This is a genomic window from Rhodococcus sp. USK13, from assembly GCF_018343855.1.
Taxonomy (GTDB): domain Bacteria; phylum Actinomycetota; class Actinomycetes; order Mycobacteriales; family Mycobacteriaceae; genus Rhodococcus_F; species Rhodococcus_F oxybenzonivorans.
Window position 1 is genome coordinate 57,311 of record NZ_CP069243.1, and the last position, 56,594, is coordinate 113,904.

Below are 56,594 nucleotides of genomic sequence, written 5' to 3' on the forward strand. Positions count from 1 at the left end.
CGCCGTCTCCCAGGACATCGTCGATCCGCAGGCAGTCCACATAGCCGTAGTTCGTCCAGGGCTCGACATGGTTGTCCCAGTCAGCGGTATCAGCAAACGGTCCACCAAGTCTTAGCTTCCCGCTTCGGTGAATCATCACGTACCGGGGCACTACCTGCATTGCCTCAGTAGCTCTGGCCAGGCGCTCCGCCGGATCAGCGGCCGAATCCATACTGTCGAAGCGGCGATCGAAGGAGGATGTCTTGACCGTCGCGATCTGAACCAAAGCTCGCACATACAGCCATCGCACACGTTCTATCGATTCTGCCCACGCTGAATCCTCATCGGCGCATGAGAACACGTTCTTGAGTGCGGGCGCCAACAATGTCGTCCCCACCCGCTCGTGGTCTGCGACCAACTCACCATCGACAACGAACTGGTCGCCATGAGGTCTGATCGTCGTGATGGTCGCGACTGCACGGACCACATCACCGGGACCGGCGACGAACAACTCTCGTTCAGGGTGGGTGCCGACGTCGCCCGGAAATGGGCCACGACCTCGGGACAGATACTCCTGCTGGGTCAGATCAGGCCGGAAGCCGATTTCGGCAACGCCCAATGGATGATCGAGCACATCTCGCGGTTCACCAAGCCGCAATCGCAACGTCACAGACAATCCCCGATTCTTCTCCGACGCAATGCCGAAGAACGCTCGAATCATAGCTTTTGACCTGCGATGACGCCGATTCGGTCTAGGTGTACCAAGAGTGCGGGAACGCGACGAACACGGACTGTAGCGTGCCTCGAATTCCGCTGAAAACCGCTTCCCGCAGTAGGGTCACAGGCACCTGTATGAACGACCGAGGGGGGCCGGTGGCTAGTTCTGCATCTGAGGAGGGCATCTCTCCTGGAGCACGCGACTTCTGGGACCGTAGCTTCATCGGCCGCCTCGCACTGTTCGAGAGGCTACGGCAGCAACCGGCAATCGAATTCCACACCGAAAGAGCCGGTCCCGGGTTCTGGTCGGTAGTCGGATACGACGATGTCGTGGCGGTCAGCCGGAATCCGGATGTCTTCTCCTCGGCCGAAGGCTTCACGATCGATGATGTGCCGCCCGAGATCCGCGAGTTCGCCATGTCAATGATCGCGATGGACGATCCCAGGCACCACCACCTGCGAGGAATCGTGCAATCCGCGTTTACCGCTGCCTCAGTGCGCGGCATCACCGATCGATTGCGCGCCTACGCAATTCAACTCGCAGCCGATCTCCCCCGCGACCAGGTCTTCGACTTCGTTCCGGACGTCGCAACCCGACTACCAGTACAGGTCATCTGCGAGCTGATCGGAATCCCAGACAACGACCGGCCGATGATCGTGCAATCAGCGGCCGACGTCGTGTCAGGGGGGAGCGAACAGGAATTTGCGACCGCCCCGGGCGGCGCCGCCGGCCTTCTCCAGATCTACGGTTACGCACTCGAGCTGGGGGAGAAGCGCAAGACAAACCCAGGCGATGACTTGACCTCGCGCCTGATGACCACCACTGTCGACGGGCAGCACCTCACCCCTGCGGAATTCGGCTCCTTCGTCATTCTGCTGATCACCGCCGGTTTCGACACGACGCGTCAAGCTCTGGCCTGGGCCCTGCATCTTCTCAGCGAACACCCCGATCAGAAAGAACTGCTGCTCGCCGACTTCGCCGGCCGCATCGACAACACGATCGATGAGGTCATTCGCCTGTCCTCCCCGGTGCCCTACATGCGCCGGACCGCGACCGTCGATACCGAACTCGGAGGAGCCGAGATCGCGGCGGGAGACAAAGTCGTGATGTGGTACCTATCCGCGAACCACGACGAACGTGTTTTCGAGGCCCCTGGCCGGTTCAACATCTTGCGAGACAACGCTGGCAAACACCTCGGCTTCGGTGCGAAAGATATCCATCACTGCTTGGGCATGAACCTCGCACGGATGGAATTGCGTGTGATGCTGGAAGAGCTGTTCACCGCCCATCCCAGAATTCGGGCGACCGGCAAGCCCGAATTGATGCTGTCGGCCTTCGTCAGTGGGATTAGATCGCTGCCCACAATCGCATAGCCCAGGGGACGTGCCATCTGTGCAGGTCGGCGACCTGTAAGGGCGCTCTGCGCCATCGCCGTCTGGAGTCGGAGTGGAGCGGCCGCGGTGACATCCGGTGCTGCCCGAAACGCGTCGGTGCAGTGAACTACGGGAGTATGGGAACATATGTTCTAATACGTCGTGTGTGGGAGGTGCCATGGGGGCCGGACCAACGGTCGACCCGAGGGCCGACCGTATCGAGCAATTGCGTCGACGCATGGATGCGATCCCGGCGCGCTCGGCCGGCCCACCGCGGCTCACTCCTGTCGAGCCGGCCGCACCGGACCCCGCCCGGACCCCGCCCTCGTCGCTGCGGACCCTTCCCGTCCCTGCCCCGCTCGCGCAGCTGCTGCCGCACGGCGGCCTCGTGCGGGGCTCGGTCGTTCAGATCGCCGGCGCAGCGTCCCTCAAGGCCGGCCTGATCGCATCGGTGACCGGTGCTGGTGGTTGGGCGGCGGTCGTGGGATGCCCGGATCTCGGACTGCTCGCCGCAGCCGAGATGGGTGCCGATCTGAGCCGCTGCGCCGTCATTCCGAACCCAGGGGAGGATCCGGTGGCCGTTGCGGCGGTCCTCGTCGACGGCCTCGATCTCGTCGTCTTGTCCCTTGGAGATCTCAACGCCCCACCCAGTCGCGTCCGCGCGGTCACTGCCCGAGCTCGCCGCAACGGCACTGTGCTCGTGGTCGACGGGCAATGGCCGAACGTCGACCTTCGTCTGGGCGCGAAGGTCTCCCGCTACAAAGGACTCGGGCGGGCCCACGGCCGCGTAACCGGCATCGACCTCGACGTCGAAGCGACACCCCGCGGACAGCTGCCGCACCGAGCCCAGGTAACCATCTCGGGTAGTCGTGGTGTAGCCGCATGGACGACCGCAGAGGCTGAGGTCCCTGCATCACACCGCGAGTCGACACTGAGGATCGCCCAATGAGCAGGCGAAGCGGCCTCGAAGACTGGGCCGAGCCGTTCCCCGGCGCGCCCATCCTTCGCCGACTCGACACCCCCACTGAGGTCGTCGTCGACATCGCCCACACCCTTCCTGGTCCCGCAGGCTTCACCCGCGCCGACACGCTTCCGCTCCGGGTCCGCGCGGGCGGAATCCTCCTTGAATCCACGATGCCCGGAACCCTGCATGCCTGGCTCCGAATTGCGGACGGGCGGTGGCTCGCCCAAGTCTGTGTGCCTGCCAGCTCAGCGAATGGCTGCAGTCAGCTGGACCTGTGGTTGTGGGTCGAATCCGCCAACCTCACCCGCCGGTAGGTCGGTAATAAACTTCTGACCGGGCTAAATGGCATGTCCCCTTATTGGTCGTAGGGTGGGCCTTCGACCGACATCAACGCCGAAGCGTGGTCTCGCGGGCGGGATACGGCCGACTAGTGCGCGGTTCACGCTATTCAGTGCCGCAGCGGTTGTAGTGGACTGGAGCGCTGGGAATTACAGCGTGGACCGGCAGCGTATCAATGCAACGCTACGATGTAAGGTAATGTGTCAGGCAAACAACCAGGAGTAGCGAAATGCTTCCGAACGATTGCAACGCCCCAGATCCCGCGGACCTCTGCTCCCGCTTCCCGAGAACGCATTCCGCCGAGGAGCTGCTTCCGCTGCCCGTCAAGACGCCTATTCATGTGAGCGACACCGCTCGACGGTTGGCTATCGCGCCCCAGATCGGGGACGTTCTCGCTGGCCGCCGAACGGTCCTGCTTGATCCTGCTGCCGACACACCTGCTGCGGTACCGATGCAGCGGGATGCGACGGACGCTGATCGATGAAGCGCGCTGCCTACTGGGGCTGGGCCGCGGCCAGCACCGTCCCGGAGGCCTTGCAGAAAGCTTTGGACGTCGCGACGTCGACGATGTACCAAGACCTCGGCGCCGAAGCGCAACCAGTAAATACGTCCCACACCACAACGATTCTCACCGACGAAGTTCGTGAAGACCCCGGCCTCCTCAAGTCACTGCTCGGAGGCTCGCCGGCAACGGTGAGTCGTGAAGATCAAGCGTTGGTCACTGTCGTACTCATCGGGGAAGTCTGGTAGTCAGTCGCACTCTCATCTCGGTCCGCACGGCGCAGGACCGCGCCGAATCCGGTACGTGCGTGGATGGCCCCTCCCTGCTTCCGCAGGAAGAGATGCTGGCGTGATCCTCCTGGCCTGACTCCACGCGAATGACCGGCGAGCGCGGGGCTCTGCCTCTGGAGACGGGGTTATTCAGGTGCTCGGCAGCACACTGCATGCAAGAGATTCGGCTGATATTGTGATCGCGCGCTCCCACCCGGGAGTTTCCTGAGGCTTGTTCAGTTCGGCTTCAGATGTGGCAACGAACGTGTGGCGGAGCTGTATCCGATGCCGCACCCGTCACCCCGGGTGAATCAAATTGTCGAGTAGATCCCGATCCGATGCTCAGTGGTCAGCCGCTGCCCGTGATGCGTGCGCAGTCCCGCTCCCATCCTGGCTAAACGCCCTGGCACCGACACCGGATCTGCGCAGCGGCGGCAAAGGACCCGCCGGAAATCTGGACGGAGATCGATGAGTCACGAGCCATCGAGAAGCCAGGACACTTACGGAGGATCAATGCAGGAAAAGCGAGTTACTCAGGACGATCGGCAGCGAAGCCGCGACTTCAAGGTCGCGCTATTCGGGTCGAGGACCCGTCTACCTGATGCGGCACATGAGGACTCCGCTGCGAACCACGGCTCACCCTCGGACCGCCGAGGTTGATTGTCCCCTCTGACGGCGAAGGCCCCGTTACTCATTGTGTGGGTGCGGGCGGTTGCCGCGGCTGAGCCGCGTGTGTGTACGCGTTCGCGCCCCAGTGCCCCCGGTGCTGGGGCGGATTGCGTTCCATCGACCAGCCATTCTTCCGGCGCTGGGTCTTCCCCTTCCGAACCAGTTCCGGACAAACCATCCTCACGGAGAATGACAGCGATGACCGAGACCACCAGCATGGGCCGCGTCCCTGTCGGCGATCCGATCCCGCTCCGCTTCGATCCGCAGGTCAAGCAGCGACTCGACGAGGTGGCCGCCGGGATCGGGCCGCGTCGCTTCGGCGCTCTGGTGCGGGTGGCCGCCCACCGCCTCCTCGCCGACCCGGACCGCGTACCTACTGCACTCGATGAGTACCGTCGCGTCTCCGCCGCCGCCCGGAGCCTGCCACGGGTGGAAATAGTCTTCGATCTGGATCCGGTAACCGACCGGCGCCTCGAGGAGCTGGCCCGGGCCCATCACACCAAACGCAGCGCGATCCTCCGCGTCGCCGCACACCGCTTTCTCGCCGCGGCGGGCCGATTCCGTCCCTACGTGCTTCGGGAGGACGCTCGCGGCGATCTCACCTGCCGAACCCGCCTGCACGTCAACCGCTCCACGCTCGACCGGCTGGACCGGCTGACCGGCCGCAACGGGGACGTCTGCACCTCCGCCGCGCTGCGGGTCGCACTGCGCCGGCTCCTCGACGACCCCGGCGACCTCACTACCGACCTGGCCGCGATCGGGGCGGTCCGGGACCTGGCACCGGAGGTCTTCGGCCCGCGCACGAATGTGCACTTCGATGAGGAACTGCGCGATCAGCTCGACGCCCTCGCCCGCCAACTGGGGTCCGATCGCGGCGAACTGATGCGCCTGGCCGCCCACCGGCTCCTGGCCCATCCGCGGGACCTCGAGCAGGCGGTGACCGAGGAGATCTACCGGGGGGAGTCGAACCGCGGTCAGCTCCTAGCCCGCAACGAACGCCGCAAAACCACCGCGGCCGGCGCTGTGCCCGCCGGAGCGGTGAAGGCGCCGTCCCCGGCGGGGCGCCCGTTCGGGAAGCCGCACTCGTTCCTGGTGGATGAGGACACCAAACGCCGACTGCACGAGCTCGCCGACGAGTACGGGCCCCGCCGGGTCTCGGCGCTGGTGCGCGTGGGGATCCGCCGACTCCTCGACAACCCAGGCAACCTGGCGGCCGACCTCACCACCGTTGCCCCCGTGCACGATCTGCGGCCCGAGCCGCCCAAGGCCAGGATCGCTGTCGCTCTCGATGACGAACTCCTGGTGCACCTCGACGCCCTCGCCGGCCGGCTCGGCTCGACCCGGCAGGAACTGGTGTATCTGGCCGCCACACGCATCCTGCGCCAGCACACCGGCATCGAAACCTGCATGCTCGACGAGATGTACCGAGCTCCGGGCAACCGGCAGAAACTGATCACCAGACATGCCCGCCGCGAGCGAAGACGCCGGACTGGCCACGGCGATGCCGACTGACCTGCGCGAATTGTGTGCGGGTCGGGCCCGCACCACCGGAGGATCCCCTGTCTCGGTTTCTGCGCCCGGCCCTCATCGCGACCACCGCGGCCGCCCTGTCCCTGACCGCGCCACGCACGCGCAGCACCACCACCCGACGCACCCGGGTGCACAGTGCACAGGTTCGTCCTCGGCGGCATGTCGACGTGTGCCCCGGGTTCGGCGAATACCCATCAGGTGGAGATGGTGTGCCGGATCTTCGGATTTCCCGCCAACCTGTACTACGCGTGGGGACCGGAGGTGCCCACGTTCCTGCCCTCCCTCGCCCTGTGCCCACCGCTGAGCTACGGGTTCACAGCGACCGTCCACACCCGATAGCCATGCTCTGACCTGCGGAATGACACGTCCCAGGACCTGATCCCCCAGTGAAGGCGCGACCGCCAGTAGGGGCATCGATCTGCAGCGTTTCCCCGAGCTTGTCCAGGGAGTTTCCGATCGTGTTCCTCGTGCGAGTCCTCCGCGCGGAAGAAGCTCCGCGATCGGAGAGGGCACGGGATCGCAGCGTGGTCTGAGCGGTGGCCACAATCGGTGTCGGCTCGTCGACGGACCGCAGCATCACCGCAGGCATAGCCGGTTCCGTACCGTCGGATCGGGCGGGAATCGCCGCCATATTCCGACGCAGCTGTTCGAGCTTTTGCGCCTTACTGAGCGCGTCCGAGGCGGGCGCGGTGCGGTATTCGTTGTCTATCTTCACGACCTCCCTGTCGTGTCCGGCCGGTTGGCGTTGAGTCGTCCCGCCTCTGATCCCTCATTCCGCGAGATGCGTCGGAGCGTCCAGGCGCCGACCGCGAGCAGGCCCGTCATGGTGGCGACGAGGAGGACCTTGAGGATGGTCGAGACGTCCGAGGTGATCGCGGCGTAGATCAGGATGGGGCAGGCGACGATGACGAGGGCGAGAGCCCATTCGCGTATCCGCCAGGGGTTGCTGGATCGTTGAGCGACGGGTCCGCCGAGCAGACCTCCGGCGAGCAAGACTCCAAGCCCCACCGTAAATGCGGTGTTCATACTCCCCCTCTGTGTCTGTCACGCCCGGTTTGATCGGGATGTTGCGCGATGGCCTCACTCTGAGGTGCTAGCAGGCCTGCTTCACACTGAGGTCGCGTTCTTGGGCGGAAGGTCGATGTGGGTCCCCTCGGTCAGCGTGAGTCCAGCGCCGAGGACTGGGCTGTTAATGACGTTCGCGCGTACGAACTCGATCTGGGCGGTCAGGTTCGCTCGCAGCGCGGTGAGTTCGTCGGCCATCCTTTGAGTTTCGGCCGTGGCGAGCTCGTTGCGAGTGATCTGCGTGTACGCCTGGTGAAGGCTCGCCTGCTGCTCTTCGAGCTGGTCGAGGGTCGTCATCTGCTTGATCAGTCGATCCAGCGGTGCGAGTTCGTCGCGGTACGCCAGCAGGGCGGCAACTCGGTTCACGAGGCTGGCCCGCATCTCGTCGATCAGTCCGGTGCTGCGTTCGACTGCCCGGCGGAGGCGCTCGACGTCCGGGCCTTCATCCTCAAGAACCTCCGGGTCGATGGCGGCCGAGAGCTGTTGCTTGTCCAAGAGTGCCGCGCTGCTCGCGATCTCGAACCGTTCCCGCCCGAGGTCCAGCCGGATTCGGTGTTCGTCGAGCAGTGGCGACTTCCACGCTGCGCTTTTGCGGATGTCGGTGATGATTCGGTCTGCGACGTAGGCGATTCTTTTCTGCGTCGCGGGGTTGTTTCCGCGCTTCTGCCGGGAAACCCGTGCCCTTGTAGGCCTCCTCGATCGCTATGCGTTCGTCCGTGGTCAGGTGCAAGGGATGATGGGCGGCGCGTCGACCGCGAGCGGCGGCCGCGATGCCCAGACCCGTGGGAAGAAGGAACGGAATGGTCGTCGTCAGCGGACTCGGTTCCCCTTGCGCCGCGACGATCGCGATGGCGCACAGCAGGGACACGAGAGACAGAACGGCCAGGGCCGCGGTCGTTCCCCACCCGGACTTCGGCGCCCACGCCCAGTGATCGTTGACGCCAGCCTTTTTGCGTTCGTCGAGTTTGCGGGTCAGTTCCGGTGTGAGCGAACTCCGGTCGAGCCGCTTCAGGTCGCTGAGCTTGTAGCTGGTCGCATAGTCATATTCGGAGATACCGGGAATGAGCTTCTCGACTTCCGTCGATGACACCACTGAAGCCGGCCGACCGCGCTCGAGACCGCTGCCGGTCACCGGTGCCGACTCATCGCCGTTCTCCTTGCCGTTGCCGTCCATCGTCTCCCCCTCGTGTGTTGTCGGTGCACTTGTTCAGGCTGTCGGGCTTTCCCAGCTGCGCAAGATTTCGGCGTGGTCCTCTGACAGTCGCAGCAGGTCAGCAACTTTGCGCTCTTCGGTTTCCCGCTCGGCGGCGATCACCGGTGCATACTTCCGCTGCGCTGCCTGCTTCGTGATCCCGCCCAGCGCCTCGCCGATCTCAGCCCAGCTGATCCCCCGCCGTCGGGCGAGGGCCACGATCTGCCCCAGTGTCCACTTGGCGAGATTCGTGGCCTCGTACTGGGTTCGGAGCGCTTCGACGACCTGTTCGTTCGTCGCGGATCCGCTGAAGCGCGTGACGTCGCCGGTATCGCTACGCTTTTCCATCCCACTCATGCGTCATCATTTTGCTGACCAGAGAGAGGTTTGTCAACATTATGATGACAAACGTGGGTGTTCGCTCGGTGTGGACTGAGTTTCAGCGGCTACGGGCGGTGAGCTCGACCCGTTGGCGGAGCGAGCCATCTGCGTGCGGAACCCATGCCCCCACAGGGGCCCACCGCCGCTTCCTGAGCGCTGTTCGAGCGGCGGTGCGGGCAACTGTCGGCAGATCACCGGATACGGCATCCAGTGTCCAGGTATCGAGCAGAGCGCCGTCACTGGTACGGATTTCGACCACTTGCGACTCTGATCGGCTCTGGAGGATCGCGACCGGGCGTTTGAGGCGATCGTGCTGGGCGATTGTGTGGAGCTCGCACACGTACACGATGGTGGGCAGTCCAGGGATGGTGGCTAGCAGTGAGGACAACAGCAGCAGCAGATCCGACCCGGTGGTCGAGACGAGAAGCTGGGCGGCGACGTAGAGGGCAGACACCGCCGCCATTCCCACCACGCCGAGCGCCCATGCGGCAGAGCGCGGAAGCCGGTGACCGCTGCGGTGGTCGGCGAGCATCACCGTGGACGCGACAACCGACACGCTCAACGCTGCCACTACCGCGGTTGCACCAGTATCTTCGTCGACCGCGAGTGCCACGCTGGCCATTCCGGCAACGAGCGCACCCATCACCACCGCCATCTCAGCAGCACCTACGACGACACCCACCACTTCCTCCCGCGTCCATGCCCCCCGGAAGACTGACGATCGCTCGCGCATCGGCACTGGTCCCCTCCCCATTTCTCGGGAGGAGCCTATCCGGGGCGCTGTCATACGAGGCCAGCCGGTGCAACCGCCCGCGGAGGGGCAGTGGAAGCCCTGGTCACCACGATCCTGACATCTACGTGTCGGCCCGAATGTGCGTTGACCTGGTGAGATGACACGTCCCCTTCTCTTTGGGGAGCGGTCAGAGGTTCCAGAGCCGGAGGAGGGCGGCCCGCAGGGTGGGGGAGACGATGCGGTGGTCGGTCCGCAGCCGCGGGTTGTGGTGCCCGAGATCGGCGAGCGTCTTCTCCGCGTCCGACAACCCGATGGGCTCCAAATCGATGCGGGTGCGGAGGAAGTGCGCGATGGCGCCGCGGGAACGGGGAATCGTCACGGCCTCGGAGTGCACCACGGCGGGCGGATGAACCCAGTCGTCGGTGACCTGGATCAGGACGTCACCGAGTTTCAGGTGGCCGGGCTCGTCGAGGCGGAACCATTCGAGCTGGTACCTCGCGGTCGGTCCGGCGTTACGCCGCTGGCGCCGTTGTTGGGTCGTCCATTCGCGTTGCTCGGACGCGCTGGGGTCGTACTCTTCGGTCTGCCACACGAACATCCGGGGCACCGGTGAGGGAAGGAAGTCGGGTTCGGGCCGGATCCGGCCGGTCACCCCGGGAATGGTGAGCGCCCGCCCCTTCGCCCACTCGGCGTTGGCGTTGTCCAGGAACGCCGCATCGACCTCGGTGATCTCGTCGATTGCGTCGATGAATGCGCCGGCGGCGGCGAGCAGGTCCGGGTCGTCGGTGATGATCACCGCTTCGTCGACGACGGTGGAGTTCTGCGAGGCGTTCGCGGAGCCGATGACCGCCCGACGGTCGGTGACGATCACCTTCGCGTGCAGGTTCGGTGAGGACAGCACCCGCACCCCGGCGCCCACGTAGTGGGCAAGCGCGGCCGGTGAGGTGGCATGCGCGCGCAGGGCCGCTTTCGAGGCGTTCACGACCAGGACGTCCCCGGTGTGCAGGGGAAGCAGGGTCGGGGCGTCCTGGCCGAGGTAGGCGATCGCGGCCCGGCGGAGGCCTTTCGTTCTGATCGCCGCGGTGATATGCGGCCAGGGGCTCGGCCCGTGGAATGTCGTCCCCATACCCGGGAACGGTAGCGCGGCCGCGAGACCCCAGGGGCCGGTAGCGCCCGATCACATCCCACGATCGGTGTCCCTGCACCCTCAGGCGTTGATGCCATCCAGGGCTTGTGAGATTCCAAAATGGCCCGCTGAGCTGGGTAGATGACACGTCCCCACCTCGTGCACCGGCGGGGGAAGTAATGCGACGAAACAGTGCAACCGGGTGGAAGCGTCTGCACGACAGGGTCTCCCCGCTTGTTCTATACAACGTTACGTTGTAAAGTCGGTTTCCGAACAGTCCGCGGTGACATTCACCCGGCTTACCTCACGCACTCTGTGGAAAAGGAACCCGCACTTGATGATTGCTTGCTCTGACCTCTCGGTGAACCTCGACGAGCCCACACCGAAAGTCGAAGGCATAGGTTGTCCTCATCGGGCTCGATTGACCTGAATTGTCCCCGCATTCGCCCCTTGATTCAGAAGCTTCACAACCAAGTCTCCTCCGAAGACGAGCGCCCCGGTGGGGAACCTGTGGCAGGTCCCGATAGTCGGCGCCAGCGCATGTCCGGCAGCAGCCTGGCGCTCGTACCTGGCTCGGCAACACGCTGCCGTGGCCGCTACCCGCGAACGCTTGGCCGAGTTGACCGGCACACAGCTCGTCACTGACGAACGGGCAGACACTCTCAGGTGATTGCGTCGGGTTAGTAGCTTGCCCGGCATGGGAACCTGCACCGAGGCAAAGTGGCGTCCCAGCGCCTGCCGGCGGCAGTCGGACCTCGTTCCGTAAGCGGATCCCTCCGCGGTTCAGTCGGAGTCGCCGAATCGGACCCAGGTTACCCCGTCGACCAGGGTGGCAGAGGGGAAGTGCGGTTGGTCGAACGGTGTGTAGCCGACCGCATATGCCGCCATGCTTGCCCGAGGGTCGTCGAACTCTCGCAGGTGTCGTGCGCGGAGACCGTCGAGGTCGATGTCGAACGCGATCTTCTTGTCTCCGTCGACCAGATGCCAGGTGTAGCGGACGACGACCCGGTCGCGGCCGTGCAGGCTCACCTCCTCGAAGGTGAACCATCGGCGATCACCCATCCGGCCGAGCCGGTCGGCGAAGGTGGCGGCAAGCTGGGAAACGAACTCGAATGCCCACACCTCGGGGGCGGGCGCTTGCGGGTGGGGCACCAGGTCAGCGTTGATCATGTCGCCGTGCCGGCGAAGGTAGGTGAGAAGCTCCCGATTCTCGGGGACGAGTTTCTCCGGGTAGGCACGGCGACCTCCACAGACGAGGAGCCACTTGAAGTCGCTGGGCGCGAGCCGGGGGGTGGGGGGATCGACGAACACGGCGAAGAACGCGGGACGGACCCGCAGCTGCGCCATGTCGTTGAGGACTCGGTACGCGTAGTCCGCCAGCTCACCCAACACCACCCGCACCCAGGCGATCTGCTCTCTTACCGGCAGATCCACCGCCCGAGACTTGATGTCGGGTTCCTCCGCGCTGCTGCCGGTGGAACGTGCGCTGATCGCCACCTGGATCATGCGGGTGGCGGCGGTTCTGTCGAACGTGCCCAGGAACTGGGGATCCTGCCATCCCAGGGACACCGTGACGCGCACGTCGGCCATCTCGACGCTCGGGGCGGTGAACGCCGGACCGACCTCATGCACCGGTGTGCGGTCGGGATCGGTTACGGCGGACAGGTAGTTGCGCATTGGTCCGAGCTCGACGTCACTTCGGCCGTGTATTACCGCAGCCAGCTGAGCGGGTGTTCGGTCCACGCCATCACACATGGTCCCTACTCTCGAGTTCCGCGGTGCGGCTCATCAGCCACGCGACCGTTTGCATTTGCTTGTGCTCGGGCATCGCGTATCGCTCCCAAAGACTCCATCCGGAGACGAAGAGAGCGAGTTTACACCCGAACCTCGATGCAACCCCTGCACGGACGGAGACTGCCGCCGCCCGTGCGCGAAAGCTTCAGCCAGACTGGATTCCGCCGCTTGCGGCAATGACTCCGCCCCAGCCCAGTTCCAAGAGCGAGCCGCGACCGCCGGGGCAAGGTGACGGCAGTCGGTGCTTGTTCCGGAAGCGGATCCTCATCCGGGGGTGGAACCCGGACGCAACGTGGTGGCTGAACAACGACGTCGCTCACGTCGAGGTCGAGCCAGCGTTGTGGCGACGATGCGACGACCGCTGGGTACGAGTCTGAGCCCCCGAGAAGGATCGCTGATGGGCAATCCCGTACTGCGTGTTCGTTCCGAACTGCCGGCTCAAGTTCTCCAAGGCATTCGAGGCTTGGGCAGGGAGTGAAACCACTACCGTTATGTCGTGGCGTGGTTGCTATTTCTTGCGCTCGGAGTCGTGGCATTGGTCGCGCGTGTGGTCTTGCCGAGGCGTGCACGACTCGAGCGGGCCCCTGGGTTTCCTTGGTTCTGGGTGGCCTTCCCCGTTACGTGCCTCGTGGTCGCCGCCGCGGTAGGCGCTTTCACTGCGTGGCCCCATGCAGTGAGCGGAGTGAGGAGTTTCTGGTGGGATCTGTCCACCCCGGACAACGCACACGGAATGCAATTCCTGTCGAGTGAGCAGTACCACCGGTTTGTCACGATGGGGAGGGCGAGGCAGGTGCTCCCCGTAGTAGCCGTAGCGGGGATCGTCTGGTGCGTCTGGACGTGGCGTCGAGGACGCGTGTGAGTCAGACCGTCTCTGGCATGGCGCGCTGCAAAATCCATTCCGTGTCGCAGTCCCGACAATCCCGGCCTCCGATAGAGGAACCAGCACCGGGACGAAGTGGTGCCCCAGCGCGGCCGGCCGGAGTCGGGTCGTTCCGTATGCGGATCCGCTTACGGAACGGGACCGAACAGCCGCCGGCATACGCACCACTTCGTCCCGGTGCTGGTTCCGCTTTCGGACGTCGACGATTCTCGTTGGAGCTCGCACAGCGATGGTCTGGTGGATTCGTTCTCACAGCAGTGACATCGTCGATACGCTGCTTTGAAGATCGCCGCTTTCATGCGCTTGGTGGGAGGGACCTGGATGGCGGAGCAGACCTCCATCGCTGTGGTGTCCCTCTCAGGTACACCTGACAGCTGGTTCGGGCACGGAGAGTGGGGTGCCCGAGCACTGGATATCCTGGGTGAACCCATCCCCGATCGTGCGCTGGCCGAGCAATTCGCCAGCGAGAAGCAACTGCCACTGGAAGACCGGCGCGCGTTGCTGATCCGCAGTCGCGACTTGCCCGACTGGCGGCGCCCACCCAAGCCTGCCGAGATTCCCACCGCTACCGACGATCATCAGGTGACGATCTACCAGCGGGAGGGACTCGATCTCGGTGTCGGAAACTTCCGCGTCTACGACCGAGGGATCCTGTTCCGCATCGAAGCGCTCGAGCCGGATCCGGTAGGAGACGTCCGCCCCGGCGCCGACGTGATGAACTTCAGCTACAGGCTCCGGCCGGACCAGCCTCATCGCCTCCGTCTGCTCGTATACGCCGAGCCCGGCGGCACTCTGCTGACCAACACCGCCCATTTTGGCGCATTCCCGGACGACCCCGACACACTGTGGCTCGCCGGCGGGATCAGTGGCAGCGGCCGCCGAAACCCTGGGATGGCGACCTGGGGCGAGTACTTCCTCTCCCCGCGACCGATCAGTTCGTCGCTGACGATGATCGTGTCTTATCCGGAGTTCGACATCCCACCGAGCGGGGTCGTGATCACCTACCCCTGGTGAACAGTGGGCGGCTGGCACATCTCGGCCGTCCACCCGCGCGCACTACCTCTCGGGATGCTGACACTATGGATTGATGGTGAAGTTCGTTGAAGGAGTAAACCCAGACGATCCCGGGGTGGCCAGGATCAACTATGCAATAGGGTTCGAACACACCCCCGAGTTCGAAGCGCATCTTGAGCGCCTACAAGCGCGCAAAACCGCCGAGGAAGCCCGGCTCGCCGCCCGGAAAGATGTTCCGGCCAGACGCAAGCCCCCAGGTAACAATGACACCCTGGTCTCTTGGTCCGATGAGGAAGTCGTCTTTGCTCAGGATCAGAACCGGGATGTGGAATTGATTTTGTCCCGCCTGCGGGTCTATCCCACTGGGATCCGCTTCGATCTGATCGCACGTGAGCAAGATGAGGGCAAGGCCACGTTCATCGGCGAACGAATCAATCTCACCCATCGCATCCGCCGACCCTTCAAACACCGCATCTACCTAGGAATCGTGCTTCCGGACGGCAAGATCGTCACCAACAAGAAATGCACCCCGCCCCAGGCCCCAGAGGATGACGACCTCACAACACCCTGGTTGTATGGCGGTAAGAGTTACAGCCGTCAATCCGAAACGGGGGCCACGTACTTCCTGAGTCCCAGACCAGAAGACTCCAGTGAGCTCGTCTTCACGATTGCATATCCAGAGATCGGGATTGACCGCGCATCTTCGATCGCACTGGATTGCACACGCTTCACGCGCTCAGACACATAGTCCCGGTCTGTGCTCCTCAACCGGTCGGGCCTCCAGGTTCGAACCATGACTGGAGAAGAAGTGAGCGGCCGTCCAGTTTGTTACCAAAGTGACATCTGTGACTGCTGAGTAAATAGCGAACGGTTGGTTTAGGTTGCTAAAGAGCGACGGGCCCGCCGCTGACCGAAGTCCCCTCAGAGAGACAGGTGTCAGATGGCAGTACGCACACGAGGGTGGAATTTGTCACGGGCTACGAGCAATCGCGCCATTTGGCTTGCTCCAGCTCTTTCGATCGTCCTGGCAATAAGCGGTGGCGGTATAGCTTCTGCTGCGCCAGATGCACCGACGACTACACCCGCAGTCCCTGTTGCACCGAACATTGAAACGGGCGTCGAGCCTTCACCGCCGCTGCCAGTTTTCCCCGGACCACCGACCGAGCCCCCGAATCCAACAGCTGACGAAGAGACCCCTCAGACGCCAGTACCGCCACCGGATCCTGCTCCGCAACTGGGTCCCGCTCCGCAACTGGGTCCCGTTCCGCAGCAAATTCCGGTCATTCCTTCGGACCCGACTAATGACCCGGACTACCCCCCAACGAACTTTCCTGTCAGAGGCTCACTGGTTCCTGATTCGGCATGGAAAGACATGAACACTGAGCTCCTTTCCTACCTCAAGGTCGAAGGCGGGGGATATGAGCTGACGGATAGGTTGACCTTTAAATTCAGGGTCACGATGACGTCGAAACGTCCAGTCGTCGACTGGACGTGCGTGTATTCACCGATCACCCAAACGTTCCCCTACCTCGACTATGACACGCATCTCACGATGTATCTCCTCGTGAACGGCGTGATGATGGATTTCCAAAACAGTGATCCATTTTCATGCAACAACCCCGGAACTTTCCAAATAGATAACGACGTCAACTATGCCGGTCAGAACATCGAAGTCGCAGTTCGTGCCTGGTCGGCGAACCTCGACGACGATTACCAAACATCTGGGGTAAAGACCGCAATGTTCCACTGTGATCCGCTCGATCCCGGCGAGGAAGTTCCGGCACAAGGTGAACTTTGCCGGCGCTCGGAGGACTAGCAAATCGGGTTCATAGGAATACACTCGAACTGGAAAAGGCTGCTAATGACTAGAGTGTCTCGACCAAAGTTCTGGATAGGCCAAGGCATAGCCGTGGCCTTAATCTTTCTTGTCTGCCCCGCTGTTACGACCGCCCAGCCGACAACTACAACGCCGACCACACCGCCCAGCTCGAGTAGCACCACACCACCAACCCTCCAGCCCGAGACATCGTCGGCCGAGGTCCCGGCGCAGCGGGTTACGCCGAGCGCGTCCACCAAGACAGCGGAAGTCCCTCCGGCGACCACTCCGGCGGCCCCTTCCACCCCGAACCCGAGCTCGGTTCAGAGGAGCGAAGCCACAACACCACCGGCATCGAGCTCAGAGGCGGTGCCGACCGACGGGAAGAAGATTCCCTACACAGGCAAGCCAACCGAGAACCCCAACGCGACCATTGTCCCGGGCAAGATGCGTTCGGATCGCGAAGAACTGCCCGAGGGTTACACCAAGGAAGACGCCGACAAAGCCGAGATGGCCGAGGCAAGAATTCTGGCGGAATCGAAGTCGCGGAACGCGCGCAGCAGTACCACAGCCACCAACGCTATAGCTGCGGCCGCCCCCACGGACTGCATGACCTACTTCCCCGAGTGGAGGTACCAGGTCTGCGGTGCGATCCGGGTCAAGTACGACTCTCTCGGTGGCTCGACCAGTTTCCTTCTTCTTCCCACCAGCAACGAACTGGTCAATCCCGACCAATTCGGACGTCGCCAAACCTTCGTCAACGGACCGATCTACTGGTCCGCCGCCAGCGGCGCGCATCCCGTGGTCAACCACTTCTTCGCAGCCTGGGCGCGGAAGGGCTACGAGGGCGGCTATATCGGCTATCCGACGACCGATGAGATTGTCAATGCCGACGGCGTTGGGCGCCGCCAGGAATTCCAAGGCGCGGCCATCTACTGGAAGCTTAACGAGGCCTACTCGATCGGCGGCGCAATCCGATCCAAGTGGAACACGGTCGGCGCTGAAACCAACAGCGGCCTCCTCGGCTATCCCACCTCCGATGAGAAGGTCCTTCCCGACGGTCAAGGCCGGATGAACAGCTTCGAACGAGGCGCCATCTATTTCCACCCATCAACCGGCGCCCAGATAATGACGACTCCGTTTTTCACCAAGTTCGGATCGCTAGGCTTTGAGACAGGTCCACTGGGCTATCCCGTGGCTGGTGACCTTCCCAACTCTGACGGCAAGGGGCGGCGGCAACAGTTCCAAGGAGGCTGGATCTATTGGCATCCCGTCATCGGAGCTCAGTCGGTACGCGGTCGTATCTTCGAGAAGTGGGCGGAACTCGGCTACGAAAACGGACCCATGGGCTATCCCATCTCGGATGAGCTGGCGACCACCGCTGGATTCACCTCGGTCGGGCAAAGGATGAGCTTCTTCGTGGGAGGTGGACTCATCTACAACGGGCCGACCAACACAGTAATTCGGGCCGACCGTGTCAACCCTGGCCAACCTAACTGACCCCTCGAGTTCCCTGGGACATCCGCGCCAGAAGCTCCGCCCGTCGACCTCGGTCCTGCTTTAGCGGGAAGCCGTGCTCACGGCAGGGGCCATCGTCATAAGCCCTTTCCGCCTCCGCCGACTGGCGCAGTGCCGTCCGAGGTATCGGGGGGAAGGGCAGCAACATCAGCCGATTCAGACCCCAGGGGCGGTAAGGATCGAGAACACTAGCCTGTTGCCGTAAGCGTGAGGGTGGGCGGAACCTACTGGGTTCCATCCACCCTCACGCGGCGCCGCGGTCGGGAACGGTGCCGTCGGATTTCAAGCCGGTCGCCGCCATTACCTGCGACGAATGGCTCGCGAATTCGGTTGCCGCTGATCTCACCGGGAGTTTTGCCGAGCACCGATGGGAGGGTGACTTCGCTGCGGCTATCGACAAGCTCAATGCCCCGTCTGAGGGCCAACGTCTGGATCAGAACAGTTGTGGAACGGCGAGTTTGGCACCGATACCGGACTTGTGGTTGATCGACGCGCACGGTCGCGCACTACGCCCGTCCTACCCTGTCGACGACTGTGGATTCCTCAAGATCGGTGGACTCCGCGAAATCGAAAAACTAGTCCAGGTCGATCGGATCGAACACTACGTCCGCCACACGCCGGATTCGCTGCAACAGCTGATGGGATGCAGCACGCGGCGAGTGACGCCAAAAATCGGTAATCAGCGCCTCTAGCCGACCAGTACTGGGTCGGCAGCGCAGTTTGTCGCTACACCACCGATCCGGACGGGACTATCATCCAGGACAGCCCGGGGCCGACGTTCTTCTCACTCCCGCCGGCGACCGAGTGTTCGTCGGACGCGAGCCTCACGGCCGGCACGACAGTGACACTAGCGGGGCCAGAGTATGTCGAACCGTTGCCGGTACTCATTGAGATCGATGGATGCCGCCGTGTACTCATTGACGAGCACATCGCCCTGCAAGCGTCCGAGGACGTCATCACGCAGGTCTCTTAGCTGGCAATCGGTCGTTGAGTCAGCCGCTTCTGATGGGTGACCCGTAGGCGGAAGCCTGACCGGAGCATTCCGCTAGAGGTTCCTTGACCGGAAGCTCCCGACCTGTTGCTGTCTCGTAGAGGTGGTCCGCTGACCGTTTCCACAGCGGGGCGGTAACCGGGGCACTCGAACGTCCCTGGGTCATGCCGGCTCGCGGCGGTCAGTGGTGATCGGTTGATCCGATTTTCGGGCATATGCGCCGCGCGGGGTGGAGCGGAGCAGCGCAGTACCTGCGGGTGTCGGTGTGGTGTGTCACACTCGAGGCATGGAGGGGGCCAACAAGTTTGCGCGTGAGGTGATTGCCTTACTGCGTCCCGTACTACCGGCGCCGACGCTCGATCACGTGAGCTTCTCACTCGAGACCGGTCAGGTCCACCAGGCGCTGATCGAAGCGCTGGGCGGGGCGGTCAAGCACGAGGTGACCGTTCCGGCCCGTGTGGTCGAGACGGTGCGGGAGCTGCTGGCGGAGGGGTCGTTGCGGCGCCGCGATGCCCGTGCGGTGCACCGGATGCTGCCGCGGCTGCGCGTGGACACCGCCACCTGAACTCCCCGGCACCATCCGCATGGCCACACGGGATGGAATGCGGCGGCCGGTCACTGGGTGCGGCGCCGCCGCTTCGGTATGTCGGTGCGGGCGCCCTGGCCGGGCCGGTTGTGCGCCCATTCGATGATGTCCGAGCGCTTCCACAGTGGGGTGCGGCCGATCTTTTCTACCGGCGCGGGCGCTTGGCCGCGTGAGACATATCCGCGGAAGGTCGAGATGGAGAGCTCGGTGCCGGTTTCCTCCTTGATCAGGTCGATGACTTGGTCGGTGGTGAGGCGGTGCGGGCTGACCATGTTTCTCAGACCTTCCCGTCCGGGTCGGTAGTGGTGAGGGGTGTAGACCGGCCACGCCGCGACGTCGGCGCCGAGTGGCAAAGGTGGCGGCGTGCCGGTGCCGCGCCGGGTGAGGTGTCCATGCCCTAGACCCTACAACGCCGTGCTGTAACGAACCCTTCCGTTCGTGTCGTGGTGCGGTGGTATGCCCTCATGATGACAACCATGCAACGCCGAATTGTGACGTATGGGGCTGAGGGGTGGGGTGGAATGTCGATGAAGCAGTGACACTCACACCTTGCTACATTACAATGTAACGATGCAAGGTAAGTGACGGAACATCTGCAGTGCAGCGAAAGAGGGACTTCGATGGTTCAGGTAGTGAATGCAGTCCCGGCGGAACCTGCGATCGGGGACATGGTGTCGTGGACGGTGCGTCTCGGGGTGTATGTGGTGACCGGGTGCTCGCGGGGGTCGGTGACGTTGATGCCAAGGCAGAAGGGGTCGAGAAGAGCATCCGGCTCGGCGCCGCCCACCGGGCCCGCGGCGATGCCGAAGCCGCTCGCGGTGTTCTTCAGGCCATCGCGGACGGCCGGTTCTGAATCCCGCCGCAGGGGCAGCAAGATCCAGAAAACCCGTTCTAGCTGCGTAGATGACACGTCCCCCTTTCATGAAAGAGGCTGACATGCCCGTACCCGTAGACCATGACCTCACTGAACGCGCTGTCCGCGTCATTGACCGCAGCGGCTGAGGGACCAGCGCCGCCTACCCCCAGATCCGCACGGTCATTCTCACTTGGGTCTGCCCGGTCTGCCATGGGCCGCGCGGTATCCCGAAGAGCCATAGGTTCCACGAGGACGGCCACTGGCTGACCTGCGATCGCTGGGACAACCCGTGCGGGCACCTCGACCTGTACACCGCGGTCCTCGCCGAAGCGCGGGAGCCGCACCCTGCCGGGCCGCGACCGTGAATGCCGCCCTGTTCGACGAGTTCGGTGAGCCCGAGCTTGACGCGTATCCGCCGCTGCCGGCAACGGATCCACGGCTCGCGGAGTTCTTCCGCACGCACAATGTCGTCCCACCCGTCATGCTGGGTCGCTGCATCGGCCGGAGCGTGTGGTCGAAGACCGGGGCCGATCCGCAGACCTGCACCGGCGCCTACCGCACCCTGATCGGTGTGCGGACGGAGCCGTGCACCGAGTCACCGCGCGGCGGCACGGTGTGGATTCTGCGTCTGCGCGATGACGACGGCATCGAACACGACAGCCCGCGCTACACCAGCAGCAACCACGTCGCGGTGCTGCGGTAACCGCACCGGCACTCCCACACGGGCACTCCCGCACCCACAACCCCACGTGTCTGTGGGCGCGCCGACGTGCGTACCCGGTGAATCCGGTTACTAGGCTCCTGCTCGCGGGCGTACCGACCGCCTCGCGGCCCTTGACGAAAGGACTCGGCCCCACCCTGGCGGGCCGGAACACACCATGACCTCTCTGACACGCGGGGCGAACAGCCCGATCGACACGGCCACCACGACGGTGGAGGTGACCGGCGCCCGGCAGGGAACGGTCGATCTGTTCGTCTTCCAGCTCGGCGCCGATCTGAAGGTCCGGACCGACGCCGATCTGGTGTTCTTCAACAACCCCAGCACCCCGGAAGGTGCGGTCACCCTCACCGGCGGGCAGGTGACCTTGCACCTCGCGGCAGTGCCCGCGGCGATCGACACCCTCGCCGTGGCCGTCGCACTCGATGAGAACGTGCCCGGCAGCCTCGCCCAGGTCCCGGGCCTGTCAGTAACTCTCACCCAGGCGGGCGGAACCTCGTTCGCGATCCCGGCGGAAGGCCTCACGACCGAGCGGTCCGCGGTACTGCTCGAGGTGTACCGGCGCAACGGGTCCTGGAAGGTCCGCAACCGGTCGGCCGGCTGGAGCGGCGGACTCGACGCCCTGGTCACCGAGCACGGTGTCAGCGTCGACGAAACCCCTGCACAGGCACCCGAACCCGCACAGTCCGCTGTCGCGGCGGCGACTTCGGCGACCGTCGACGGGGAGGGGGTGCGGACGGTGCCCGGCGAAGCGACGCTCTCCCTGGTCAAGCGGGAGAAGCTGAATCTGCAGAAACGGGAGGTCGCGAAAGTCCTCCTGCGCAAGGGTGCCGCCAGCCCGGTCGGCCGGGTCGTCCTGGTCATGGACAACACCGGGTCGATGTCCAAGCGGTACCGGTCCGGTGAGGTCAAACGCATCATCGAGCGGATGGTGCCGGTCGCGACCCAGCTCGATTCGGACGGAAACCTCGAGGCCTACGCCTACGCCCAGCGGTTCGTGAAGCTGCCGGACGTCACCGTCGCCGACGCCGACACCTGGGTGAACACCTATGTCCACCTCCGTGGCCGCCACGGCGGTATCGATTTCGATGCGATCGGCGGCACCAACAACGAGATCCCGATCATGGAAGAGATCATCGGCACCCTCGACAAAGCCACTGCGGTCCCGACGTTGGTGCTGTTCTTCACCGACGGCGGATTCAACGCCAGGGCGCAGATCACCGCCCTGATGCGGACAGCCAGTGCGTTGCCGGCGTTCTGGCAGTTCATCGGAATCGGCAAGTCCAGCTTCGGGATCCTCGAAAAACTCGACACCCTGACCGGCCGTCTCGTCGACAACGCCGGGTTCTTCGCGGTCGAGAACATCGACAAGCTCACCGACACAGCCCTGTACGAGCTACTCCTCAGCGAGTACCCGGACTGGTTACGCGCGGCCCGGAAAGCCCGCGTCCTCAGCTGATCCCGTTGTCCCCAAATGACATGGCGCGATTGCGAAATAGGTAATCTACCTGCGCAGATGACATGTCCCCGGCGGTAGTCTCCTGCGATCGGTGTTCGCGGCTCTCGGGTATGCTTGCGGGGCGGGGGCGCCGCCGGCTGGTTACCGGCACCAGTGTTCCTCGCCCGGCGTGGCAGACGCCAACTGGAACGTTTCCGTCTGCCACGCCCCTCTACTTTCCGCGGTCGGTCCGCCCGCCTACACAGATCCGGGGGAGATGCAGAGTGGGCTACAGCGCCAGCCCGGACGGCCCACCGGCACACCTCGACCCCGAGCTCGGGCAGTCGAGCTCGCCGGCGGTCAAACCGGTCGGCTACCGCACCGAAGCAAGTCACCAGGACCGGGCGGCGGAACGTTCCTCGGCCCGCGAGCTCGACGACATGGTCGAAGACAGCGCGTTCACCCGGGCCCGCAAGGACCTCGAGCGCGCCTTCCCCAGAGCTGCCGTCACCGACGTCTCGGCGCGTAAACGCCGGCAGCTACCGATCCCCGACTCGATCCGGATCCCACCCTCGGCGCGGCAACGCAAGGCACGCTCGGTCACCAAAAACATCGCCCAGACACAGCTTCCGGCCGTCGGATACAAGGCGGTGCACACCCTGATCAGCGATACCGATCATTGGTCGCAGCTCGGCACGGCGCTGAGCGCGGCCCGCGGGGACGCCCAGCACCTCGACGAGAAGACCCGCACCCAGGTCCAACGCATCGACCGGGCGATCCAGACCGCCGAACGGGCCAACGACCGCGGACACGTCCTCTACTGCGCGGCCCGGCTTCCGCACGCAGTGCCCGCATCGGGGACGAATCTGCCGGCCGCGCTGCAGCAGGGTTCGATGCTCGACTTCGACCGCTTCACCATGACCACACACGCTGTCCACCAGCTGGACGAGACGATGACCGAGCACGACGTCGTGTTCGAGATCGAGACGGACCGGGGCATGTACCTGGGGCGCTCGGACAAGGTCGACGACACCGCGCACCTGCTGCCCCGGGGGATGCGGTTCGAGGTCGTCTCCGCAGGACCGGGGCGCTACCGTCGACCGGACGGCACGATCGGACGCCGCATGATCGTTCAGCTACGCGATATCACCGGAGTAGGAAAGGTCAGCTGATGGGACTGTTCACCGATGGAAAAGGCCGACCCGAACTCGTGGTCAACCCCGACATCATCCTGGGCCGCGCCGTCTACCGGCCCGTCGACGACAGCCCGGCCGCCGAGCCGGTGGAGACGCCGAAGCAACGCGCCCGCCGGGAGCTGAAGAAACGTATGACCGAAGAACGTGAGCGGAAAAAGAAGACCGGAGACGTACCCACCGAAGAGGGGTGACGCCTCCGGCTCATCCAGTGCATCTGCAGTGCCACTGATCGTAGCTTTGCTGGAACATCCCACGCCATTTCACCTCTGTGCGTGCCATGGGTAGTACGCACAGAGGTTCCGTCGTTGGTTCGAACCCGCGTCGTTATGCCAGGCGGAGGCGAGCGATTCTGCGCGCCCGGCACACCACCGGCTCCACGCGGATCTCTACTGGTATTTCTGAATTCCGATCACGAATGCCAAAGCGGCCACCGCTTGCTCCGGTCCAGGCATCGCGAGATCCGCCTGGTCGCCTACCGGCCGAGCCACCTCATGAATTGGCTGGTGACGGAACCGTTAGGGTCATCGTGGGGGATGGGAGACGATGCGTTAATCCGTCCCGGAAACTTCGCCTTCTGTAGGCCGTGCGCCCAGGAGTTCGATGTACTTCTCCGCCATTCCATACAGGAGATCCCACGCCACTTGAATGCCCTGCAGGAGGTCCTCCCCTTGCGGGTTCCAGAGAGTTACTTCCCGGCCATTTGCATCAGTCCCGCGGGCGGTGGTCATCTCGGCGGCCCAGCTCAAACCGTGTGCATGGGCACTCATTGTCCGCCAGACACGCACTACTTCTTGTTTTGCTCCAAAGTCCTCGTAGTACTCCTGTGCTCGGACCAACTTGGTGGCCTCACCGATCATGGACGTGTCGGTGGGCTTGTCGGTGACGCACAGAAGCGCTTCCTTCGACATATCGGCTGCGGCCCCGATCCGTACGGCGTCCATCTTGACGTCCTCAAGGCGCGCCGTAAGTCGTTCAACCGCGGCGGACGCCGACTTGTGCCGCGCGTTGTAGACGGCGTGCTCCGGCAGGTCAGGCTTGTCTTGCCCCACCAACTCACGAGCGGCGGTCCGCTCGTTCTTCAGCTCGTGGTAGGTGAGGTTTAGCGTCCGTGTCTGGCGAACGATCGAATCATCCGAGGCGAGAAGCCAACCCGCAAGTCCCGCCGCCGTGATCGCGGATCGAACGAGGGTAAACGTCGCAAACGCCGTGATACGCGAGCTATTCAATACCGACGTAGCGGCAAGGTGCAGGTGGTCCAGCGCATTCAGCCCGACCACGGTCACCGCGTCGCGCGGGGATCGGATAGTGAGCACGCCTTCTTCCGCCGCGAACGCGCTACCCGGCCGGGGACTCGAATGGTCACATAACAGGTCCGCATATTGATTGATCGCGGGGACAAGTCGTTCTAAATGCTCTCGGGTCTTTCCGTCGATCAAGTGCAGGCGTTGGGGAGTGGCGTCTTCAGTCATGGCGGCCAGGCTAATCGGCCGGTAACCCGGCACGAGCGGCACCAAGAGTCCGCCCGGTCGGTCAGAGTTTCGCCACCGCGTCGTCCTGCCGCCGGACAAGCGGGACCTGTAGTCGGCCGGCGGGTCGTCAGCCTGGTTAGGTCATGTGCCGGATTCTCGGCAACGCGTCCGCGAGTTGTTCGTACAGCTGTGGCCAGCCGCGGCGCAGCCAGGTCAACCGGCCGCGGTCGAGATGGGCGCCGTCGATCAGGTGCGAGAGGCGGTGCTGTGCCGGCGGCACGCCGATCCTTGTGAGAACGTCGTAAACCGGGTTGACCGGTAGCTGGTTCCGGGAGATGTGGGCCCAGACATCCTGGGTGGTCCAGTTCCAGATCGGCCCGTAGGCGATGGTCCCGTCGGTGCGGGTGATGATTCCGTCGCGTCGGCCACCACGGGTGTAGAGGTGTCGGCGGCCGGCGGACTCGTCGGCCCGCACACCCCACAGCTCACCGGGGCCGAACATTTCATGCGCGCGTCGGGCCGGGGCACCGATCAGGATGTCGTGGAGATCGATCCGGGCATCGGCATGCGGGGCTGAGTGATCCCACAGCCCAGAAGCAACCAGAGCGTCGAGGAGCGGCGGCTCGGCTGCGATGACGTGCAAGTCGAGCTGCCACGCCACGGCGAGCTCACGGATGTAATCGTAGGTTTCGGGGTATTCGAGTCCGGAGTCGAAGAACACCACCGGCACATCCGGATCGGCCCGGCGCGCGAGGTCGAGCGCAACAAGTGAATCTTTTCCGCCGGAGAACGCGACATACCCGTCGTGATGGGCGAGATGGTCGCGGATCCGGGTGCCGATCTGTTCAAGCGAGGACGGACCGGATCTGGTCGAGGCCTGCCGCATCCCTCGCAGCGTTGCAAGGTCGAGTCCTGGTTCCGGTGTTGTCACCACGTTTCCGAGGCTACTGGTGCGCAGTCGTGCCCCACCCCGCGTTGCCGCCGTGTCCCGTGGATGCCGACAGGGGATGCGTCGGAATTCGCGCTCGCTGAACTGGAATGGGGCAGGTCGTCGCCCGCAACTCAGGTAGCGACGTGTCGGTCGTGACCGATAGCGTCCTGCGCGACAACTCAAAACGATTTCGGGAGGAGATCATCGTGGGGGAAGTAGCAGTCAATCATTTCAGCGACTGGTCGCATTGGCACTGGATGCTGTGGACATTGATTCTGATTGCGGCCGGAGGACTGTCACTGGTCGCATTGTCCCTGGCCAACTCGGGATCGGAAGCGGAGCGGTCGCACGGAGACGGGTTCGGTTGGTTCGCCGCAGCGGCCGGGTCAGCTTTGCTGGCGTTCATCGCCTTCACCGGTGCGTTGATCAATATCTCCAGACATCTGCCGGGCTTCAAATGGGCCATATTCGCGGTCATCGTGGCGGTCGGTGTGACGGCATTCGCGCAGTTTCGCGTGGTGGAGGCAGAGGCCGGAGATCGGGCTCACCCGTGGCTCTGGCGGAGTGCGGCGATCGCCACTGCCGTCGGTGGTCTCATCGCAATTGGGTACGACGGCCTCAACCGTGTGGCCGCCTGGATTCCCACGACGATCGGCGTGGTGCTCCTAGGTATCTTTGCCGCAGTCCTCTACGCGTCGACCCCTTCACGGACACGGTGATACCGGCCGCCGGACAAGGGTAGGGAGCGGGTCGGGTGTGATGGTGCACCTGACCCGCTTTCTTTTTGGTCTGGTGTAGATGGGCGTGCGTTCGAGTTTCACGGTGTGGGTGACCGTGCCACCCGGACCGCGCCCGGCACGACCGCGGTGGGCAGGTTACGGTGCCGGCCATGACGATCACCGCTGTTGCCGACGTGGCATTGGCCGCATTCACGGCGGCCGAGGGACCCACCGAGGTCGCCACACCCGATGACCGGGAGACCGGGTGCGCGCGCTGCGGCAGGGTGACCGCGGTGATGATCCCGGTTGGGAGGGTGATCTCGCGGCGGTTCACCGGGTTCGAGTCGTGGACGAATCTCGCCGGCCGCCAGCTGTGCGAAGTGTGCGTGTGGGTCTACCGGCACCGTCCGCTGCGCACCGAAGCGCATATCGTCACGCGCACGCCCGTCACGCTGACACCCGCAGGCCCGCAACAGCTGCGCCAGGTGCTCTCCACCGTCGTCGACGCGGACACCGCGGTTCTCGTGCCGCTGCGGCCCGGCCGCAAACATGTACTTCCCGATGCCCGGTGGGGGAAGGTCACGGTCGACGACACGGCCCTGAGCTGGACAGCAGCGGATGCGGTTCGGCTGCAGGTGGTGCGCCGCCTGCGGGCACACGGCTTCTCCGAAACCATGCTCCGCGATGACAGTCCGGCCTACTCGGTCCTGAGCCGGGTCGTCGCCGACCAGTGGCCGCAGGTCTTCGACGACTGGAACCATCTCACCCCTTGGCATCACGCCGGGCCATGGTTCGACGTGGGGTTGCGTGCCAGTCGATAGAGGGCATCCAGTCGCGCAGGATCTCGTCAGCTTGTAGATACCGATGTCGGTCAGTCCGATTGGGCCGGGCATGCTGAGCGTGTGACAGCTATCGAACAGGATTTATTGCGTCCAGACCTGTGGGACCTGCTCTTGCCAGCTATCAGGGCTGCACGCGAGGCCGGACGCGAGTACGCACGCAGCGGTCGGCACGTTCCAATGCAGCCCTTGATCAAGTATGCGGAGAGCGACGCGGGTTGGCCTCTCGTCTCCTCCGATGGGTTCCTCGGGGGTCCGAAAAGTGACCGTGTGGACTGGACGGAGGTCTTCGGGCTCAGCGGAGGATTCGGCACGACCATTCCGGTCTCGGAAGTTCCCCGGTTGGCCGAGGCTGTTCGGGAGGTCAGTCGTCGGGCAATGGACGACGACGAGCTGATGCGAGGCGTCAGTCGTCTCGCACCGCTGATGGACGGGAAGACAAGAGAAGAGAGACGGGAGCAGGTTGAGTTCGAGACTGCCGCGAGACTGGTTGGCAAGATACTCAACCGAGCGGACGCTATTGATGCCGAGACGGATGAGGAACTCCGGTCAATTTACCAACAGATCGAGAGGGCACGATTCAGCAAGAAGCTGACCGGCGACGTGATCGTCCCTCTCGTAGCGGTGTCCTTCGACACCGATGAGCCAGTTCACATTGATAGCAATGCCTGGATCGAGCAAATGACCGAAGCAGACCACCGAGCCCGCGCGCTGCAATGGATGCGGCAGGATAACGTGTCACCATACGTCGCCGCCGCCGCCACCCACGCCGTTGTCCTGCGAGACGTCCAGTTCACTAATGTCGTGCATTCCTGGCCGCCAGGCCAACTGCCTTCCGAAATCTCGGATGACATCGCACGTGCGGTGGCGGAAGCCGTCTATATCGTCGCCGAGGTTCCCTCCGGCCATGCTCAGATCCTTATTCGACCGCGGGATTGGGCCACCGAGTGGAGGCTGGACTTGCCACCGCTGTGGTCCGCGTGGACCGGGCGGGCGTATCCCGAGGACTTGATGACTGATCGAGCATGGAATAAGGCGAGAATCCCTATCCCGAAAGCCGAAATCGACGAAATAGTACAGATCGCGAAGGCCCTAAAGACCGCGCCCAAAAACGTATTGATCGCGGCTCGTCGCTGTCGCCGTACCTCATTCCGAGACGACCCCGAGGACATCGTTCTGGACGTGGCCATTGGGATTGAAGCACTCGTCGGTAAGGAAAAGGACGCTTTGACGCACCGTATGGCCCAGCGAGCCGCTGTCGCGCTGGCAGACCGCATCCCACCGGGGGACACTTACAGCCTGGTAAAGCAGTTCTATGGCATTCGATCCAGTATCGCTCATGGGGTGTCGCCAAAGAATTGGACTCTCAAGCTCGGTAATGACCAATTTGGTGCAGTCGATGCCGGCAGGTTCATACTCCGCTATCTGCTTCGGAGCTTGCTGTCGACCGACAAGCCATGGGATGCCGCCTCATTAGACGCGCGCATGCTGGAGCGATTAGAACCACCCGAGGGATACCCCTCCACCGAACCGGATGAGGAGTGAAGAAGCAATACCGCACCCTGGTGATCTACTCGCGGGCGCGCAGAACCCTCCATCGCTACGCGAGGGCTGGCATCTGCCCGGCGCACAGCAGTGTGGCCGGTGCAGGGTGAGCACGACTCCGTGCCGGTCACCGGGTGCGGCGGTCATCTGTGGGGACGCCCTGTTCAGTTCGGTGGGCGACTCGAGAAATCCCGCGTAATTCTCTACGCTCGGCAGCAATGAATACCTCGGGGGAGAACACGATTTCGGTGACCGACCGCTGGCTTGCGGCGGTGCCGCAGTTGCCGGCCTTGTTGGATCCGGCCGCCCGTGTGGCGGAGCGGTTGATGTTGCTGCTGCACTACGGAGTGGACTGGTCGGAGGGGAACTGGGTGGCCGCCCGCCGCGGTGACTACTGGGACAACCTGCTGCCCACCCGGATCCGGTTGGCCACCTACAACAGTGTGAATCTGCACCAGTGGTGGACCGCCTCGGCGGCCCGGCTCGGCTCGTCCCCGCGCACCGACGAGCAACGCGCCGAGCTGGCCGTGCTGCTCACTTACGAGCCGCGGCCGGTGCTGCAGGTGATGCGCGATCAGACGACCGCGCTGACCTTGCGGACCCGGATCGTCGCCGACGCGGTCCGCGCCGCCCGCACCGAGCACGGGGTGGCGTCGTGAGCGTGTCCCGGGTGTGGGAGATCGAGATGACCGCGAAATCCCCGATCTCGCACCGCGGGGAGCTGATCGGCACCACCGCGATCGGCCGGCGGATGAAGATCCTGCAACAGGATGGGTCGGTGGAGTTGGTTCCGGTGATCTCCGGCAACTCGTTTCGTGGGGTGTTGCGCCGGATCGGTGAGGAGCTGCTGCGCGATGTCCTCGGTTACGAGAACCAGCTGCCCCTGGCGGTCGCACATACCCTCCGCAACGGCGGCGCGATCGTGAAAACCTCGGCGGAACCGGTCACCGGGCGGCGCCTGCAGCAGCTGCGGGAGCTGATCCCGCAGATCAGTGTGTTCGGCGGTGCGGTCGGGGCGGCACCGATCGACGGCTGCCTACGGGTCGGGCATGTCGTGCCGATCGTCACCGAAGCCGCCCCGATCCTGCGGCGGCAGTATCCGGGCCCGTTGCCGTCCCGCTTCGACATCGAGGCCCTCGAGTCCTATTCACACCTCGACGACGTCGCCACCGGCCGGAACCTCACCGACCCCACCGACGACGGTTCCGGTTCCGGGTCCCCGGTGATGCGGTACGACATCGAAACCCTGGCGCCGGGCACCCGGTTCGAGTCCTGGGTGCAGCTGAGCCGCGGCTCGGACCTCGATCACGCCTTCGCCGCCGACGTGCTGACCGAGTTCACCCGGTCCGGCTGGCTGGGTGGGCGGACCGGGATCGGGCACGGCCAGATCGCCACCACACTCACCGAACCCGCTTCGGGTGGCCCGGTGGTCGATTGGCGGGAGATCGTCGCCGCACGACGCGATGAGGCCGTCGCGATGCTGCTTTCCCTCCCGGCATGACTCCCGCGGTGACCGGGGAAGGCATGGTCCCGATGGTGGTACGTGCCCGCCTGGCCGGCGGCGTTGCGCACGGTGTGCCGTGGGGCATCAGCCTCGACGGCCTCCTCGCCTCCGAAGTGCGCGAGAACGTCAAGGCCGCCGCCCGCGCCGCTGGCACCGACTACCCGCCCTACAGCTCCGATACCGTGCCGGAGGACCTGGAGTTGCCGCTGGCCCGCTGCACCGCCGGTGGCGGCGGCGAGCACTGGCATTGGGCGGCGACCTTCGCCTACCCGGAGGACGAGGTCCCGGGCCCGCACGTGCAGTACTGGTCGGCCCGCCCGGATCAACAGGCCCTCGCCCACATGTCGGCCGCGTTGCCGGCGTTGGTGTCCGAGCGGCAGGGCCGCTACCGGTCTCGGGTGATGCCGCTGCCGCTCACCATCTGCCGGAACTTGGTGTGGCGGGCGGTCGGCGACCCGGCCGCGGTCGCCGATCTCCTCACGCCGATCGTGTCGATCGGGAAGAAACGCAGCGCCGGCCACGGCCACATCCTCGACTGGACGGTCACCGAGCACCATGGCGCTGACCGGTGGGAGCACGGGCACCTGCACCCCGATGGCACCCTCGGCCGCACCGCCACCGCGGCCTGCCTGCACGGTCGGGAGGTCCGCACGGGTGGGGACGGGCAGATGGGGTTGCGGCCCCCGTACATGCATCCGGGGATGCGCCGTCAGGTGTTTCTGCCGGCCCGCTGATCTCCCGCCAAGCCGCGACTGAGGGGACGTGTCATCAGTCCAGGTCAGGGCAAATGTTTCGCGCATTCCACGTCTGCCTGTGACGGCGCCGATGTGGTGGTAGCGCTACTCTCGCAGGACGGTTCGGAGAAGGGGGCGTAGTTGGTGTTCGGTTGGTTTCGCCGCACACGTGCCGGCGACACGGTTCCGCGGAGGCGCGAGGACAACGGGTATCAGCAGAAGGCGGAGAAGGCGGTGGCCGCCGCGCTGAGCGGTGATTTGCGCGAGGAGTACCTCGCCGCGATCGCTGAACGGTCGGAGTTGCTGAAGGAATTCGGCGTCGGGTGGATTTACGAGTGCACACGTGACTTCTCCCAGCGTGACCCGGTACTGCTCTCACCGGAGGAAATCCGTGAGCGCACGGCACAATTACGCCGCACGTTCATTGCCGGACGCACCACCCGCTCAGCACTGAGAACCCAGCAGAGACGGCCCGCGATCACCCCCTGAAGGAATCTCGGCCGCGTGCGAGCTCGCGGCAAGGTGTGCGCTCTAAGATCAGCGTCGAGGTTTCGTGCAACGTGTGAAGCACTGGCGGTGGGGGTGTAGAGCGCATGAACACAGTCGATATGTCGAAGACCCCGGCGGGTCCCGCGCTGGATCCGATCAACCCGTACGCGGTGATTTCCCTCGTCGCAGCACTTCTGGGCCTGTTTCCGGTGGCGATCGTGTTCGGCATCCTCGCGTTCTGGCGGCCGGGTGGCCGCGGCATCGCGATCGCCGGCCTGATCCTCGGTGTCCTCGAAGCCCTCGCGACCGCCGCCGTGCTCTATTCGGCGGGAACCGCATTCAACTCCGACACCGACTCCCAGGACTACTCGGCAACCGCGGTCACCACGTTCCCAGAGATTGCCCTACCCGCACCGTTCACAGCGGCACCCACCACTGCCGTCGCCGAGCCCACCACCGTGGAGACGACCACCGTCGCGGTCGAAACCACGGCGCCGGCCGCCATCGCGCCGGTGGTCAACGGGGACTGCGATCCCTCGGTCGACAACCACGCCACCGCGGCCGACGGAACGTTCCTCAAATGCACCTACGCCGGATCGACCCGGCCGCACTGGGTTCGATCGGTCCCGATCATCGGCACCGCATCGGAGGGCGACTCGTGCGACCCCTCGGTGACCGGTATCGCCGTCTCCCCGCAGGGCCAGGACCTGTTCTGTGTGACCGATACGCGGACCGGCGGCGGAACCTGGACACCGGGCCCATGAGTTCCCAGGACCTCGCGGGTGAGGGTCTTCGGGGCGGGCGGAACACAGACCCCGACCCTGTGAGCTCTGCGCTGCGGCACGGGTATCCAGGCCTGTGACGGTGCGGGGTGAGTCTGAGCGGCTTCCCGGGGCGCTCACCGCGATTGCTCTGCTCCTCGGGGGATTGGTCGCTGGTTACGTGTTCGGAGATACCCGAACCGGCCATTCCGTGCTCGACTCCACGGCCCGCTTCGATGCCGCCTCCAGCATCGTCAGCGGAACAGTGCTCGCCGCGGTCGCTGCGGCCATCGCCGCGGTGGTTCTCAACACACGAGGCGAACTACCCACGGCACCCTTCATCACCGCACTCTTCGGCTTCGGTGTCGTCACCGCAGGCGCACTGGGGGCGGTGCCCGATCCGGGGGCCCGGTTCAGCACACCGATCGGTGCCGGCGTACTGCTCGGGGCACTCGCGGTCTACGCGGGGCGGCGCCCGGCCGCGTTGATCGCACTGGCCACTGGAGTGTTGATCTCCGCGCTTGTGGGGAACCGGCTCGACGAGATGCTCCGCGTCACCTCCCTGACCGGGTCGGAGTTCGGGTGGACCGCATACACCCCGGTCGACTCCGTGCCCCCGCCCGAGCGGGCTCTGGTGGTCGTGGCCGTAGTCTTCATCGCGGTGATCGCGCTGGTCACCGCCCATCTGATCGCCCCACCCACCGCTGGTGCGGCGGGTCACCTCGATCGCCGCACGCTGGGTGTCGGTGTCGTCCTTCCGGTTATCGGCGGTGTGCTGTCGTGGGTGTTCGTCGCGTTCACCGACCGGTCGTGGGTGTGGTTCGTGGGCGCGGCCGCGGTGGCGGTGACCGCATGGACAGGGGCGCATCTACTTCGGGGCCGCGACGGCGCGCTGATTCTGGTTCTCGTCGCGATCAGCGGATGCGCTCTGAGCTCCGGGTTCTGGGTGGCGGAATCCGCGGTGGTCTTGCTCATCCCCGCGGTGCTTCTCATCGGCGGCGCCGTGTGCGGGTACCGGTGGCCACGGCTGTATGCCGGGATGGTCGCGCTCGGGGTGATCGCCTGTAGCTCGCTGCTCGACTTCGCCGGGCTGGACCTGATTCCCTCGGTGGCCTACTACTTGATGTTCCCGCTCGTTGCCGGGTTTACCGCGGCCTCGGTGTTGCCCATGTCCGGGGTGGGAGCGGCGATCGCACTGAGTGCACCGTTTACGTTGTCCATTACGGTGACCGCGTTCGTCGCGGGCGCCGGCGCCATGCCGCCGTTGATGTTTCTGCGCGCGGCCACGTCACCCGACCCGGCCGCGGTCACCATCGTCTCCGTCCTACTCATCGGGGTGTGCCTGCTCGGTCTTCGATCCCTGGCCACGAGGACGACCTAAGCTGCAGCGGGCCGAACGGACGGCACCGATCGACCGGCACCGATCGACCGGTGCTGCCGAGAAGCACGTGTGGTGCCACATGTCGTTGAGCCCTGGGCCAGGGCATTGTGACCGGGTTCTTAGCCCAGTTGATGTCCCAGCTGCCGCTACTTGTCGGTAGCGGTGTGAATACTCGACTCTCAACGCTTGACCACTCACACCAGGAGAGAACCACTGATGCAGCTTCGGACCCGCCCGGTCGCAGCCACTTTCGCCGCTACCCTCACCGCCGCGGCGTTGACCTTGACGGGGTGCTCCGCCGCCGGCGCGTTCCCGGCGGGATCGAGTGGCGCCGGCGCACCCGCACCGGCCGCACCCGCACCGGCCGCACCCGCGCCGGCCGCACCCGCCGTCGATACCGCGGCCACGCTGACCAAGCTCGACGCGCTGGCGGTCAAGGGCCGCGCCCCGAAAACCGGCTACAGCCGGGAACAGTTCGGGCCGTCGTGGTCCGACGACAACGGCGTCGAGGGCGGCCACAACGGCTGCGATACCCGCAACGACATCCTGCGCCGCGACCTCGTCGAGATCACCTACAAGCCCAGCACCCGCGACTGCGTCGTTGCGACCGGCACACTGCACGACCCCTACACCGCCACCACGATCGCGTTCGTCCGTGGGCAGGACACCTCGACCGCGGTGCAGATCGACCACGTCATCGCCCTGTCGGATGCGTGGCAGAAAGGCGCCCAGCAACTCAGTCCGGAGCGGCGCCGCGACCTGGCGAATGACCCCCGCAACCTCCAGGCCGTCGACGGCCCCACCAACGGACAGAAGTCCGACTCCGATGCTGCGTCCTGGCTGCCGCCGAACAAGGGCTACCGCTGCACCTATGTCTCCCGCCAGATCGACGTCAAAGCGCTCTACAACCGGTGGGTCACCCAGGCCGAGAAGGACGCCATGATCCGGGTCCTGGCGGCCTGCTGACCGGGGTCGTCTCGCGGGCGAGGGGCCGGCGGTTCCCCGTGAGTGTTGGCGCTCCGGCGCAAGCCGGGTGGTGTGGTGTGCCCTGCAGCGTCGGCAGATCTCTGATGGAAGCTGGGCCGATGAATGTGAGTGACCGCGTCAAGGTGCATGCCGAAGTCACCTCGGAGTTCGTCATCGTGAGCATTGACGGCGAGGATGCGGTGATCGAGTCGGTGCACGACGACGTCCCTGGTGGTCGGTTCCCCTTCATGCCCGCCTGGAGCGGTTGGTTTAGGGCGAACCCTGAACTCGATACGAAAATGCCGTCTGAACTAGGTGGATGACATGTCCCCTTTCGGTGATGGGGCTCCGCCCGCGGCTATCGTCACGACTACCACGTAGCGGCGGTGGGGGGATCGGTGCGGGCTCAGCGTGTCCCGCTGAAAGAACGAGGCGTCGGCGGTGACAACTCAGGAGTGCTCGACCATGGATTGCGTACTCCGCAGAATGTGGTGAGTTCGCAGCGCACGGTTGGTTGCGGGCGCGCTGCTGCGGTCACGAATTGCAGGACGGCGTCCGCCCACGTGACAATTACCAGCGGCTGCGGTACCGAGTCGGATTGCACGAACTGCGGAATCAATTGACCGACTGCTCGTGACAAGTTGTCAGTTGAGTTGGACAAGTTGGCAGTCCCCCCGCTAAGGTGATACGCAACATGGCCGGCCGTCCACCTCCGTATAGGAGGGGGCGGTCGGTTCTCCTATATTTGCGATGACTGAAACATTTACGAAGACGTTCAAGACGATTCCTGAGCAGGTCGAACTGCTTCGCAGTCGTGGTATGGAGATACCGGACGAGTCGTCGGCAACTCGGATTCTCGAGACGGTCGGCTACTACAGGTTGAGCGGATACTGGTACCCGTATCGGAAGCGACGGCCGGTACCCACAGCTGACCCGAAGGTGTTGCCTGGGTATGAGGCGATGGACGAATTCGCTTCCGGTACAACCTTGGAGCAGGTCGTTCGGCTGTACGAGTTTGACCGGAAGCTGAAGTTGCTTGTACTCGATGCGATTGAACGCATAGAGGTCGCCATGCGGATGCGGATCGGACACGCGCTTGGCCAAGGTCATCCGTTCGCGCACTGCGACATGCATGCTCTCGGCAGTGGGTTCACCGCTGTAGAAAACCACGATGATCCCTTGCACCGGTTGCAGTGGTTGAGCAGTGACCACTCTGCCTGGCTCGGCAACGTCCGCCGATTGGAGACGTCATCGAAAGAAGAGTTTGTTAAGCACTACCAGGCGAAATACGGTCACACACTGCCCGTCTGGGTCGTGACTGAAATCCTTACCTTCGGCGGCCTATCCAAGCTGTATGAAGGACTGAAGCCGAAGCACCGGGACGAAATTGCTGAGAGCTTCGGGATCATGAAGGGTTCCCGCGGAGACGGTGCCGCACTCGCCAGTTGGATGACGACGCTCAACTACATCCGAAACACCTGTGCGCACCATGCACGGCTATGGAACAAGAACATCGCTGTCCAGGTTGGCCAGATCGCGCTGATCGACGAGTTGAAGCACGCGGATCATTCCAAGCAACGGGTGTACGCCGCATTGGCAGTACTGGCATTCCTAATCGTCCGAACAAACCCGGAATCAACCTGGCGCCAAGACATCGCCGACTACGTTCAGAAGGGGCTCAAGGCGATCGGACAACCCGAATCGAAGATCGGGTGCCCCGCCGGGTGGGAAAAGGAGTCCATCTGGGACCCCGGATATCTGCCGCCGGCGGACCCATATCCTGCCGAGCATCGCGCGCTCCGCCGCGAGTTTGAGACCGTAGGCGCGAGTGACGTCGGACTTGTCCTCGCCCCGACCAGCGAACCGAGATCACGCACCAGCATCGTCCGTCGCGAGCGGAGTGCCGGACGGCTGCTTGGATTGAAACTTGGCGAGGCCTTCGACTACCCAGTCTTCCAACTGGAAAAGGGACAGAGCCGGATCCACCCTGTCGCCGCGTATGCCAATCACAAACTTAACGCCGCGGACGATCCGTGGGGTGTGGCCCGCTGGTGGGTCAACGCAGACGTCAGACTCAACGGACGCACACCGCTCAACGACCTTGAATCTGGACTGCTTACCGAGGCGGTCGTGGATATCCTCTCCGGACCCAACGGCCCCGACGCATAGTTCATCACCCCGGTGGTCCGCCCAGTCTTCACGTCCACCGCCGCTGTCCCCACTGCCACTATGACAAGTCGTTCAATCAGGAACGGGCACCGGACCGTCTACGGGCCCAAGTTGTGCCGGGTCCGGCTGCTGCTCCCTCATGCGGGGAGACGATCTTGATCGCTATGCTGGTGTTCTCGGTGAAAACGCCGACAGCATCCCAGGTGAAGGCCACTTTTCCTCTAGAAGTCCCGTGGGAATCGTCGGCAATTATTGGTAGATCGATGCATGTGTCACCCGTCCACGTGACTGCGAGCGGCACGTGCATCCTCCCGTTGGCCGGAAGTCGCGCTAGCAGTGACGGCCGTGGCGGACGCCGGAGTGCTGGCCTGACATCATGTCTTCGTGCAGCATGATCTCGAGAAGTTGGGGCCGTTCGGGTTCCAGGACCTCGCAGCGGCGTTGGCGACCGCGGTGTGTGGTCCGCACGTGCAGGTTCTCGGGTCTGGCTCCGACGGTGGCCGGGACATGCTCTGCCAGGGAACGATCATCTGGTCCGGCACGGAGACCGAGCGCGGCGAGGTATGGGACGGCTACACCGTCTTCCAGGTCAAACACAAAGAACGCCTGGCCGCGCAACCTTCGACCAACTTGTCGTGGTTGTGGAAACACGTGAAAGCCGAGCTGGACGCGTGGGCGGATCCCGCATCGGTGCGAGGCCAGGTGCCCGATTACCTGGTGATCGTGACCAATGTCCCGCTGACACCCGTCCCTGAAAAGGGCGGACTGGCTCAGCTCGACAAGAACATCAAATCCTACATTCAGGCCCTTTCCGATGGATCCCGGGACATCAACGACGCCGCGACAGAGCGCCGGAATGCGATGAGAAGGCGCATGTCCCGCCTGCGAAAGTGGCGAATCTGGGACGGCAATCAGGTCGACGGACTGGTCACCACCAACCCCGGCATCCGGCGAGCGTTCGGCGCCTTCCTCACTGTCCCGGATGTCTTCGCGCACCTGGCCGACTTCACCGACAAGCTCCCACTCGACGAGCTGGAATCGGGACTGCACCGACAAGCACGCATGGCTCTGATGGGCGATCGCGCCATCTACTTCGACGAGGCCGGCTCCGGAGACGGCCCTGGCACTCCGATCGAAGAAGTCGCAATCGATCTGCCGATCACACCCAGCGGCGACGGTAGGCGGCGCACGGTCTTCGGATACGTCCTGGACCGCGGAGAGCACGTCCTGAAGCCGCGCCTGAACCTGCACGACGGACCGAGACACATCGTGGTCGCCGGCGGACCCGGCAACGGGAAAACGACGATGTCGAAGTTCCTCGTCCAGGCCTACCGCACCGCGATCCTGGCGGGCGGATCAGATCTCGGCTCCGATCACATTGGGGTGATAGAGGAGACTGCAAAAACGTTGCGCGGTATGGGACGGGACGGGCTGCCGAAGCACAGGCGGTGGCCGATGCGTATCGATCTTGCCGAGTACGCCGAGGAAGAGGGCCTGAGTGAGGACTCCACACTGCTGCGGTGGATCGCATACAAGGTGTCCAAGCGACTGAACGCGGGCGACGTATCGGCTGCAGCTCTCGACTCGTGGATGAAGCAGTGGCCGTGGTTTCTCGTGCTCGACGGCCTCGACGAGGTGACCGAACCCCGCATCCGTAAACGTCTCATCGCGCAGATCACCGAGTTCGTCACCGAGGCCGAAGGCGACAACTGCGACTTGCTGGTCGTGGTCACCACACGACCCACCGGATACGTCGAGAACATCGCCCCGACCCAGTTCGAACGGGTCGACCTCTCCCGGCTCGACGTGGAACAAGCTGTTCGGTACGGGATCCGGGCAACCCGAGTACGCCTCAAAGACGATCTCGACAAGATCGAACGGATCGAGGCGCAGCTGCACCGCGCGGCGGACAACGAGTCGCTGCGGAACCTGATGCAGACACCGCTGCAGGTGCTGATCATGACAATCATCGTCGAGGGAGCCGGCCGACTGGCTCCGGACCGCTACAGCCTCTTCTGGGGCTACTACGAGACCGTCCTCAAACGCGAACGCGCCAAGCAGATGGCCTACGCCCGATTACTGCAGGACCATGCTCCGCACATCCTCGACCTTCACCAGCGCGTAGGCTTCGAGCTGCAGATACGTAGTGAGGACTCCGACGGGTCCACGGCCACGATGAGCCCAGAGGAACTTCGAAGCATCGCCTGGCAGGTGCTGCACGACGCCGGCTTCCATCCTTCCGACACCGATTCTGGCCTCCTCGACCAGATCGTCACCGCGGCCACCCACCGCTTGGTCCTCCTCGCACCGCGCGGTGCAGAAGGAATGGGCTTCGACGTCCGATCACTGCAAGAACTGATGGCCGCACGGTTCCTCACCACCGGACCGCTCGATCAGGCGACGGCACGACTACAGAGGGTCGCAGCAAGCCCACACTGGCGCAACGCCTGGGTCTTCGCCGCCGGCGGCCTCTTCACTGAACCCCAGCCCCACCAACACGAGGCGATCGTCTCGCTACTCGAGCGAATCGATGACGACGCCGCATCCAGGCTGGGGCGAATCTGCCCAATCGGCCCTTCCCTGGCGCTCGACCTCATCGACGATGGCATGGCTCGGACACAGCCCCGCTTCCACGACCGGCTACTCGCGGTCGCATTCGCAGTGCTGAAGGCCCCCAACCTGCCCGATCCACTCGCAGTCGCGCGCGTACTCGTGCGAGCTGCGGACTTCAACGATCGAGCACGGAGCCTCGTCGCCGATGCACTGCGTGACTCACTCGGCGCCGACCCGGTGACGCGCCAGACGGCAGAGCAGGTCCAAGCGCTCATCGAGACCGCCGACCGCGAAGCAGGTGCCGGCAGGCACGCGCGCACGCTCACCGCGGTCCGGGCGAAGGTTCCCCGGTCCCCGGTATCGGTCCCGAGCGCTGCGGTGCAGTGGGCGCAGTACCAGCAGACCCTGGTAGACCTGTCCGCCGACGACGAGGTCGCCGACAAGATCGGCAACGCTGATCAGGCTCTGCACCGGCTGCGGGCGGGCGGCGACATCGACACCGAAAGCCCGGCGATTCTCGACGCGCTCGCAGATCCCGAGGCGGCTGAGATATTGGAGATGGCGCTCGAACCTGTAACCAGGCATGGCCCTGAACTGCTGACGCTTCTCCGCGATGGTGTTCTGCCGGCGGTGCACCGAGCACCGGTCGGCGAGTCGATCAGAACTGAACCACTCGCCGAGCCTGCCAGGCCGTGAAGCACGCTCTCCCGTATTGCTCTCAGCGCAGGACGGTCTCGGCTTATCGCCCTATCGCTTGGATGAGTCACCATACGGTCCGAGCGAGTGCTCTAGCGTGGGACTGGAATGAGAAAGACAAACTCAAGGCGAGCCTGATGAACGAGCCCGACCGATGGTCCCGTCCCCGTATATCGCCCGAGGCGTTCGACGCCCAATGTCAGGCAGCCGGTCTTCCCGCGGACGATGCTGCCACGGTGAGCGAGTTCCTACGGAAAGCTCAATCCGGTAGAAGGCTCGCTCCCAGGTGGTACCGGAATTTCAAGTTCCAGTACGACTACGACCCGGTGGTCTGACGCACACCGCGTACACCCGCAAGGCTGACACCGACACCGGCGGGGGCACACGCCCTCGTGGGTCTTGGGGCGATGTAGCGGAGGATCTTCCGGCTTCGCTGCCCACGGTGCGCCACCGGCCGGCGGCGCGGCCCGCACGCTAGTCGATTCGAGGGGGGTTGAAGGGAAAGGTCCGGCGCGGGTCGTATCGCCCAGTCCCTATCGCCACCTTGTATGCGTCCCAGTCCCCGCGGAAGAAGTATGAGGTATTGCCATCGCTGTAGGTCACCTCGACCGGCATGGATCCCCGGCGACTGATCACAACCAGTTCACCCTTCACCGTTGCCGCAGCGATCTTCTCAGCGAGAGCCCGCTCGCGGGCCTCGCGCTCCCGTCTACCCTTCCGCGCTGCCGCGGCCGCAGCCCGGCGCCGCCGCCACTGCAACCACACTCCCTTCACCCGAGGAGCAAGAAACTTGAACGTGCCGGCAATCGCCGCAACGACGAGACCGACCGCGATTGCCTGCCAAATAGTCATGCGCAGCAGAGTACGGATTGGGGGTGCAGGCCCTGGCAGGTAAAGCTCGAGGCACTCGACGAGGGTGTCCTCGACCGGGTGGCTGTCGTCGCTACCGGCTTCCGCTTTCAGGGACTTGAGCGGTGCGAGTCCGGTGACCGCAGGCCCCGCCCCTTACTCGCAGGGGGCCGCGCCAAGCACGCCCGCGGGCCGGTGACGCGGTGGCCACCAGCCCGCCGTTGCCGGACAACGCCGATGAGGTGCTCGAGGCGTCGACCTGGCAACGCTGCCGCCGCTCCTCGCGTGTCCCAGAAGCATATGACCGCCCGGAGAAGCCTACCCATCCAGTGCCCCGGCACTGGATGGGTAGGTGCCGTGAGGGCTTGACTTTCAGGGGGTGCGTGTGGTGCGTGAATGGCCGAAATGCGCTGTATGTCAGTGGTTTTGGGTTGTTGTGTTGTGTCGGTGGGGTGGGTTATGGTTCGTGTCGTTCCAGTTGGTGCGGGGGCGTCGGGCTTAACCACTCCGGCGTTTCCGCGTTCGAGTCCCCCCGGTGGGTTTCCGGGTTGGAGGCGTCATGTCTGATGTGGTGTTGGTGGACGGTGTTCTCGTCCCGGCAGGTGTCGAAACGCAGGAGGGTTGGGTGTTCCCGCCGGATGGTGCGTATGTCGCCCTGCGGGATGCGGTGGGGTGGTTGGTCGTCGATCCGGTGGACCGCGTCGGTCAGGTGCCGGGCGGTAAGGCGGCGGTGGCGCTGTTGGTGCAGGACGTGAAGCCGGGGGTGTCGGGCGGGTTGCTTGTCGCGGATGTGTCGCCCGGTGATCTGGTGGTGCGCACCGAGTCGGATACGCGGACGCTGCTCGACAGCGAGCGGGTGTTGATGGCGGCGGTACTCGGTGAGCACCGCCGCGAGCGGGAGGCGCGCGCGGAGCTGGCGGCGGCGCGCCGTGAGCATGAGCAGCGGATCGAATCGTTGGTCGATGACGCGCACACCTGGGCGGACGAGAACAGCCTGTGCGGGCAGTTCGACCGGTTCATGGACGAACACGGTTTGCGTTCGCGTAGCCGGGAGTACGTGGTGGAGTGCGCAGTCACACTCACCGCGAAGGTATCGGTACGGGTCAGCGCGTCCGACTCGAGCGCCGCCGAAGATCGGGTCGAGAGCGGTGAGGTGGCCCGCGCGCTCGGCCGCCAGCTCGGCGGGTTCCGCCGCCACGGCCTCGAACTCGACGACTACACGGTGACAGGAGTTGAGGAAGCATGAGCGAGAAGAACCAGGGTCAGCAGCAGATGCGGGTGCAGGCGGTGCGGGTCGGGTTGGACGGCAGCCTGGAGGTGATCGATCTCGGGGCGGGGGAGAGTACCGGGGCGGCGATCCGCACGGCGATCGGGTGCCGTTGGTTCGATGTGGTGCGCCTGAGCCCGGATTTGGATATGTGGATCGACGACGAGGGCGCGGTGATGGCGGACGCACAGGTCAACGTCGTTGCTACGGAGATTGCGCGGGCCTATGGGGCTTTCTGGCAGCCGTTCTGCGGTGTCGTGGTGTTCGCTGCCCACGACCGCCACGGCGAGACTGTCGGCCTCTCAGAGCCGGTAAAAGATGCCCTGCTGTCCGGTGCAATCCTCACCCGCACGGCGGCGGTGAGCCGATGACCCCGCCCGCAGCACCCACGACAGCAACAACGACGACGATCCCCACACCGGAGGCGTACATGTCACAGGCTGAGCGTGCCCTCGAGCGCGGCACCCACTACATCGAAGAATCGGTGTGGGTCTACCTGATGCGCGACTGGGATGGCACCGATCGGTGGGTCCTCGACCCGGTGACGGTGGACGGGTGCGGCCTGGACTCGGGCCTCGAGGACGGTGCACGCAACACCGAGTGCATGTGCGACAACCAGGCCGAATGCGACACCATCCGGGAGCGCATGGACAAGGTGTACCTGCCCACGGCGGAGGACTTGATGCACCTGCTCGCGGAGTCGTTGGGCTACACGGTGACGAAGGCGGTGCAGCCGTGACGGTGGAAGCAATAATTCTCCGCGACCCCGACGGGCCGACCAGCGTGTGGGTACTCATCGATGGTGAGCCCGTCGAGGTGGTGGAGAGCTGCATCGATGCCGGTGCGGGTTGGGAGTGGGACGACTGGATCGAGCATCGCGATCTGATCCTCGGGCGTGCCTCTCCTGCGGCGCGGGAGTTGTTGCTGGGGGTGCTCGATGGTCCGCCCGGCGGGGTCTATGTGGAGGGCCGCGACGATCGGCCCTGGCTGGATCCCGCAGCCTAGATCGTTTCTCTCCAGGCACGGCCCGTACCCGAACGCGTGGGGTGCGGGCCGTGCCCGTGTGGGTGGGCGGTGTGAGCTGCGGTGATGGCAGGTCCCCGGTCGGTACCGCCCGAAGTTTGCGGAGGGTGTGTGGGTGCCGGCGAGGTGCGGGGTGGTTGTCGGGGGAGGGGTGCGTGTCGCGGGGTGCCGGTTTTGCCCGTTTCGTCTCGTTTTGAATCATGTTGGTAATCAATATGTTTCGGTAATCGGTTGGTATGACTATTCTTACATAGGTTATGCACATTCTGTCTTGACTAGAGCTCGAAATATGTTTGTATACAACGATATTAACGTTCGATGTGCTTAAGACCCCGCCGGGCGGACCATCGAGCACCCCCAGCAACAACTCCCGCGCCGCAGGAGAGGCACGCCCGAGGATCAGATCGCGATGCTCGATCCAGTCGTCCCACTCCCAACCCGCACCGGCATCGATGCAGCTCTCCACCACCTCGACGGGCTCACCATCGATGAGTACCCACACGCTGGTCGGCCCGTCGGGGTCGCGGAGAATTATTGCTTCCACCGTCACGGCTGCACCGCCTTCGTCACCGTGTAGCCCAACGACTCCGCGAGCAGGTGCATCAAGTCCTCCGCCGTGGGCAGGTACACCTTGTCCATGCGCTCCCGGATGGTGTCGCATTCGGCCTGGTTGTCGCACATGCACTCGGTGTTGCGTGCACCGTCCTCGAGGCCCGAGTCCAGGCCGCACCCGTCCACCGTCACCGGGTCGAGGACCCACCGATCGGTGCCATCCCAGTCGCGCATCAGGTAGACCCACACCGATTCTTCGATGTAGTGGGTGCCGCGCTCGAGGGCACGCTCAGCCTGTGACATGTACGCCTCCGGTGTGGGGATCGTCGTCGTTGTTGCTGTCGTGGGTGCTGCGGGCGGGGTCATCGGCTCACCGCCGCCGTGCGGGTGAGGATTGCACCGGACAGCAGGGCATCTTTTACCGGCTCTGAGAGGCCGACAGTCTCGCCGTGGCGGTCGTGGGCAGCGAACACCACGACACCGCAGAACGGCTGCCAGAAAGCCCCATAGGCCCGCGCAATCTCCGTAGCAACGACGTTGACCTGTGCGTCCGCCATCACCGCGCCCTCGTCGTCGATCCACATATCCAAATCCGGGCTCAGGCGCACCACATCGAACCAACGGCACCCGATCGCCGTGCGGATCGCCGCCCCGGTACTCTCCCCCGCCCCGAGATCGATCACCTCCAGGCTGCCGTCCAACCCGACCCGCACCGCCTGCACCCGCATCTGCTGCTGACCCTGGTTCTTCTCGCTCATGCTTCCTCAACTCCTGTCACCGTGTAGTCGTCGAGTTCGAGGCCGTGGCGGCGGAACCCGCCGAGCTGGCGGCCGAGCGCGCGGGCCACCTCACCGCTCTCGACCCGATCTTCGGCGGCGCTCGAGTCGGACGCGCTGACCCGTACCGATACCTTCGCGGTGAGTGTGACTGCGCACTCCACCACGTACTCCCGGCTACGCGAACGCAAACCGTGTTCGTCCATGAACCGGTCGAACTGCCCGCACAGGCTGTTCTCGTCCGCCCAGGTGTGCGCGTCATCGACCAACGATTCGATCCGCTGCTCATGCTCACGGCGCGCCGCCGCCAGCTCCGCGCGCGCCTCCCGCTCGCGGCGGTGCTCACCGAGTACCGCCGCCATCAACACCCGCTCGCTGTCGAGCAGCGTCCGCGTATCCGACTCGGTGCGCACCACCAGATCACCGGGCGACACATCCGCGACAAGCAACCCGCCCGACACCCCCGGCTTCACGTCCTGCACCAACAGCGCCACCGCCGCCTTACCGCCCGGCACCTGACCGACGCGGTCCACCGGATCGACGACCAACCACCCCACCGCATCCCGCAGGGCGACATACGCACCATCCGGCGGGAACACCCAACCCTCCTGCGTTTCGACACCTGCCGGGACGAGAACACCGTCCACCAACACCACATCAGACATGACGCCTCCAACCCGGAAACCCACCGGGGGGACTCGAACGCGGAAACGCCGGAGTGGTTAAGCCCGACGCCCCCGCACCAACTGGAACGACACGAACCATAACCCACCCCACCGACACAACACAACAACCCAAAACCACTGACATACAGCGCATTTCGGCCATTCACGCACCACACGCACCCCCTGAAAGTCAAGCCCTCACGGCACCTACCCATCCAGTGCCGGGGCACTGGATGGGTAGGCTTCTCCGGGCGGTCATATGCTTCTGGGACACGCGAGGAGCGGCGGCAGCGTTGCCAGGTCGACGCCTCGAGCACCTCATCGGCGTTGTCCGGCAACGGCGGGCTGGTGGCCACCGCGTCACCGGCCCGCGGGCGTGCTTGGCGCGGCCCCCTGCGAGTAAGGGGCGGGGCCTGCGGTCACCGGACTCGCACCGCTCAAGTCCCTGAAAGCGGAAGCCGGTAGCGACGACAGCCACCCGGTCGAGGACACCCTCGTCGAGTGCCTCGAGCTTTACCTGCCAGGGCCTGCACCCCCAATCCGTACTCTGCTGCGCATGACTATTTGGCAGGCAATCGCGGTCGGTCTCGTCGTTGCGGCGATTGCCGGCACGTTCAAGTTTCTTGCTCCTCGGGTGAAGGGAGTGTGGTTGCAGTGGCGGCGGCGCCGGGCTGCGGCCGCGGCAGCGCGGAAGGGTAGACGGGAGCGCGAGGCCCGCGAGCGGGCTCTCGCTGAGAAGATCGCTGCGGCAACGGTGAAGGGTGAACTGGTTGTGATCAGTCGCCGGGGATCCATGCCGGTCGAGGTGACCTACAGCGATGGCAATACCTCATACTTCTTCCGCGGGGACTGGGACGCATACAAGGTGGCGATAGGGACTGGGCGATACGACCCGCGCCGGACCTTTCCCTTCAACCCCCTCGAATCGACTAGCGTGCGGGCCGCGCCGCCGCCGGTGGCGCACCGTGGGCAGCGAAGCCGGAAGATCCTCCGCTACATCGCCCCAAGACCCACGAGGGCGTGTGCCCCCGCCGGTGTCGGTGTCAGCCTTGCGGGTGTACGCGGTGTGCGTCAGACCACCGGGTCGTAGTCGTACTGGAACTTGAAATTCCGGTACCACCTGGGAGCGAGCCTTCTACCGGATTGAGCTTTCCGTAGGAACTCGCTCACCGTGGCAGCATCGTCCGCGGGAAGACCGGCTGCCTGACATTGGGCGTCGAACGCCTCGGGCGATATACGGGGACGGGACCATCGGTCGGGCTCGTTCATCAGGCTCGCCTTGAGTTTGTCTTTCTCATTCCAGTCCCACGCTAGAGCACTCGCTCGGACCGTATGGTGACTCATCCAAGCGATAGGGCGATAAGCCGAGACCGTCCTGCGCTGAGAGCAATACGGGAGAGCGTGCTTCACGGCCTGGCAGGCTCGGCGAGTGGTTCAGTTCTGATCGACTCGCCGACCGGTGCTCGGTGCACCGCCGGCAGAACACCATCGCGGAGAAGCGTCAGCAGTTCAGGGCCATGCCTGGTTACAGGTTCGAGCGCCATCTCCAATATCTCAGCCGCCTCGGGATCTGCGAGCGCGTCGAGAATCGCCGGGCTTTCGGTGTCGATGTCGCCGCCCGCCCGCAGCCGGTGCAGAGCCTGATCAGCGTTGCCGATCTTGTCGGCGACCTCGTCGTCGGCGGACAGGTCTACCAGGGTCTGCTGGTACTGCGCCCACTGCACCGCAGCGCTCGGGACCGATACCGGGGACCGGGGAACCTTCGCCCGGACCGCGGTGAGCGTGCGCGCGTGCCTGCCGGCACCTGCTTCGCGGCCGGCGGTCTCGATGAGCGCTTGGACCTGCTCTGCCGTCTGGCGCGTCACCGGGTCGGCGCCGAGTGAGTCACGCAGTGCATCGGCGACGAGGCTCCGTGCTCGATCGTTGAAGTCCGCAGCTCGCACGAGTACGCGCGCGACTGCGAGTGGATCGGGCAGGTTGGGGGCCTTCAGCACTGCGAATGCGACCGCGAGTAGCCGGTCGTGGAAGCGGGGCTGTGTCCGAGCCATGCCATCGTCGATGAGGTCGAGCGCCAGGGAAGGGCCGATTGGGCAGATTCGCCCCAGCCTGGATGCGGCGTCGTCATCGATTCGCTCGAGTAGCGAGACGATCGCCTCGTGTTGGTGGGGCTGGGGTTCAGTGAAGAGGCCGCCGGCGGCGAAGACCCAGGCGTTGCGCCAGTGTGGGCTTGCTGCGACCCTCTGTAGTCGTGCCGTCGCCTGATCGAGCGGTCCGGTGGTGAGGAACCGTGCGGCCATCAGTTCTTGCAGTGATCGGACGTCGAAGCCCATTCCTTCTGCACCGCGCGGTGCGAGGAGGACCAAGCGGTGGGTGGCCGCGGTGACGATCTGGTCGAGGAGGCCAGAATCGGTGTCGGAAGGATGGAAGCCGGCGTCGTGCAGCACCTGCCAGGCGATGCTTCGAAGTTCCTCTGGGCTCATCGTGGCCGTGGACCCGTCGGAGTCCTCACTACGTATCTGCAGCTCGAAGCCTACGCGCTGGTGAAGGTCGAGGATGTGCGGAGCATGGTCCTGCAGTAATCGGGCGTAGGCCATCTGCTTGGCGCGTTCGCGTTTGAGGACGGTCTCGTAGTAGCCCCAGAAGAGGCTGTAGCGGTCCGGAGCCAGTCGGCCGGCTCCCTCGACGATGATTGTCATGATCAGCACCTGCAGCGGTGTCTGCATCAGGTTCCGCAGCGACTCGTTGTCCGCCGCGCGGTGCAGCTGCGCCTCGATCCGTTCGATCTTGTCGAGATCGTCTTTGAGGCGTACTCGGGTTGCCCGGATCCCGTACCGAACAGCTTGTTCCACGTCGAGCCGGGAGAGGTCGACCCGTTCGAACTGGGTCGGGGCGATGTTCTCGACGTATCCGGTGGGTCGTGTGGTGACCACGACCAGCAAGTCGCAGTTGTCGCCTTCGGCCTCGGTGACGAACTCGGTGATCTGCGCGATGAGACGTTTACGGATGCGGGGTTCGGTCACCTCGTCGAGGCCGTCGAGCACGAGAAACCACGGCCACTGCTTCATCCACGAGTCGAGAGCTGCAGCCGATACGTCGCCCGCGTTCAGTCGCTTGGACACCTTGTATGCGATCCACCGCAGCAGTGTGGAGTCCTCACTCAGGCCCTCTTCCTCGGCGTACTCGGCAAGATCGATACGCATCGGCCACCGCCTGTGCTTCGGCAGCCCGTCCCGTCCCATACCGCGCAACGTTTTTGCAGTCTCCTCTATCACCCCAATGTGATCGGAGCCGAGATCTGATCCGCCCGCCAGGATCGCGGTGCGGTAGGCCTGGACGAGGAACTTCGACATCGTCGTTTTCCCGTTGCCGGGTCCGCCGGCGACCACGATGTGTCTCGGTCCGTCGTGCAGGTTCAGGCGCGGCTTCAGGACGTGCTCTCCGCGGTCCAGGACGTATCCGAAGACCGTGCGCCGCCTACCGTCGCCGCTGGGTGTGATCGGCAGATCGATTGCGACTTCTTCGATCGGAGTGCCAGGGCCGTCTCCGGAGCCGGCCTCGTCGAAGTAGATGGCGCGATCGCCCATCAGAGCCATGCGTGCTTGTCGGTGCAGTCCCGATTCCAGCTCGTCGAGTGGGAGCTTGTCGGTGAAGTCGGCCAGGTGCGCGAAGACATCCGGGACAGTGAGGAAGGCGCCGAACGCTCGCCGGATGCCGGGGTTGGTGGTGACCAGTCCGTCGACCTGATTGCCGTCCCAGATTCGCCACTTTCGCAGGCGGGACATGCGCCTTCTCATCGCATTCCGGCGCTCTGTCGCGGCGTCGTTGATGTCCCGGGATCCATCGGAAAGGGCCTGAATGTAGGATTTGATGTTCTTGTCGAGCTGAGCCAGTCCGCCCTTTTCAGGGACGGGTGTCAGCGGGACATTGGTCACGATCACCAGGTAATCGGGCACCTGGCCTCGCACCGATGCGGGATCCGCCCACGCGTCCAGCTCGGCTTTCACGTGTTTCCACAACCACGACAAGTTGGTCGAAGGTTGCGCGGCCAGGCGTTCTTTGTGTTTGACCTGGAAGACGGTGTAGCCGTCCCATACCTCGCCGCGCTCGGTCTCCGTGCCGGACCAGATGATCGTTCCCTGGCAGAGCATGTCCCGGCCACCGTCGGAGCCAGACCCGAGAACCTGCACGTGCGGACCACACACCGCGGTCGCCAACGCCGCTGCGAGGTCCTGGAACCCGAACGGCCCCAACTTCTCGAGATCATGCTGCACGAAGACATGATGTCAGGCCAGCACTCCGGCGTCCGCCACGGCCGTCACTGCTAGCGCGACTTCCGGCCAACGGGAGGATGCACGTGCCGCTCGCAGTCACGTGGACGGGTGACACATGCATCGATCTACCAATAATTGCCGACGATTCCCACGGGACTTCTAGAGGAAAAGTGGCCTTCACCTGGGATGCTGTCGGCGTTTTCACCGAGAACACCAGCATAGCGATCAAGATCGTCTCCCCGCATGAGGGAGCAGCAGCCGGACCCGGCACAACTTGGGCCCGTAGACGGTCCGGTGCCCGTTCCTGATTGAACGACTTGTCATAGTGGCAGTGGGGACAGCGGCGGTGGACGTGAAGACTGGGCGGACCACCGGGGTGATGAACTATGCGTCGGGGCCGTTGGGTCCGGAGAGGATATCCACGACCGCCTCGGTAAGCAGTCCAGATTCAAGGTCGTTGAGCGGTGTGCGTCCGTTGAGTCTGACGTCTGCGTTGACCCACCAGCGGGCCACACCCCACGGATCGTCCGCGGCGTTAAGTTTGTGATTGGCATACGCGGCGACAGGGTGGATCCGGCTCTGTCCCTTTTCCAGTTGGAAGACTGGGTAGTCGAAGGCCTCGCCAAGTTTCAATCCAAGCAGCCGTCCGGCACTCCGCTCGCGACGGACGATGCTGGTGCGTGATCTCGGTTCGCTGGTCGGGGCGAGGACAAGTCCGACGTCACTCGCGCCTACGGTCTCAAACTCGCGGCGGAGCGCGCGATGCTCGGCAGGATATGGGTCCGCCGGCGGCAGATATCCGGGGTCCCAGATGGACTCCTTTTCCCACCCGGCGGGGCACCCGATCTTCGATTCGGGTTGTCCGATCGCCTTGAGCCCCTTCTGAACGTAGTCGGCGATGTCTTGGCGCCAGGTTGATTCCGGGTTTGTTCGGACGATTAGGAATGCCAGTACTGCCAATGCGGCGTACACCCGTTGCTTGGAATGATCCGCGTGCTTCAACTCGTCGATCAGCGCGATCTGGCCAACCTGGACAGCGATGTTCTTGTTCCATAGCCGTGCATGGTGCGCACAGGTGTTTCGGATGTAGTTGAGCGTCGTCATCCAACTGGCGAGTGCGGCACCGTCTCCGCGGGAACCCTTCATGATCCCGAAGCTCTCAGCAATTTCGTCCCGGTGCTTCGGCTTCAGTCCTTCATACAGCTTGGATAGGCCGCCGAAGGTAAGGATTTCAGTCACGACCCAGACGGGCAGTGTGTGACCGTATTTCGCCTGGTAGTGCTTAACAAACTCTTCTTTCGATGACGTCTCCAATCGGCGGACGTTGCCGAGCCAGGCAGAGTGGTCACTGCTCAACCACTGCAACCGGTGCAAGGGATCATCGTGGTTTTCTACAGCGGTGAACCCACTGCCGAGAGCATGCATGTCGCAGTGCGCGAACGGATGACCTTGGCCAAGCGCGTGTCCGATCCGCATCCGCATGGCGACCTCTATGCGTTCAATCGCATCGAGTACAAGCAACTTCAGCTTCCGGTCAAACTCGTACAGCCGAACGACCTGCTCCAAGGTTGTACCGGAAGCGAATTCGTCCATCGCCTCATACCCAGGCAACACCTTCGGGTCAGCTGTGGGTACCGGCCGTCGCTTCCGATACGGGTACCAGTATCCGCTCAACCTGTAGTAGCCGACCGTCTCGAGAATCCGAGTTGCCGACGACTCGTCCGGTATCTCCATACCACGACTGCGAAGCAGTTCGACCTGCTCAGGAATCGTCTTGAACGTCTTCGTAAATGTTTCAGTCATCGCAAATATAGGAGAACCGACCGCCCCCTCCTATACGGAGGTGGACGGCCGGCCATGTTGCGTATCACCTTAGCGGGGGGACTGCCAACTTGTCCAACTCAACTGACAACTTGTCACGAGCAGTCGGTCAATTGATTCCGCAGTTCGTGCAATCCGACTCGGTACCGCAGCCGCTGGTAATTGTCACGTGGGCGGACGCCGTCCTGCAATTCGTGACCGCAGCAGCGCGCCCGCAACCAACCGTGCGCTGCGAACTCACCACATTCTGCGGAGTACGCAATCCATGGTCGAGCACTCCTGAGTTGTCACCGCCGACGCCTCGTTCTTTCAGCGGGACACGCTGAGCCCGCACCGATCCCCCCACCGCCGCTACGTGGTAGTCGTGACGATAGCCGCGGGCGGAGCCCCATCACCGAAAGGGGACATGTCATCCACCTAGTTCAGACGGCATTTTCGTATCGAGTTCAGGGTTCGCCCTAAACCAACCGCTCCAGGCGGGCATGAAGGGGAACCGACCACCAGGGACGTCGTCGTGCACCGACTCGATCACCGCATCCTCGCCGTCAATGCTCACGATGACGAACTCCGAGGTGACTTCGGCATGCACCTTGACGCGGTCACTCACATTCATCGGCCCAGCTTCCATCAGAGATCTGCCGACGCTGCAGGGCACACCACACCACCCGGCTTGCGCCGGAGCGCCAACACTCACGGGGAACCGCCGGCCCCTCGCCCGCGAGACGACCCCGGTCAGCAGGCCGCCAGGACCCGGATCATGGCGTCCTTCTCGGCCTGGGTGACCCACCGGTTGTAGAGCGCTTTGACGTCGATCTGGCGGGAGACATAGGTGCAGCGGTAGCCCTTGTTCGGCGGCAGCCAGGACGCAGCATCGGAGTCGGACTTCTGTCCGTTGGTGGGGCCGTCGACGGCCTGGAGGTTGCGGGGGTCATTCGCCAGGTCGCGGCGCCGCTCCGGACTGAGTTGCTGGGCGCCTTTCTGCCACGCATCCGACAGGGCGATGACGTGGTCGATCTGCACCGCGGTCGAGGTGTCCTGCCCACGGACGAACGCGATCGTGGTGGCGGTGTAGGGGTCGTGCAGTGTGCCGGTCGCAACGACGCAGTCGCGGGTGCTGGGCTTGTAGGTGATCTCGACGAGGTCGCGGCGCAGGATGTCGTTGCGGGTATCGCAGCCGTTGTGGCCGCCCTCGACGCCGTTGTCGTCGGACCACGACGGCCCGAACTGTTCCCGGCTGTAGCCGGTTTTCGGGGCGCGGCCCTTGACCGCCAGCGCGTCGAGCTTGGTCAGCGTGGCCGCGGTATCGACGGCGGGTGCGGCCGGCGCGGGTGCGGCCGGTGCGGGTGCGGCCGGTGCGGGTGCGCCGGCGCCACTCGATCCCGCCGGGAACGCGCCGGCGGCGGAGCACCCCGTCAAGGTCAACGCCGCGGCGGTGAGGGTAGCGGCGAAAGTGGCTGCGACCGGGCGGGTCCGAAGCTGCATCAGTGGTTCTCTCCTGGTGTGAGTGGTCAAGCGTTGAGAGTCGAGTATTCACACCGCTACCGACAAGTAGCGGCAGCTGGGACATCAACTGGGCTAAGAACCCGGTCACAATGCCCTGGCCCAGGGCTCAACGACATGTGGCACCACACGTGCTTCTCGGCAGCACCGGTCGATCGGTGCCGGTCGATCGGTGCCGTCCGTTCGGCCCGCTGCAGCTTAGGTCGTCCTCGTGGCCAGGGATCGAAGACCGAGCAGGCACACCCCGATGAGTAGGACGGAGACGATGGTGACCGCGGCCGGGTCGGGTGACGTGGCCGCGCGCAGAAACATCAACGGCGGCATGGCGCCGGCGCCCGCGACGAACGCGGTCACCGTAATGGACAACGTAAACGGTGCACTCAGTGCGATCGCCGCTCCCACCCCGGACATGGGCAACACCGAGGCCGCGGTAAACCCGGCAACGAGCGGGAACATCAAGTAGTAGGCCACCGAGGGAATCAGGTCCAGCCCGGCGAAGTCGAGCAGCGAGCTACAGGCGATCACCCCGAGCGCGACCATCCCGGCATACAGCCGTGGCCACCGGTACCCGCACACGGCGCCGCCGATGAGAAGCACCGCGGGGATGAGCAAGACCACCGCGGATTCCGCCACCCAGAACCCGGAGCTCAGAGCGCATCCGCTGATCGCGACGAGAACCAGAATCAGCGCGCCGTCGCGGCCCCGAAGTAGATGCGCCCCTGTCCATGCGGTCACCGCCACCGCGGCCGCGCCCACGAACCACACCCACGACCGGTCGGTGAACGCGACGAACACCCACGACAGCACACCGCCGATAACCGGAAGGACGACACCGACACCCAGCGTGCGGCGATCGAGGTGACCCGCCGCACCAGCGGTGGGTGGGGCGATCAGATGGGCGGTGACCAGCGCGATCACCGCGATGAAGACTACGGCCACGACCACCAGAGCCCGCTCGGGCGGGGGCACGGAGTCGACCGGGGTGTATGCGGTCCACCCGAACTCCGACCCGGTCAGGGAGGTGACGCGGAGCATCTCGTCGAGCCGGTTCCCCACAAGCGCGGAGATCAACACTCCAGTGGCCAGTGCGATCAACGCGGCCGGGCGCCGCCCCGCGTAGACCGCGAGTGCCCCGAGCAGTACGCCGGCACCGATCGGTGTGCTGAACCGGGCCCCCGGATCGGGCACCGCCCCCAGTGCGCCTGCGGTGACGACACCGAAGCCGAAGAGTGCGGTGATGAAGGGTGCCGTGGGTAGTTCGCCTCGTGTGTTGAGAACCACCGCGGCGATGGCCGCAGCGACCGCGGCGAGCACTGTTCCGCTGACGATGCTGGAGGCGGCATCGAAGCGGGCCGTGGAGTCGAGCACGGAATGGCCGGTTCGGGTATCTCCGAACACGTAACCAGCGACCAATCCCCCGAGGAGCAGAGCAATCGCGGTGAGCGCCCCGGGAAGCCGCTCAGACTCACCCCGCACCGTCACAGGCCTGGATACCCGTGCCGCAGCGCAGAGCTCACAGGGTCGGGGTCTGTGTTCCGCCCGCCCCGAAGACCCTCACCCGCGAGGTCCTGGGAACTCATGGGCCCGGTGTCCAGGTTCCGCCGCCGGTCCGCGTATCGGTCACACAGAACAGGTCCTGGCCCTGCGGGGAGACGGCGATACCGGTCACCGAGGGGTCGCACGAGTCGCCCTCCGATGCGGTGCCGATGATCGGGACCGATCGAACCCAGTGCGGCCGGGTCGATCCGGCGTAGGTGCATTTGAGGAACGTTCCGTCGGCCGCGGTGGCGTGGTTGTCGACCGAGGGATCGCAGTCCCCGTTGACCACCGGCGCGATGGCGGCCGGCGCCGTGGTTTCGACCGCGACGGTGGTCGTCTCCACGGTGGTGGGCTCGGCGACGGCAGTGGTGGGTGCCGCTGTGAACGGTGCGGGTAGGGCAATCTCTGGGAACGTGGTGACCGCGGTTGCCGAGTAGTCCTGGGAGTCGGTGTCGGAGTTGAATGCGGTTCCCGCCGAATAGAGCACGGCGGCGGTCGCGAGGGCTTCGAGGACACCGAGGATCAGGCCGGCGATCGCGATGCCGCGGCCACCCGGCCGCCAGAACGCGAGGATGCCGAACACGATCGCCACCGGAAACAGGCCCAGAAGTGCTGCGACGAGGGAAATCACCGCGTACGGGTTGATCGGATCCAGCGCGGGACCCGCCGGGGTCTTCGACATATCGACTGTGTTCATGCGCTCTACACCCCCACCGCCAGTGCTTCACACGTTGCACGAAACCTCGACGCTGATCTTAGAGCGCACACCTTGCCGCGAGCTCGCACGCGGCCGAGATTCCTTCAGGGGGTGATCGCGGGCCGTCTCTGCTGGGTTCTCAGTGCTGAGCGGGTGGTGCGTCCGGCAATGAACGTGCGGCGTAATTGTGCCGTGCGCTCACGGATTTCCTCCGGTGAGAGCAGTACCGGGTCACGCTGGGAGAAGTCACGTGTGCACTCGTAAATCCACCCGACGCCGAATTCCTTCAGCAACTCCGACCGTTCAGCGATCGCGGCGAGGTACTCCTCGCGCAAATCACCGCTCAGCGCGGCGGCCACCGCCTTCTCCGCCTTCTGCTGATACCCGTTGTCCTCGCGCCTCCGCGGAACCGTGTCGCCGGCACGTGTGCGGCGAAACCAACCGAACACCAACTACGCCCCCTTCTCCGAACCGTCCTGCGAGAGTAGCGCTACCACCACATCGGCGCCGTCACAGGCAGACGTGGAATGCGCGAAACATTTGCCCTGACCTGGACTGATGACACGTCCCCTCAGTCGCGGCTTGGCGGGAGATCAGCGGGCCGGCAGAAACACCTGACGGCGCATCCCCGGATGCATGTACGGGGGCCGCAACCCCATCTGCCCGTCCCCACCCGTGCGGACCTCCCGACCGTGCAGGCAGGCCGCGGTGGCGGTGCGGCCGAGGGTGCCATCGGGGTGCAGGTGCCCGTGCTCCCACCGGTCAGCGCCATGGTGCTCGGTGACCGTCCAGTCGAGGATGTGGCCGTGGCCGGCGCTGCGTTTCTTCCCGATCGACACGATCGGCGTGAGGAGATCGGCGACCGCGGCCGGGTCGCCGACCGCCCGCCACACCAAGTTCCGGCAGATGGTGAGCGGCAGCGGCATCACCCGAGACCGGTAGCGGCCCTGCCGCTCGGACACCAACGCCGGCAACGCGGCCGACATGTGGGCGAGGGCCTGTTGATCCGGGCGGGCCGACCAGTACTGCACGTGCGGGCCCGGGACCTCGTCCTCCGGGTAGGCGAAGGTCGCCGCCCAATGCCAGTGCTCGCCGCCGCCACCGGCGGTGCAGCGGGCCAGCGGCAACTCCAGGTCCTCCGGCACGGTATCGGAGCTGTAGGGCGGGTAGTCGGTGCCAGCGGCGCGGGCGGCGGCCTTGACGTTCTCGCGCACTTCGGAGGCGAGGAGGC

General features: G+C 64.7%; 61 protein-coding genes (2 of these 61 running past the window's edge). 36 read left to right on the forward strand and 25 right to left on the reverse strand.

What is annotated here, in order from left to right; genetic code table 11:
* On the reverse strand, positions 1–649 hold the 5' portion of the coding sequence (locus JQT59_RS35880) for a hypothetical protein (RefSeq protein WP_213578613.1). 125 nt of this gene lie to the left of the window's left edge; 649 of the gene's 774 nt are visible here — the first part of the coding sequence; the start codon lies at positions 647–649; its stop codon lies beyond the left edge, outside the window.
* Positions 650–852: 203 nt separating this feature from the next.
* Between JQT59_RS35880 and JQT59_RS35885 the strand changes: the two genes are divergently transcribed.
* The 7 genes from JQT59_RS35885 (at position 853) to JQT59_RS35915 (ending at position 6,682) form a co-directional block, all read left to right on the forward strand.
* On the forward strand, positions 853–2,070 hold the full coding sequence (locus tag JQT59_RS35885) for a cytochrome P450 (protein ID WP_213578501.1): 1,218 nt from the start codon (positions 853–855) through the stop codon (positions 2,068–2,070).
* 178 nt (positions 2,071–2,248) lie between these two features.
* On the forward strand, positions 2,249–3,019 hold the full coding sequence (imuA', locus tag JQT59_RS35890) for a DnaE2-dependent mutagenesis accessory factor ImuA' (RefSeq protein WP_249354711.1): 771 nt from the start codon (positions 2,249–2,251) through the stop codon (positions 3,017–3,019).
* Positions 3,016–3,348 carry a hypothetical protein gene (locus tag JQT59_RS35895; RefSeq protein ID WP_213578503.1) on the forward strand — a complete coding sequence of 111 codons (333 nt, stop codon included), beginning with the start codon at positions 3,016–3,018 and terminating at the stop codon, positions 3,346–3,348. Before imuA' ends, JQT59_RS35895 begins: the two co-directional genes overlap by 4 nt.
* A gap of 254 nt (positions 3,349–3,602) precedes the next feature.
* Positions 3,603–3,857, forward strand: coding sequence for a hypothetical protein (locus JQT59_RS35900; RefSeq protein WP_213578621.1), 255 nt, complete (start codon positions 3,603–3,605; stop codon positions 3,855–3,857).
* Positions 3,854–4,123 carry a hypothetical protein gene (locus JQT59_RS35905; RefSeq protein ID WP_213578505.1) on the forward strand — a complete coding sequence of 90 codons (270 nt, stop codon included), beginning with the start codon at positions 3,854–3,856 and terminating at the stop codon, positions 4,121–4,123. Before JQT59_RS35900 ends, JQT59_RS35905 begins: the two co-directional genes overlap by 4 nt.
* Before the next feature lie 888 nt (positions 4,124–5,011).
* Positions 5,012–6,325 carry a ribbon-helix-helix domain-containing protein gene (locus JQT59_RS35910; RefSeq protein ID WP_213578507.1) on the forward strand — a complete coding sequence of 438 codons (1,314 nt, stop codon included), beginning with the start codon at positions 5,012–5,014 and terminating at the stop codon, positions 6,323–6,325.
* A 153-nt stretch (positions 6,326–6,478) separates the two neighbouring features.
* Positions 6,479–6,682, forward strand: a complete 204-nt coding sequence (locus JQT59_RS35915; protein WP_249354717.1) for a hypothetical protein — start codon at positions 6,479–6,481, stop codon at positions 6,680–6,682.
* 372 nt (positions 6,683–7,054) lie between these two features.
* Here the strand turns inward: JQT59_RS35915 and JQT59_RS35920 are convergent, their stop codons facing one another.
* From JQT59_RS35920 to JQT59_RS35950, 7 genes are all read right to left on the reverse strand, one after another.
* Positions 7,055–7,369 carry a hypothetical protein gene (locus JQT59_RS35920; protein WP_213578509.1) on the reverse strand — a complete coding sequence of 105 codons (315 nt, stop codon included), beginning with the start codon at positions 7,367–7,369 and terminating at the stop codon, positions 7,055–7,057.
* A gap of 81 nt (positions 7,370–7,450) precedes the next feature.
* Positions 7,451–7,903 carry a hypothetical protein gene (locus JQT59_RS35925; RefSeq protein ID WP_213578511.1) on the reverse strand — a complete coding sequence of 151 codons (453 nt, stop codon included), beginning with the start codon at positions 7,901–7,903 and terminating at the stop codon, positions 7,451–7,453.
* On the reverse strand, positions 7,857–8,582 hold the full coding sequence (locus tag JQT59_RS35930; RefSeq protein ID WP_213578513.1) for a hypothetical protein: 726 nt from the start codon (positions 8,580–8,582) through the stop codon (positions 7,857–7,859). The genes JQT59_RS35925 and JQT59_RS35930 overlap by 47 nt, the downstream gene beginning before the upstream one ends.
* A 33-nt stretch (positions 8,583–8,615) precedes the next feature.
* Positions 8,616–8,957 carry a hypothetical protein gene (locus JQT59_RS35935; protein ID WP_213578515.1) on the reverse strand — a complete coding sequence of 114 codons (342 nt, stop codon included), beginning with the start codon at positions 8,955–8,957 and terminating at the stop codon, positions 8,616–8,618.
* Between the two features lie 82 nt (positions 8,958–9,039).
* The gene (locus JQT59_RS35940; RefSeq protein ID WP_213578517.1) at positions 9,040–9,663 is read right to left on the reverse strand and encodes a hypothetical protein; all 624 of its coding nucleotides are present in this window, start codon (positions 9,661–9,663) and stop codon (positions 9,040–9,042) included.
* Between the two features lie 238 nt (positions 9,664–9,901).
* On the reverse strand, positions 9,902–10,840 hold the full coding sequence (locus JQT59_RS35945) for a phospholipase D-like domain-containing protein (RefSeq protein WP_213578518.1): 939 nt from the start codon (positions 10,838–10,840) through the stop codon (positions 9,902–9,904).
* A 783-nt stretch (positions 10,841–11,623) separates the two neighbouring features.
* Positions 11,624–12,583: a hypothetical protein gene (locus JQT59_RS35950; RefSeq protein WP_249354712.1), complete on the reverse strand. Its 960-nt coding sequence runs from the start codon at positions 12,581–12,583 to the stop codon at positions 11,624–11,626.
* A 1,252-nt stretch (positions 12,584–13,835) separates the two neighbouring features.
* On the opposite strand from JQT59_RS35950, the gene JQT59_RS35955 reads away from it, so the two are divergent.
* The 6 genes from JQT59_RS35955 to JQT59_RS35980 all read left to right on the forward strand — a co-directional run bounded on the left by JQT59_RS35955 (position 13,836) and on the right by JQT59_RS35980 (position 19,418).
* Positions 13,836–14,528, forward strand: a complete 693-nt coding sequence (locus JQT59_RS35955; RefSeq protein ID WP_249354713.1) for a hypothetical protein — start codon at positions 13,836–13,838, stop codon at positions 14,526–14,528.
* Between the two features lie 73 nt (positions 14,529–14,601).
* A complete protein-coding gene (locus JQT59_RS35960; RefSeq protein ID WP_213578528.1) occupies positions 14,602–15,276 on the forward strand; it encodes a hypothetical protein in 675 nt (224 codons plus the stop codon).
* Between the two features lie 624 nt (positions 15,277–15,900).
* Positions 15,901–16,344, forward strand: coding sequence for a hypothetical protein (locus JQT59_RS35965; protein WP_213578530.1), 444 nt, complete (start codon positions 15,901–15,903; stop codon positions 16,342–16,344).
* 369 nt (positions 16,345–16,713) lie between these two features.
* The gene (locus tag JQT59_RS35970) at positions 16,714–17,844 is read left to right on the forward strand and encodes an LGFP repeat-containing protein (protein WP_249354714.1); all 1,131 of its coding nucleotides are present in this window, start codon (positions 16,714–16,716) and stop codon (positions 17,842–17,844) included.
* 287 nt (positions 17,845–18,131) lie between these two features.
* Complete coding sequence (locus JQT59_RS35975; RefSeq protein ID WP_213578534.1) at positions 18,132–18,554, forward strand: hypothetical protein; 423 nt, start codon at positions 18,132–18,134, stop codon at positions 18,552–18,554.
* A gap of 585 nt (positions 18,555–19,139) precedes the next feature.
* A complete protein-coding gene (locus JQT59_RS35980; RefSeq protein ID WP_213578536.1) occupies positions 19,140–19,418 on the forward strand; it encodes a hypothetical protein in 279 nt (92 codons plus the stop codon).
* Between the two features lie 50 nt (positions 19,419–19,468).
* Here the strand turns inward: JQT59_RS35980 and JQT59_RS35985 are convergent, their stop codons facing one another.
* Positions 19,469–19,711 (reverse strand): helix-turn-helix transcriptional regulator, encoded by a 243-nt coding sequence (locus tag JQT59_RS35985; RefSeq protein WP_105419015.1) that lies wholly within the window; start codon positions 19,709–19,711, stop codon positions 19,469–19,471.
* A gap of 353 nt (positions 19,712–20,064) precedes the next feature.
* Complete coding sequence (locus JQT59_RS35990; RefSeq protein WP_213578537.1) at positions 20,065–20,349, reverse strand: hypothetical protein; 285 nt, start codon at positions 20,347–20,349, stop codon at positions 20,065–20,067.
* Positions 20,350–20,656: 307 nt separating this feature from the next.
* Between JQT59_RS35990 and JQT59_RS35995 the strand changes: the two genes are divergently transcribed.
* The 4 genes from JQT59_RS35995 (at position 20,657) to JQT59_RS36010 (ending at position 23,838) form a co-directional block, all read left to right on the forward strand.
* Positions 20,657–20,998, forward strand: a complete 342-nt coding sequence (locus tag JQT59_RS35995; protein WP_213578539.1) for a hypothetical protein — start codon at positions 20,657–20,659, stop codon at positions 20,996–20,998.
* A 175-nt stretch (positions 20,999–21,173) separates the two neighbouring features.
* Entirely contained in the window at positions 21,174–22,472 is a 1,299-nt protein-coding gene (locus JQT59_RS36000) for a vWA domain-containing protein (protein WP_213578541.1), read from the forward strand.
* Positions 22,473–22,735: 263 nt separating this feature from the next.
* Entirely contained in the window at positions 22,736–23,623 is an 888-nt protein-coding gene (locus tag JQT59_RS36005; protein WP_213578543.1) for a hypothetical protein, read from the forward strand.
* Positions 23,623–23,838 carry a hypothetical protein gene (locus tag JQT59_RS36010; protein WP_213578545.1) on the forward strand — a complete coding sequence of 72 codons (216 nt, stop codon included), beginning with the start codon at positions 23,623–23,625 and terminating at the stop codon, positions 23,836–23,838. The genes JQT59_RS36005 and JQT59_RS36010 overlap by 1 nt, the downstream gene beginning before the upstream one ends.
* A gap of 357 nt (positions 23,839–24,195) precedes the next feature.
* Here JQT59_RS36010 and JQT59_RS36015 read toward each other — a convergent pair whose 3' ends face one another.
* Positions 24,196–25,116, reverse strand: a complete 921-nt coding sequence (locus JQT59_RS36015) for a hypothetical protein (protein WP_213578547.1) — start codon at positions 25,114–25,116, stop codon at positions 24,196–24,198.
* A gap of 136 nt (positions 25,117–25,252) precedes the next feature.
* Positions 25,253–26,050: a phosphoadenosine phosphosulfate reductase domain-containing protein gene (locus JQT59_RS36020; protein ID WP_213578549.1), complete on the reverse strand. Its 798-nt coding sequence runs from the start codon at positions 26,048–26,050 to the stop codon at positions 25,253–25,255.
* A gap of 203 nt (positions 26,051–26,253) precedes the next feature.
* On the opposite strand from JQT59_RS36020, the gene JQT59_RS36025 reads away from it, so the two are divergent.
* The 14 genes from JQT59_RS36025 to JQT59_RS36090 all read left to right on the forward strand — a co-directional run bounded on the left by JQT59_RS36025 (position 26,254) and on the right by JQT59_RS36090 (position 40,738).
* On the forward strand, positions 26,254–26,766 hold the full coding sequence (locus JQT59_RS36025) for a hypothetical protein (RefSeq protein WP_213578551.1): 513 nt from the start codon (positions 26,254–26,256) through the stop codon (positions 26,764–26,766).
* A gap of 170 nt (positions 26,767–26,936) precedes the next feature.
* Complete coding sequence (locus JQT59_RS36030; protein WP_213578553.1) at positions 26,937–27,587, forward strand: hypothetical protein; 651 nt, start codon at positions 26,937–26,939, stop codon at positions 27,585–27,587.
* Positions 27,588–27,875: 288 nt separating this feature from the next.
* Positions 27,876–29,150 (forward strand): HEPN domain-containing protein, encoded by a 1,275-nt coding sequence (locus tag JQT59_RS36035; protein ID WP_213578555.1) that lies wholly within the window; start codon positions 27,876–27,878, stop codon positions 29,148–29,150.
* Positions 29,151–29,368: 218 nt separating this feature from the next.
* A complete protein-coding gene (locus tag JQT59_RS36040; RefSeq protein WP_213578557.1) occupies positions 29,369–29,809 on the forward strand; it encodes a hypothetical protein in 441 nt (146 codons plus the stop codon).
* On the forward strand, positions 29,806–30,651 hold the full coding sequence (locus tag JQT59_RS36045) for an RAMP superfamily CRISPR-associated protein (protein WP_213578559.1): 846 nt from the start codon (positions 29,806–29,808) through the stop codon (positions 30,649–30,651). The genes JQT59_RS36040 and JQT59_RS36045 overlap by 4 nt, the downstream gene beginning before the upstream one ends.
* Positions 30,648–31,388: a Csf3-related protein gene (locus tag JQT59_RS36050; protein ID WP_213578561.1), complete on the forward strand. Its 741-nt coding sequence runs from the start codon at positions 30,648–30,650 to the stop codon at positions 31,386–31,388. The genes JQT59_RS36045 and JQT59_RS36050 overlap by 4 nt, the downstream gene beginning before the upstream one ends.
* A 141-nt stretch (positions 31,389–31,529) precedes the next feature.
* Positions 31,530–31,877: a hypothetical protein gene (locus JQT59_RS36055; RefSeq protein ID WP_213578563.1), complete on the forward strand. Its 348-nt coding sequence runs from the start codon at positions 31,530–31,532 to the stop codon at positions 31,875–31,877.
* Positions 31,878–31,981: 104 nt separating this feature from the next.
* Positions 31,982–32,641, forward strand: a complete 660-nt coding sequence (locus JQT59_RS36060; protein WP_213578565.1) for a DUF4190 domain-containing protein — start codon at positions 31,982–31,984, stop codon at positions 32,639–32,641.
* A gap of 100 nt (positions 32,642–32,741) precedes the next feature.
* Positions 32,742–34,019, forward strand: a complete 1,278-nt coding sequence (locus JQT59_RS36065) for a hypothetical protein (RefSeq protein ID WP_213578567.1) — start codon at positions 32,742–32,744, stop codon at positions 34,017–34,019.
* Positions 34,020–34,235: 216 nt separating this feature from the next.
* Positions 34,236–34,985 (forward strand): HNH endonuclease family protein, encoded by a 750-nt coding sequence (locus JQT59_RS36070; protein ID WP_213578569.1) that lies wholly within the window; start codon positions 34,236–34,238, stop codon positions 34,983–34,985.
* A gap of 119 nt (positions 34,986–35,104) precedes the next feature.
* Entirely contained in the window at positions 35,105–35,308 is a 204-nt protein-coding gene (locus JQT59_RS36075) for a hypothetical protein (RefSeq protein WP_213578623.1), read from the forward strand.
* Positions 35,309–35,735: 427 nt separating this feature from the next.
* Complete coding sequence (locus JQT59_RS36080; protein WP_213578571.1) at positions 35,736–37,154, forward strand: Abi family protein; 1,419 nt, start codon at positions 35,736–35,738, stop codon at positions 37,152–37,154.
* A 384-nt stretch (positions 37,155–37,538) separates the two neighbouring features.
* The gene (locus tag JQT59_RS36085; protein WP_213578573.1) at positions 37,539–40,403 is read left to right on the forward strand and encodes an NACHT domain-containing protein; all 2,865 of its coding nucleotides are present in this window, start codon (positions 37,539–37,541) and stop codon (positions 40,401–40,403) included.
* 137 nt (positions 40,404–40,540) lie between these two features.
* On the forward strand, positions 40,541–40,738 hold the full coding sequence (locus JQT59_RS36090; protein ID WP_213578575.1) for a hypothetical protein: 198 nt from the start codon (positions 40,541–40,543) through the stop codon (positions 40,736–40,738).
* A gap of 139 nt (positions 40,739–40,877) precedes the next feature.
* Here JQT59_RS36090 and JQT59_RS36095 read toward each other — a convergent pair whose 3' ends face one another.
* Positions 40,878–41,255, reverse strand: coding sequence for a hypothetical protein (locus JQT59_RS36095; protein ID WP_213578577.1), 378 nt, complete (start codon positions 41,253–41,255; stop codon positions 40,878–40,880).
* Positions 41,256–41,811: 556 nt separating this feature from the next.
* Between JQT59_RS36095 and JQT59_RS37875 the strand changes: the two genes are divergently transcribed.
* Genes JQT59_RS37875 through JQT59_RS36115 form a run of 4 tightly spaced genes read left to right on the forward strand, consistent with a single transcriptional unit; the run spans position 41,812 to position 43,524 of the window.
* Positions 41,812–42,498, forward strand: coding sequence for a hypothetical protein (locus JQT59_RS37875; protein WP_213578578.1), 687 nt, complete (start codon positions 41,812–41,814; stop codon positions 42,496–42,498).
* Entirely contained in the window at positions 42,495–42,890 is a 396-nt protein-coding gene (locus tag JQT59_RS36105; RefSeq protein WP_249354715.1) for a DUF3846 domain-containing protein, read from the forward strand. Before JQT59_RS37875 ends, JQT59_RS36105 begins: the two co-directional genes overlap by 4 nt.
* Positions 42,887–43,258 carry a hypothetical protein gene (locus tag JQT59_RS36110; RefSeq protein ID WP_213578580.1) on the forward strand — a complete coding sequence of 124 codons (372 nt, stop codon included), beginning with the start codon at positions 42,887–42,889 and terminating at the stop codon, positions 43,256–43,258. The genes JQT59_RS36105 and JQT59_RS36110 overlap by 4 nt, the downstream gene beginning before the upstream one ends.
* On the forward strand, positions 43,255–43,524 hold the full coding sequence (locus JQT59_RS36115; protein WP_213578582.1) for a hypothetical protein: 270 nt from the start codon (positions 43,255–43,257) through the stop codon (positions 43,522–43,524). Before JQT59_RS36110 ends, JQT59_RS36115 begins: the two co-directional genes overlap by 4 nt.
* A 564-nt stretch (positions 43,525–44,088) precedes the next feature.
* Here the strand turns inward: JQT59_RS36115 and JQT59_RS36120 are convergent.
* Genes JQT59_RS36120 through JQT59_RS37880 form a run of 3 tightly spaced genes read right to left on the reverse strand, consistent with a single transcriptional unit; the run spans position 44,089 to position 45,535 of the window.
* Positions 44,089–44,460, reverse strand: a complete 372-nt coding sequence (locus tag JQT59_RS36120; protein ID WP_213578580.1) for a hypothetical protein — start codon at positions 44,458–44,460, stop codon at positions 44,089–44,091.
* Complete coding sequence (locus tag JQT59_RS36125) at positions 44,457–44,852, reverse strand: DUF3846 domain-containing protein (protein ID WP_249354715.1); 396 nt, start codon at positions 44,850–44,852, stop codon at positions 44,457–44,459. Before JQT59_RS36125 ends, JQT59_RS36120 begins: the two co-directional genes overlap by 4 nt.
* Positions 44,849–45,535, reverse strand: coding sequence for a hypothetical protein (locus tag JQT59_RS37880; protein ID WP_213578578.1), 687 nt, complete (start codon positions 45,533–45,535; stop codon positions 44,849–44,851). The genes JQT59_RS36125 and JQT59_RS37880 overlap by 4 nt, the downstream gene beginning before the upstream one ends.
* 556 nt (positions 45,536–46,091) lie before the next feature.
* Between JQT59_RS37880 and JQT59_RS36135 the strand changes: the two genes are divergently transcribed.
* Positions 46,092–46,625: a hypothetical protein gene (locus JQT59_RS36135; protein WP_213578584.1), complete on the forward strand. Its 534-nt coding sequence runs from the start codon at positions 46,092–46,094 to the stop codon at positions 46,623–46,625.
* Here JQT59_RS36135 and JQT59_RS36140 read toward each other — a convergent pair.
* The 9 genes from JQT59_RS36140 to JQT59_RS36180 all read right to left on the reverse strand — a co-directional run.
* Positions 46,607–46,804 carry a hypothetical protein gene (locus tag JQT59_RS36140; protein ID WP_213578575.1) on the reverse strand — a complete coding sequence of 66 codons (198 nt, stop codon included), beginning with the start codon at positions 46,802–46,804 and terminating at the stop codon, positions 46,607–46,609. The two genes, JQT59_RS36135 and JQT59_RS36140, sit on opposite strands and share 19 nt — an antisense overlap.
* Positions 46,805–46,941: 137 nt before the next feature.
* Positions 46,942–49,806, reverse strand: coding sequence for an NACHT domain-containing protein (locus tag JQT59_RS36145; RefSeq protein ID WP_213578586.1), 2,865 nt, complete (start codon positions 49,804–49,806; stop codon positions 46,942–46,944).
* 384 nt (positions 49,807–50,190) lie between these two features.
* Positions 50,191–51,609 carry an Abi family protein gene (locus JQT59_RS36150; protein ID WP_213578571.1) on the reverse strand — a complete coding sequence of 473 codons (1,419 nt, stop codon included), beginning with the start codon at positions 51,607–51,609 and terminating at the stop codon, positions 50,191–50,193.
* Between the two features lie 427 nt (positions 51,610–52,036).
* Complete coding sequence (locus tag JQT59_RS36155; RefSeq protein WP_213578623.1) at positions 52,037–52,240, reverse strand: hypothetical protein; 204 nt, start codon at positions 52,238–52,240, stop codon at positions 52,037–52,039.
* A 119-nt stretch (positions 52,241–52,359) separates the two neighbouring features.
* A complete protein-coding gene (locus tag JQT59_RS36160) occupies positions 52,360–53,109 on the reverse strand; it encodes an HNH endonuclease family protein (RefSeq protein WP_213578569.1) in 750 nt (249 codons plus the stop codon).
* Positions 53,110–53,325: 216 nt separating this feature from the next.
* On the reverse strand, positions 53,326–54,603 hold the full coding sequence (locus JQT59_RS36165) for a hypothetical protein (RefSeq protein ID WP_213578567.1): 1,278 nt from the start codon (positions 54,601–54,603) through the stop codon (positions 53,326–53,328).
* A gap of 100 nt (positions 54,604–54,703) precedes the next feature.
* Positions 54,704–55,363, reverse strand: a complete 660-nt coding sequence (locus JQT59_RS36170; RefSeq protein WP_213578565.1) for a DUF4190 domain-containing protein — start codon at positions 55,361–55,363, stop codon at positions 54,704–54,706.
* A 104-nt stretch (positions 55,364–55,467) separates the two neighbouring features.
* Positions 55,468–55,815, reverse strand: a complete 348-nt coding sequence (locus JQT59_RS36175) for a hypothetical protein (protein ID WP_213578563.1) — start codon at positions 55,813–55,815, stop codon at positions 55,468–55,470.
* A 141-nt stretch (positions 55,816–55,956) separates the two neighbouring features.
* Positions 55,957–56,594: the 3' portion of a Csf3-related protein gene (locus JQT59_RS36180; RefSeq protein WP_213578561.1), read on the reverse strand. It continues 103 nt past the right edge of the window; only the last 638 of its 741 coding nucleotides appear in the window; its start codon lies beyond the right edge, outside the window; the stop codon is at positions 55,957–55,959.

Bases quoted from the DNA above. Each gene is read 5' to 3' on its own strand.
- JQT59_RS36095 (WP_213578577.1), bottom strand. From the start codon at position 41,255: ATGACTATTTGGCAGGCAATCGCGGTCGGTCTCGTCGTTGCGGCGATT.
- JQT59_RS35960 (WP_213578528.1), top strand. From the start codon at position 14,602: ATGGTGAAGTTCGTTGAAGGAGTAAACCCAGACGATCCCGGGGTGGCC.
- JQT59_RS36120 (WP_213578580.1), bottom strand. From the start codon at position 44,460: ATGACCCCGCCCGCAGCACCCACGACAGCAACAACGACGACGATCCCC.
- JQT59_RS35920 (WP_213578509.1), bottom strand. From the start codon at position 7,369: ATGAACACCGCATTTACGGTGGGGCTTGGAGTCTTGCTCGCCGGAGGT.
- JQT59_RS36140 (WP_213578575.1), bottom strand. From the start codon at position 46,804: ATGAACGAGCCCGACCGATGGTCCCGTCCCCGTATATCGCCCGAGGCG.
- JQT59_RS35910 (WP_213578507.1), top strand. From the start codon at position 5,012: ATGACCGAGACCACCAGCATGGGCCGCGTCCCTGTCGGCGATCCGATC.
- JQT59_RS36040 (WP_213578557.1), top strand. From the start codon at position 29,369: ATGAATACCTCGGGGGAGAACACGATTTCGGTGACCGACCGCTGGCTT.
- JQT59_RS36030 (WP_213578553.1), top strand. From the start codon at position 26,937: ATGACGATCACCGCTGTTGCCGACGTGGCATTGGCCGCATTCACGGCG.
- JQT59_RS36015 (WP_213578547.1), bottom strand. From the start codon at position 25,116: ATGACTGAAGACGCCACTCCCCAACGCCTGCACTTGATCGACGGAAAG.
- JQT59_RS35900 (WP_213578621.1), top strand. From the start codon at position 3,603: ATGCTTCCGAACGATTGCAACGCCCCAGATCCCGCGGACCTCTGCTCC.
- JQT59_RS36000 (WP_213578541.1), top strand. From the start codon at position 21,174: ATGACCTCTCTGACACGCGGGGCGAACAGCCCGATCGACACGGCCACC.
- JQT59_RS36155 (WP_213578623.1), bottom strand. From the start codon at position 52,240: ATGAATGTGAGTGACCGCGTCAAGGTGCATGCCGAAGTCACCTCGGAG.
- JQT59_RS36125 (WP_249354715.1), bottom strand. From the start codon at position 44,852: ATGAGCGAGAAGAACCAGGGTCAGCAGCAGATGCGGGTGCAGGCGGTG.
- JQT59_RS36070 (WP_213578569.1), top strand. From the start codon at position 34,236: ATGCAGCTTCGGACCCGCCCGGTCGCAGCCACTTTCGCCGCTACCCTC.
- JQT59_RS35965 (WP_213578530.1), top strand. From the start codon at position 15,901: ATGAACACTGAGCTCCTTTCCTACCTCAAGGTCGAAGGCGGGGGATAT.
- JQT59_RS36010 (WP_213578545.1), top strand. From the start codon at position 23,623: ATGGGACTGTTCACCGATGGAAAAGGCCGACCCGAACTCGTGGTCAAC.
- JQT59_RS36105 (WP_249354715.1), top strand. From the start codon at position 42,495: ATGAGCGAGAAGAACCAGGGTCAGCAGCAGATGCGGGTGCAGGCGGTG.
- JQT59_RS36080 (WP_213578571.1), top strand. From the start codon at position 35,736: ATGACTGAAACATTTACGAAGACGTTCAAGACGATTCCTGAGCAGGTC.
- JQT59_RS37880 (WP_213578578.1), bottom strand. From the start codon at position 45,535: ATGTCTGATGTGGTGTTGGTGGACGGTGTTCTCGTCCCGGCAGGTGTC.
- JQT59_RS35930 (WP_213578513.1), bottom strand. From the start codon at position 8,582: ATGGACGGCAACGGCAAGGAGAACGGCGATGAGTCGGCACCGGTGACC.
- JQT59_RS36110 (WP_213578580.1), top strand. From the start codon at position 42,887: ATGACCCCGCCCGCAGCACCCACGACAGCAACAACGACGACGATCCCC.
- JQT59_RS36150 (WP_213578571.1), bottom strand. From the start codon at position 51,609: ATGACTGAAACATTTACGAAGACGTTCAAGACGATTCCTGAGCAGGTC.
- JQT59_RS35955 (WP_249354713.1), top strand. From the start codon at position 13,836: ATGGCGGAGCAGACCTCCATCGCTGTGGTGTCCCTCTCAGGTACACCT.
- JQT59_RS36050 (WP_213578561.1), top strand. From the start codon at position 30,648: ATGACTCCCGCGGTGACCGGGGAAGGCATGGTCCCGATGGTGGTACGT.
- JQT59_RS35935 (WP_213578515.1), bottom strand. From the start codon at position 8,957: ATGAGTGGGATGGAAAAGCGTAGCGATACCGGCGACGTCACGCGCTTC.
- JQT59_RS37875 (WP_213578578.1), top strand. From the start codon at position 41,812: ATGTCTGATGTGGTGTTGGTGGACGGTGTTCTCGTCCCGGCAGGTGTC.
- JQT59_RS35980 (WP_213578536.1), top strand. From the start codon at position 19,140: ATGGAGGGGGCCAACAAGTTTGCGCGTGAGGTGATTGCCTTACTGCGT.
- JQT59_RS36060 (WP_213578565.1), top strand. From the start codon at position 31,982: ATGAACACAGTCGATATGTCGAAGACCCCGGCGGGTCCCGCGCTGGAT.
- JQT59_RS35895 (WP_213578503.1), top strand. From the start codon at position 3,016: ATGAGCAGGCGAAGCGGCCTCGAAGACTGGGCCGAGCCGTTCCCCGGC.
- JQT59_RS35905 (WP_213578505.1), top strand. From the start codon at position 3,854: ATGAAGCGCGCTGCCTACTGGGGCTGGGCCGCGGCCAGCACCGTCCCG.
- JQT59_RS35985 (WP_105419015.1), bottom strand. From the start codon at position 19,711: ATGGTCAGCCCGCACCGCCTCACCACCGACCAAGTCATCGACCTGATC.
- JQT59_RS36090 (WP_213578575.1), top strand. From the start codon at position 40,541: ATGAACGAGCCCGACCGATGGTCCCGTCCCCGTATATCGCCCGAGGCG.
- imuA' (WP_249354711.1), top strand. From the start codon at position 2,249: ATGGGGGCCGGACCAACGGTCGACCCGAGGGCCGACCGTATCGAGCAA.
- JQT59_RS36170 (WP_213578565.1), bottom strand. From the start codon at position 55,363: ATGAACACAGTCGATATGTCGAAGACCCCGGCGGGTCCCGCGCTGGAT.
- JQT59_RS36160 (WP_213578569.1), bottom strand. From the start codon at position 53,109: ATGCAGCTTCGGACCCGCCCGGTCGCAGCCACTTTCGCCGCTACCCTC.
- JQT59_RS35945 (WP_213578518.1), bottom strand. From the start codon at position 10,840: ATGGGGACGACATTCCACGGGCCGAGCCCCTGGCCGCATATCACCGCG.
- JQT59_RS36075 (WP_213578623.1), top strand. From the start codon at position 35,105: ATGAATGTGAGTGACCGCGTCAAGGTGCATGCCGAAGTCACCTCGGAG.
- JQT59_RS36135 (WP_213578584.1), top strand. From the start codon at position 46,092: ATGACTATTTGGCAGGCAATCGCGGTCGGTCTCGTCGTTGCGGCGATT.